General features: G+C 50.3%; 61 protein-coding genes, 5 tRNA genes and 2 pseudogenes (2 of these 68 cut by a window edge). 66 read left to right on the top strand and 2 right to left on the bottom strand.

What is annotated here, in order from left to right; all coding sequences use genetic code 11:
• From BO18_RS21840 to BO18_RS36150, 9 genes and pseudogenes are all read left to right on the top strand, one after another.
• Nucleotides 1-367, top strand: partial view of a sensor histidine kinase gene (locus tag BO18_RS21840; protein ID WP_185752545.1) — the final stretch only. The gene continues 1,856 nt to the left of window position 1, outside the view; only the last 367 of its 2,223 coding nucleotides appear in the window; its start codon lies off the left edge, out of view; it ends in the stop codon at nt 365-367.
• Between the two features lie 12 nt (nt 368-379).
• On the top strand, nt 380-1,723 hold the full coding sequence (gene murA / locus BO18_RS21835; protein WP_051689045.1) for a UDP-N-acetylglucosamine 1-carboxyvinyltransferase: 1,344 nt from the start codon (nt 380-382) through the stop codon (nt 1,721-1,723).
• Nucleotides 1,720-2,514: an MBL fold metallo-hydrolase gene (locus BO18_RS21830; RefSeq protein ID WP_034449663.1), complete on the top strand. Its 795-nt coding sequence runs from the start codon at nt 1,720-1,722 to the stop codon at nt 2,512-2,514. The genes murA and BO18_RS21830 overlap by 4 nt, the downstream gene beginning before the upstream one ends.
• Complete coding sequence (locus BO18_RS21825; RefSeq protein ID WP_034449662.1) at nt 2,511-2,975, top strand: 23S rRNA (pseudouridine(1915)-N(3))-methyltransferase RlmH; 465 nt, start codon at nt 2,511-2,513, stop codon at nt 2,973-2,975. The genes BO18_RS21830 and BO18_RS21825 overlap by 4 nt, the downstream gene beginning before the upstream one ends.
• 109 nt (nt 2,976-3,084) lie before the next feature.
• On the top strand, nt 3,085-4,746 hold the full coding sequence (locus BO18_RS33320) for a leucine-rich repeat protein (protein WP_051689044.1): 1,662 nt from the start codon (nt 3,085-3,087) through the stop codon (nt 4,744-4,746).
• Nucleotides 4,747-4,964: 218 nt separating this feature from the next.
• A pseudogene (locus tag BO18_RS36640) lies at nt 4,965-5,804 on the top strand (leucine-rich repeat domain-containing protein); the annotation flags it as partial.
• A gap of 60 nt (nt 5,805-5,864) precedes the next feature.
• Nucleotides 5,865-6,290: pseudogene (locus tag BO18_RS36635) on the top strand (GH25 family lysozyme); the annotation flags it as partial.
• Nucleotides 6,273-6,605 (top strand): hypothetical protein, encoded by a 333-nt coding sequence (locus BO18_RS36630; RefSeq protein WP_255350999.1) that lies wholly within the window; start codon nt 6,273-6,275, stop codon nt 6,603-6,605. The pseudogene BO18_RS36635 and the gene BO18_RS36630, both read left to right, overlap by 18 nt.
• Nucleotides 6,606-6,825: 220 nt before the next feature.
• Complete coding sequence (locus BO18_RS36150) at nt 6,826-8,595, top strand: leucine-rich repeat protein (RefSeq protein ID WP_051689042.1); 1,770 nt, start codon at nt 6,826-6,828, stop codon at nt 8,593-8,595.
• A 93-nt stretch (nt 8,596-8,688) separates the two neighbouring features.
• Here the strand turns inward: BO18_RS36150 and BO18_RS33305 are convergent, their stop codons facing one another.
• Entirely contained in the window at nt 8,689-9,477 is a 789-nt protein-coding gene (locus tag BO18_RS33305) for a hypothetical protein (RefSeq protein WP_051689041.1), read from the bottom strand.
• Nucleotides 9,478-10,037: 560 nt separating this feature from the next.
• Between BO18_RS33305 and BO18_RS21800 the strand changes: the two genes are divergently transcribed.
• The 31 genes from BO18_RS21800 (at nt 10,038) to trxA (ending at nt 29,443) form a co-directional block, all read left to right on the top strand.
• Nucleotides 10,038-11,189, top strand: a complete 1,152-nt coding sequence (locus BO18_RS21800; RefSeq protein WP_051689040.1) for an ATP phosphoribosyltransferase regulatory subunit — start codon at nt 10,038-10,040, stop codon at nt 11,187-11,189.
• Complete coding sequence (hisG, locus tag BO18_RS21795; protein ID WP_034449661.1) at nt 11,189-11,842, top strand: ATP phosphoribosyltransferase; 654 nt, start codon at nt 11,189-11,191, stop codon at nt 11,840-11,842. Before BO18_RS21800 ends, hisG begins: the two co-directional genes overlap by 1 nt.
• Nucleotides 11,843-11,937: 95 nt before the next feature.
• Nucleotides 11,938-13,236 (top strand): histidinol dehydrogenase, encoded by a 1,299-nt coding sequence (hisD, locus tag BO18_RS21790; protein WP_034449660.1) that lies wholly within the window; start codon nt 11,938-11,940, stop codon nt 13,234-13,236.
• 5 nt (nt 13,237-13,241) lie between these two features.
• Nucleotides 13,242-14,336 (top strand): histidinol-phosphate transaminase, encoded by a 1,095-nt coding sequence (hisC, locus tag BO18_RS21785; RefSeq protein WP_051689039.1) that lies wholly within the window; start codon nt 13,242-13,244, stop codon nt 14,334-14,336.
• Nucleotides 14,320-14,910: an imidazoleglycerol-phosphate dehydratase HisB gene (hisB, locus tag BO18_RS21780; RefSeq protein WP_034449656.1), complete on the top strand. Its 591-nt coding sequence runs from the start codon at nt 14,320-14,322 to the stop codon at nt 14,908-14,910. Before hisC ends, hisB begins: the two co-directional genes overlap by 17 nt.
• An 18-nt stretch (nt 14,911-14,928) precedes the next feature.
• Nucleotides 14,929-15,810 carry a phosphoribosylaminoimidazolesuccinocarboxamide synthase gene (locus tag BO18_RS21775; protein WP_034449654.1) on the top strand — a complete coding sequence of 294 codons (882 nt, stop codon included), beginning with the start codon at nt 14,929-14,931 and terminating at the stop codon, nt 15,808-15,810.
• Between the two features lie 4 nt (nt 15,811-15,814).
• Nucleotides 15,815-16,438 carry an imidazole glycerol phosphate synthase subunit HisH gene (gene hisH, locus BO18_RS21770; RefSeq protein ID WP_034449653.1) on the top strand — a complete coding sequence of 208 codons (624 nt, stop codon included), beginning with the start codon at nt 15,815-15,817 and terminating at the stop codon, nt 16,436-16,438.
• The gene (gene hisA / locus BO18_RS21765) at nt 16,435-17,148 is read left to right on the top strand and encodes a 1-(5-phosphoribosyl)-5-[(5-phosphoribosylamino)methylideneamino]imidazole-4-carboxamide isomerase (protein WP_034449651.1); all 714 of its coding nucleotides are present in this window, start codon (nt 16,435-16,437) and stop codon (nt 17,146-17,148) included. The genes hisH and hisA overlap by 4 nt, the downstream gene beginning before the upstream one ends.
• On the top strand, nt 17,130-17,903 hold the full coding sequence (hisF, locus tag BO18_RS21760) for an imidazole glycerol phosphate synthase subunit HisF (RefSeq protein ID WP_034449650.1): 774 nt from the start codon (nt 17,130-17,132) through the stop codon (nt 17,901-17,903). The genes hisA and hisF overlap by 19 nt, the downstream gene beginning before the upstream one ends.
• Nucleotides 17,900-18,271 carry a phosphoribosyl-AMP cyclohydrolase gene (gene hisI / locus BO18_RS35715; RefSeq protein ID WP_066738414.1) on the top strand — a complete coding sequence of 124 codons (372 nt, stop codon included), beginning with the start codon at nt 17,900-17,902 and terminating at the stop codon, nt 18,269-18,271. The genes hisF and hisI overlap by 4 nt, the downstream gene beginning before the upstream one ends.
• A gap of 3 nt (nt 18,272-18,274) precedes the next feature.
• Nucleotides 18,275-18,553, top strand: coding sequence for a phosphoribosyl-ATP diphosphatase (hisE, locus tag BO18_RS35710; protein WP_051689038.1), 279 nt, complete (start codon nt 18,275-18,277; stop codon nt 18,551-18,553).
• Nucleotides 18,554-18,737: 184 nt separating this feature from the next.
• Entirely contained in the window at nt 18,738-18,902 is a 165-nt protein-coding gene (rpmG, locus tag BO18_RS21745; protein WP_028507804.1) for a 50S ribosomal protein L33, read from the top strand.
• 21 nt (nt 18,903-18,923) lie between these two features.
• Nucleotides 18,924-19,235 carry a preprotein translocase subunit SecE gene (gene secE / locus BO18_RS21740; protein WP_034449648.1) on the top strand — a complete coding sequence of 104 codons (312 nt, stop codon included), beginning with the start codon at nt 18,924-18,926 and terminating at the stop codon, nt 19,233-19,235.
• 21 nt (nt 19,236-19,256) lie between these two features.
• Nucleotides 19,257-19,805, top strand: a complete 549-nt coding sequence (gene nusG, locus BO18_RS21735; RefSeq protein WP_034449646.1) for a transcription termination/antitermination protein NusG — start codon at nt 19,257-19,259, stop codon at nt 19,803-19,805.
• Between the two features lie 71 nt (nt 19,806-19,876).
• Nucleotides 19,877-20,302: a 50S ribosomal protein L11 gene (rplK, locus tag BO18_RS21730; protein WP_034449644.1), complete on the top strand. Its 426-nt coding sequence runs from the start codon at nt 19,877-19,879 to the stop codon at nt 20,300-20,302.
• Between the two features lie 16 nt (nt 20,303-20,318).
• The gene (gene rplA, locus BO18_RS21725; protein ID WP_034449642.1) at nt 20,319-21,011 is read left to right on the top strand and encodes a 50S ribosomal protein L1; all 693 of its coding nucleotides are present in this window, start codon (nt 20,319-20,321) and stop codon (nt 21,009-21,011) included.
• A gap of 204 nt (nt 21,012-21,215) precedes the next feature.
• Nucleotides 21,216-21,806, top strand: a complete 591-nt coding sequence (gene rplJ, locus BO18_RS21720; protein WP_034449641.1) for a 50S ribosomal protein L10 — start codon at nt 21,216-21,218, stop codon at nt 21,804-21,806.
• Between the two features lie 31 nt (nt 21,807-21,837).
• Entirely contained in the window at nt 21,838-22,215 is a 378-nt protein-coding gene (rplL, locus tag BO18_RS21715; RefSeq protein WP_034449639.1) for a 50S ribosomal protein L7/L12, read from the top strand.
• Nucleotides 22,216-22,490: 275 nt separating this feature from the next.
• Nucleotides 22,491-22,910, top strand: a complete 420-nt coding sequence (locus tag BO18_RS21710) for a hypothetical protein (protein WP_034449637.1) — start codon at nt 22,491-22,493, stop codon at nt 22,908-22,910.
• Nucleotides 22,911-22,987: 77 nt separating this feature from the next.
• A tRNA-Met gene (locus tag BO18_RS21705) sits at nt 22,988-23,064 on the top strand.
• A 5-nt stretch (nt 23,065-23,069) separates the two neighbouring features.
• A tRNA-Glu gene (locus tag BO18_RS21700) sits at nt 23,070-23,144 on the top strand.
• Nucleotides 23,145-23,146: 2 nt separating this feature from the next.
• Nucleotides 23,147-23,220: transfer RNA gene (locus BO18_RS21695), tRNA-Cys, on the top strand.
• Nucleotides 23,221-23,324: 104 nt separating this feature from the next.
• A complete protein-coding gene (locus tag BO18_RS21690) occupies nt 23,325-24,278 on the top strand; it encodes a hypothetical protein (RefSeq protein ID WP_034449635.1) in 954 nt (317 codons plus the stop codon).
• Nucleotides 24,278-25,387 carry a glycoside hydrolase family 26 protein gene (locus BO18_RS21685; RefSeq protein WP_051689037.1) on the top strand — a complete coding sequence of 370 codons (1,110 nt, stop codon included), beginning with the start codon at nt 24,278-24,280 and terminating at the stop codon, nt 25,385-25,387. Before BO18_RS21690 ends, BO18_RS21685 begins: the two co-directional genes overlap by 1 nt.
• Before the next feature lie 25 nt (nt 25,388-25,412).
• Nucleotides 25,413-25,488: transfer RNA gene (locus tag BO18_RS21680), tRNA-Gly, on the top strand.
• A 192-nt stretch (nt 25,489-25,680) separates the two neighbouring features.
• On the top strand, nt 25,681-25,839 hold the full coding sequence (rd, locus tag BO18_RS34060) for a rubredoxin (RefSeq protein ID WP_066738410.1): 159 nt from the start codon (nt 25,681-25,683) through the stop codon (nt 25,837-25,839).
• 77 nt (nt 25,840-25,916) lie between these two features.
• Nucleotides 25,917-27,047 (top strand): cation diffusion facilitator family transporter, encoded by a 1,131-nt coding sequence (locus tag BO18_RS21675; RefSeq protein WP_034451542.1) that lies wholly within the window; start codon nt 25,917-25,919, stop codon nt 27,045-27,047.
• Nucleotides 27,048-27,195: 148 nt separating this feature from the next.
• Nucleotides 27,196-27,270: transfer RNA gene (locus BO18_RS21670), tRNA-Gly, on the top strand.
• A gap of 356 nt (nt 27,271-27,626) precedes the next feature.
• Nucleotides 27,627-28,493 (top strand): glucose-1-phosphate thymidylyltransferase RfbA, encoded by an 867-nt coding sequence (rfbA, locus tag BO18_RS21660; protein ID WP_034449632.1) that lies wholly within the window; start codon nt 27,627-27,629, stop codon nt 28,491-28,493.
• 116 nt (nt 28,494-28,609) lie between these two features.
• Nucleotides 28,610-28,978 carry a DUF134 domain-containing protein gene (locus BO18_RS21655; RefSeq protein ID WP_051689036.1) on the top strand — a complete coding sequence of 123 codons (369 nt, stop codon included), beginning with the start codon at nt 28,610-28,612 and terminating at the stop codon, nt 28,976-28,978.
• Between the two features lie 144 nt (nt 28,979-29,122).
• Nucleotides 29,123-29,443 (top strand): thioredoxin, encoded by a 321-nt coding sequence (gene trxA / locus BO18_RS21650; RefSeq protein ID WP_034449630.1) that lies wholly within the window; start codon nt 29,123-29,125, stop codon nt 29,441-29,443.
• A gap of 50 nt (nt 29,444-29,493) precedes the next feature.
• Here the strand turns inward: trxA and BO18_RS21645 are convergent, their stop codons facing one another.
• Nucleotides 29,494-30,384, bottom strand: coding sequence for a hypothetical protein (locus tag BO18_RS21645; protein ID WP_034449629.1), 891 nt, complete (start codon nt 30,382-30,384; stop codon nt 29,494-29,496).
• A gap of 150 nt (nt 30,385-30,534) precedes the next feature.
• Between BO18_RS21645 and purF the strand changes: the two genes are divergently transcribed.
• From purF to gmk, 26 genes are all read left to right on the top strand, one after another.
• Nucleotides 30,535-31,890 carry an amidophosphoribosyltransferase gene (gene purF, locus BO18_RS21640; RefSeq protein WP_034449627.1) on the top strand — a complete coding sequence of 452 codons (1,356 nt, stop codon included), beginning with the start codon at nt 30,535-30,537 and terminating at the stop codon, nt 31,888-31,890.
• A gap of 12 nt (nt 31,891-31,902) precedes the next feature.
• A complete protein-coding gene (locus tag BO18_RS21635) occupies nt 31,903-33,462 on the top strand; it encodes a transglutaminase domain-containing protein (protein ID WP_034449624.1) in 1,560 nt (519 codons plus the stop codon).
• A 271-nt stretch (nt 33,463-33,733) separates the two neighbouring features.
• Nucleotides 33,734-35,122 carry a transglutaminase-like domain-containing protein gene (locus BO18_RS21625; protein WP_185752544.1) on the top strand — a complete coding sequence of 463 codons (1,389 nt, stop codon included), beginning with the start codon at nt 33,734-33,736 and terminating at the stop codon, nt 35,120-35,122.
• An 88-nt stretch (nt 35,123-35,210) separates the two neighbouring features.
• Complete coding sequence (locus BO18_RS21620) at nt 35,211-36,167, top strand: glycosyltransferase family 2 protein (protein WP_034449620.1); 957 nt, start codon at nt 35,211-35,213, stop codon at nt 36,165-36,167.
• Between the two features lie 3 nt (nt 36,168-36,170).
• Nucleotides 36,171-36,875, top strand: a complete 705-nt coding sequence (locus tag BO18_RS21615) for a glycosyltransferase family 2 protein (protein WP_034449618.1) — start codon at nt 36,171-36,173, stop codon at nt 36,873-36,875.
• A complete protein-coding gene (locus BO18_RS21610; RefSeq protein WP_034449616.1) occupies nt 36,875-37,975 on the top strand; it encodes a hypothetical protein in 1,101 nt (366 codons plus the stop codon). The genes BO18_RS21615 and BO18_RS21610 overlap by 1 nt, the downstream gene beginning before the upstream one ends.
• 191 nt (nt 37,976-38,166) lie before the next feature.
• Entirely contained in the window at nt 38,167-38,736 is a 570-nt protein-coding gene (locus BO18_RS21605; RefSeq protein WP_034449615.1) for a hypothetical protein, read from the top strand.
• A gap of 68 nt (nt 38,737-38,804) precedes the next feature.
• Nucleotides 38,805-40,175, top strand: coding sequence for a transglutaminase domain-containing protein (locus BO18_RS21600; RefSeq protein WP_034449613.1), 1,371 nt, complete (start codon nt 38,805-38,807; stop codon nt 40,173-40,175).
• Between the two features lie 4 nt (nt 40,176-40,179).
• Nucleotides 40,180-41,841, top strand: a complete 1,662-nt coding sequence (locus BO18_RS35025) for a transglutaminase domain-containing protein (protein WP_185752543.1) — start codon at nt 40,180-40,182, stop codon at nt 41,839-41,841.
• A 99-nt stretch (nt 41,842-41,940) separates the two neighbouring features.
• Nucleotides 41,941-43,590 carry a transglutaminase domain-containing protein gene (locus BO18_RS21590; protein WP_034449609.1) on the top strand — a complete coding sequence of 550 codons (1,650 nt, stop codon included), beginning with the start codon at nt 41,941-41,943 and terminating at the stop codon, nt 43,588-43,590.
• A 147-nt stretch (nt 43,591-43,737) separates the two neighbouring features.
• Nucleotides 43,738-45,024, top strand: a complete 1,287-nt coding sequence (locus BO18_RS21585; protein ID WP_034449608.1) for a transglutaminase domain-containing protein — start codon at nt 43,738-43,740, stop codon at nt 45,022-45,024.
• A 22-nt stretch (nt 45,025-45,046) separates the two neighbouring features.
• Nucleotides 45,047-45,616: a hypothetical protein gene (locus BO18_RS21580; protein WP_034449607.1), complete on the top strand. Its 570-nt coding sequence runs from the start codon at nt 45,047-45,049 to the stop codon at nt 45,614-45,616.
• Nucleotides 45,617-45,800: 184 nt separating this feature from the next.
• Nucleotides 45,801-46,229 (top strand): 50S ribosomal protein L13, encoded by a 429-nt coding sequence (gene rplM, locus BO18_RS21575; protein ID WP_034449605.1) that lies wholly within the window; start codon nt 45,801-45,803, stop codon nt 46,227-46,229.
• A gap of 17 nt (nt 46,230-46,246) precedes the next feature.
• A complete protein-coding gene (gene rpsI, locus BO18_RS21570) occupies nt 46,247-46,660 on the top strand; it encodes a 30S ribosomal protein S9 (protein ID WP_034449602.1) in 414 nt (137 codons plus the stop codon).
• A gap of 191 nt (nt 46,661-46,851) precedes the next feature.
• Nucleotides 46,852-47,880: an N-acetylmuramoyl-L-alanine amidase family protein gene (locus BO18_RS33300; RefSeq protein WP_051689035.1), complete on the top strand. Its 1,029-nt coding sequence runs from the start codon at nt 46,852-46,854 to the stop codon at nt 47,878-47,880.
• A 717-nt stretch (nt 47,881-48,597) separates the two neighbouring features.
• Entirely contained in the window at nt 48,598-49,107 is a 510-nt protein-coding gene (locus tag BO18_RS34475; RefSeq protein ID WP_081861188.1) for a nucleotidyltransferase domain-containing protein, read from the top strand.
• Between the two features lie 105 nt (nt 49,108-49,212).
• Complete coding sequence (gene tsaE / locus BO18_RS21555; protein WP_066738407.1) at nt 49,213-49,689, top strand: tRNA (adenosine(37)-N6)-threonylcarbamoyltransferase complex ATPase subunit type 1 TsaE; 477 nt, start codon at nt 49,213-49,215, stop codon at nt 49,687-49,689.
• 25 nt (nt 49,690-49,714) lie between these two features.
• Nucleotides 49,715-50,428 carry a tRNA (adenosine(37)-N6)-threonylcarbamoyltransferase complex dimerization subunit type 1 TsaB gene (gene tsaB / locus BO18_RS33295; protein WP_051689034.1) on the top strand — a complete coding sequence of 238 codons (714 nt, stop codon included), beginning with the start codon at nt 49,715-49,717 and terminating at the stop codon, nt 50,426-50,428.
• A complete protein-coding gene (gene rimI, locus BO18_RS21545) occupies nt 50,425-50,865 on the top strand; it encodes a ribosomal protein S18-alanine N-acetyltransferase (protein WP_034449600.1) in 441 nt (146 codons plus the stop codon). The genes tsaB and rimI overlap by 4 nt, the downstream gene beginning before the upstream one ends.
• A 144-nt stretch (nt 50,866-51,009) precedes the next feature.
• Entirely contained in the window at nt 51,010-51,276 is a 267-nt protein-coding gene (locus tag BO18_RS21540; RefSeq protein ID WP_034449598.1) for an HPr family phosphocarrier protein, read from the top strand.
• Complete coding sequence (gene uvrC, locus BO18_RS21535) at nt 51,276-53,147, top strand: excinuclease ABC subunit UvrC (RefSeq protein ID WP_034449596.1); 1,872 nt, start codon at nt 51,276-51,278, stop codon at nt 53,145-53,147. The genes BO18_RS21540 and uvrC overlap by 1 nt, the downstream gene beginning before the upstream one ends.
• Entirely contained in the window at nt 53,147-53,863 is a 717-nt protein-coding gene (locus tag BO18_RS21530) for a metallophosphoesterase (RefSeq protein ID WP_034449595.1), read from the top strand. Before uvrC ends, BO18_RS21530 begins: the two co-directional genes overlap by 1 nt.
• Nucleotides 53,860-55,785 carry a DUF2142 domain-containing protein gene (locus tag BO18_RS21525; RefSeq protein WP_034449593.1) on the top strand — a complete coding sequence of 642 codons (1,926 nt, stop codon included), beginning with the start codon at nt 53,860-53,862 and terminating at the stop codon, nt 55,783-55,785. Before BO18_RS21530 ends, BO18_RS21525 begins: the two co-directional genes overlap by 4 nt.
• A gap of 185 nt (nt 55,786-55,970) precedes the next feature.
• Entirely contained in the window at nt 55,971-56,858 is an 888-nt protein-coding gene (locus BO18_RS21520; RefSeq protein WP_034449591.1) for a YicC/YloC family endoribonuclease, read from the top strand.
• Nucleotides 56,859-56,873: 15 nt separating this feature from the next.
• On the top strand, nt 56,874-57,110 hold the full coding sequence (locus BO18_RS21515; protein ID WP_034449589.1) for a DUF370 domain-containing protein: 237 nt from the start codon (nt 56,874-56,876) through the stop codon (nt 57,108-57,110).
• Nucleotides 57,107-57,196, top strand: partial view of a guanylate kinase gene (gene gmk, locus BO18_RS21510; protein WP_034449588.1) — the 5' end (the start) only. The gene runs 534 nt beyond the window's last position; only the first 90 of its 624 coding nucleotides appear in the window; its start codon is at nt 57,107-57,109; the stop codon falls past the right edge of the window. Before BO18_RS21515 ends, gmk begins: the two co-directional genes overlap by 4 nt.

Here is a 57,196-nt window from a genome sequence, read left to right as displayed (position 1 = left end):
ACCGGTGATACATCCCACCGCAATGACAGGCGAGGTTCCCCAGATGCAGCCAATGACCGAAGCTGAGGCTCAGCTGGCAAGGGAAGAAGAGGCCAGACTGCAGGCAAAAGAAGAGGCAAGAAAGCTCTTGACACAGCCCGTTGTTCAGATAAGTGCCGAACAAAGGAAGACTGTATCGCAATTAAATCGTGAATCTCGCGAAAAACGAGTAATACACCCAATTGGAGCGCCAAAAAGGTATAATAATAAGAGTGCAGATTCAGAGGGCGGGAAAGATGCCAAGGAAGAGCCCCGCCAGGATAAGAGTGACATAGCGGTCAAATCATCGCTCAAGAAGATACTTGACGATTCCGGTCCGCGCAAGTGAGTTGGAGAGTTGATGGATCAGAATAACGGCAGCGTAGGTAAGACATACGCTTATGAGATAAAGGGCGGTACGCCCCTTAAAGGCGATATAGAGATCAGCGGCAGTAAAAATGCCGCTCTCGGCGTCATAGCCGCATCGATTATGGTCGACGGCGTATGCACATTGGAGAACGTCCCGGACATTCTGGACGTCCACGTAATGTTCGATCTTTTGAGGTCCCTCGGTGCGAAAGTTGACGCACTTGATAACCACACATACAGGATCGACCCTACCAGTATCAATACATTCAGGGCCTCCGGTCCGCTCGTATCCAGGATCAGGGCATCCTACTATCTCATGGGTGCTCTTCTCGGAAGGTGCGGCAAAGCTTCCATAAGGCTTCCCGGAGGATGCAATTTCGGACAGCGCCCCATTGACCTTCACCTCAAGGCTTTCCAGCTCATGGGTGCGAAGGGTGCCAGGCCCTCAGATATCAACAGCGGTATCGTAAATCTCGAGGCAGATCCCCTGCACGGAGCAAGGATCTATCTTGATATCGTAAGCGTCGGCGCGACGATCAATGCCATGCTCGCAGCATGCAAGGCCCAGGGCAAGACGGAGATCATCAATGCAGCCAAAGAGCCGCACATCGTTGACGTTGCGAACTTCCTGAACTCGATGGGTGCGCACATCAAGGGTGCAGGTACCGACATAATCAAGATCACAGGTGTTCCGGTACTCCCGGGCAACTTCACATATTCTATAATCCCCGACCAGATCGAAGCCGGCACATACATGATCGCCGCTGCGGTCACCAACGGCGATGTTACCATCCATAACCTGATCCCTACCCACATGGAGCCGCTGTCTGCAAAGATGCGCGAAATGGGTTACCAGATCGAGGAAGGTGACGAATCGATCAGGGTATTCAGATATAACTACGACGAGGAAGTCTATCCCACAAGCGTCAAGACTTCACCTTATCCCGGGTTCCCGACGGACCTTCAGCCCCAGACCGTGGTGCTCCTCTGCTCGGCAGACGGACAGAGCCGCATGCACGAGAACGTCTGGCAGAACAGGTTCCAGTATGTTCCCGAGCTCGCGAAGATGGGCGCCAACATCAACGTCTATGAGCGTATTGCCTGGGTAAACGGCAAGACCGGTTTCAGGGGCGCGACCGTTGAAGCCACGGACTTAAGAGCAGGTGCGGCACTTGTCTGCGCAGCTCTGGAGGCGGAAGGCACGACCTATATCATGAATGCCCAGAGGATCGACAGAGGCTACGAACACATTGTCCAGAAGCTGAGAGATCTCGGTGCCACCATTTCGAGAGTCAATCATACTCCCGAGTACGGTGAAGAGGACACCGAAGCATGACGGGTCCGGACAGGATCGTCCCGCTTTATTCTTCCAGCAGCGGCAATTCGACACTCATAAAATCACGCGGAACCTATATCCTCATCGACTGCGGCATGAGCTGCAAGATGATGACCAAAGCGCTAGTCTCATGCGGTGTATATCCTGAAGACGTCAGCGCGATATTCCTTACGCACAGACACACGGACCACGTCAACGGCGTCCCCGTGTTTTCGCGGAAATACCACACTCCGATCTACGGCACCAGGGCTACTCTGGCCATTCTGGACAATCTCAGCTCACCCGTCACGGAGATAGAGGAAAACGGTATCGTTCAGCTCGAGAACGGCCCGGAAGTAAGGGCTTTCCCGACACCTCACGACGTTAACGGTTCTGTCTGCTACCGCATAATCAATCCGGAGACAAAGAATTCCTTTGCGGTAATGACCGACCTCGGACGAATGAATGACGGCATGAAGGGTTTTGCGAGTTCCAGTGACGTCATCCTCCTGGAATCGAATTACGATCCGTACATGCTCGAGAACGGGGAATATCCCTGGCCGCTCAAGCAGAGGATATCGGGCGGTCACGGCCACATCAGCAATCCTGAATCTGCCGAAGTTGCCGAGTTCTTCATTAAGAACGGCACGAAAAAGTTCATCCTGGGTCACTTATCGCCCCATAACAACACGCCTGACATCGCAAGGAAAACATTCACCACTATCCTTGCGGACAGAGGACTTGTCGAGAATATCGACTATGAGGTAAAGATCGCCAAAAAGGACGTTCCGTCAGAAGGTTATGTCTTATGAAGATAATCGTGGTATGCCCGGGAAAGCTCAAGGACAAGTGGCTTAAGGACGGTATCGACGAATACAAAAAGCGCCTGTCGCGCTTTGCGACACTTGATTTCATCGAAGTCGCTGACTGCCCGGATTCCGTACCCGTAAATGACGCCCTGAAAAAAGAGGGCGAACTCATCCTGTCGCACATCAAGCCGGGTGAGATAGTCTGGGCGATGGATCTTGGCGGCGAGAATGTCACTTCAGAAAAGCTTTCTTCTTACCTTGTTTCCGACATCGAAAAGGGCGGCGGCACTTTGAAGATCGTAATAGGCGGGAGCAACGGTATCTCGCCTGAAGTCCGCGCAAGAGCCGACCGCCGCATCTGCTTCGGCAACATCACCCTTACACATCTCATGACAAGGCTTATCCTCTCAGAGCAGCTCTACCGCGGATTTAAGATCGCCAAGGGCGAGAAATACCACAAGTAATAATCCTAAGATTTATATATCAACATTTTGTTAAATGAGGCGCATGCCTCATCTTCTTATGCTATTCGGTGCTAGAATCGAAATATCGATATTTTAAGGAGGTGTCTAAATGCGTAAAAGATTTAAACTCTTCAGTTGTGTACTGGCAGTGGTAATGATAATGATGTCTTTTTCAGCGATCGTTGCGGCTGACGGTGCAGCGAAAGTGCTGGAAGGTGAAACAGATTATTATTCTTACCAATTATGGGATGACGGTGGTCTGGTGATCTTGCCGCATAGTTTTTATGGCAATATAGATCTCAATCTGCTCGATTTTGATGCGTTATTAGAAAAAACTCCAAGGGCTATGCGGAGACTGTATATTGAGGATAAGCTAGTTTCATCAGGACCAAGTATCCGAAGCTATACTATCAACGGCAACGGCTGTATTGCCAGTTATATTTCTTTCAGTTGTTTTAGTGATGTTGATGCTGTTTCGTTAAGGTTCAACGGTTTTCCGAATGCTACTTTCGAGAGCTTCCGTTTGCCTGAAAATGTTGACTGCAGCGTCACATTGGACCCGGAACTTGAGGAAATAACTGTTCCTAAAGGCAATTTCTATCTGACAGGTGATAAGGTAAAGAAGGCTATTATCGAAGACGGTACGGAGATAATAGAATCACTGTCCGGCTGTACGGCTCTTACGGAAGTCGTCATACCAAACAGCGTTACCTATCTTCAGTACAACTGCTTTTTGGGTTGTACCAGCCTTAAATCTATTGATCTCCCTGATTCCATAGACACGATCAAGGCGAGTTCTTTTGCGGAAACCGGTCTTGAATCGATAAAGATACCTTCAGCTGTTGAAAGTGTTGATACATATGTGTTCCGTGACTGTAAAGCTCTAAAGACTGTTTCCATTCCCGGAAAGGTGACTGAAATAAGCTATTATGCTTTTGACGGCTGCAAAGCAATTAAGGATGTTTATTACGATGGTACAGAAGCGCAGTGGAATAGTATTAAAGTCACTGACCAGAAGGGAAAGACATTGAAGGATGTATTCGGCGATGCCACGATCCATTATAAGGATGAAAAACAGACCGGATGGGTACAGGAAGGCAAATGGTGGAAGTACTTCGATGAGAACGGAGATCCGGTAAAGAGCGATTGGCTTCAGTTAAAAGGCAAGTGGTATTACTTTAACGAAGAAGGATACATGGCTTTTGATTTCACAAAGATCGGCAATGACACGTATTACTTCAAGGATTCCGGTGAGATGGTAACAGGCTGGTTCCGTTATGGTATTAACTGGCATTACTTCAACACTAACGGAAAGATGGCAACAGGCTGGAAGTCCATTGGCGGCAAGTGGTATTTCTTCAATAATGAACCTGACTATAAAGCTTCCGGCATCATGCTCACAGGCTGGCAGCAGCTCGGCGGCAAGTGGTATTACTTTGATCCCGTAAACGGGGACATGAAGACCGGCTGGCAGAAGATCAGCGGCAAGTGGTACTACATGAAGTCTGACGGTGCAATGGTCAAAGGCTGGCAGTCCCTCGGCGGAAAATGGTATTACTTCAACGGCAACGGTGACATGGCAACAGGCTGGAAGGCCATCAGCGGCAAGTGGTATTACATGGATCCTGCAAACGGCGACATGAAGACAGGCTGGCTGAAGCTCGGCAGCAGCTGGTATTATCTGAAGTCATCCGGTGAGATGGCTACGGGCAAGGTCGATATCGGCGGAAAGACATATGAGTTCAGCAACTCGGGTGTCTGGAAGGGCTGATAACTTAAAGCCATAGAACTTAATTGAATCACAGGGCGCACTTTCTGCCGGACAGGCAGAGGGTGCGCTTTTTCAGTCAGAACAGGCAGTTTCTGTTCAAAAGAAACCCATATATACAGGCATTCTATCAACATTTTGTTAAATGAGGTTATGACACCCTTTAAAGATTTTTGAGCGGTGCTAGAATCAAAATATCTATTTCCCAAGGAGGTGTTTTAATGCGTAAAAGTTTAAAACTCTTTTGTTCGGTTTTGGCAGCGGTAATGATGCTGTCAGTATTCTCGGTTGTAGCTTTTGCAGACTCGAGCGGACCGCAGACCTATAACTGGAATATTGATTCTGATGGAATAATGACGATCAACATACCGGCATCTGGCAGAAGGTTTTCTTTTTTTCAGGATGAGGACCTGTGTGCTGCCATCCCTGAAGCAAAGGTAATTAAGTTTGATATTTCGGATTATTATGCTGAAACAGAAGGTTTGTATATTTCCGGCAGTGGATTGGATTTCAAGGATGTTGATATTCTGGTCTATTCAGGTTCAGCCAAACACATATATGACTGCAATCTTTACAGCTTCAACGGGGTAAAAAGTATCAGTTTTTCTGATAATATCACTGTAGAATATATCTATTTGAGATATATGGATATGTCTTCCATTGATTCTTTTGGAAGTATCAAGCCTAAAGAACTGATAGTCTGGAACTGTACTGAACTTACAGAAGTAAATATCCCTTCAGGTATTAAGTATATATCATTCAGGAATTGTAAGAATCTTTCAAAGGTTGCCATTCCGGATAGTGTTACCAGTTTGGAATACAGTGCTTTCAGAGATTGCGAGGCACTTAAATCTATAGTGCTTCCGGATTCTGTCGAATCGATCGATTCGTATGCTTTCATGGATTCCGGATTGGAGTCGATCAAGATCCCGTCAAAAGTAGCCGAGATAAGCAATGGTACGTTTGCGAATTGTACGAAGCTCAGGAGCATTACCATTCCTGAGACTGTTGAGCGCGTAAGTCCGAGTGCATTCTCAGGTTGTTCCGCATTAAAGAACGTATACTACGAAGGCACGGAAGCCCAGTGGAATAAGATCGAAGTCGATCCTTCCGGCAAGACTTTGAAGGAAGTCTTCAACAATGCCACTATCCACTTCAATGGCGAAGTCCTGACGGGCTGGGTCAAGGATGGCGACTTCTGGATGTACTACAAAGAGGACGGAAATCCGGTAAAGAACGACTGGCTTCAGTTAAACGGCAAGTGGTATCACTTCAATGAAGAAGGCTACATGGCATTTGACTTCACGAAGATCGGAAACGACACGTATTATTTCAAGACATCCGGTGAGATGGTAACAGGCTGGCTCAACCAGGGAAAATACTGGTATTACCTGAATACCAACGGCAAGATGGCAACAGGCTGGAAGTCCATAGGCGGCAAGTGGTACTTCTTCCAGAATGATCCCGCCGATAAACCTTCCGGCATCATGCTCACGGGCTGGCAGAAGATCGACGGCAAGTGGTACTACATGGATTCCGTAAACGGTGACATGAAGACAGGCTGGCAGCCGATCGGAGGCAAATGGTATTACCTGAAGTCCGACGGTGTTATGGTCACGGGCTGGTTGCAGCTTGGAAACACATGGTATTATCTGAAGTCTGACGGTGCTATGGTTACCGGCTGGCAGCAGATCGGAGGAAAGTGGTATTACTTCAATGCAAACGGCGACATGAAGACAGGCTGGCTGCAGCTCGGAAGCAAGTGGTATTACCTCAAATCATCAGGCGAGATGGCTACCGGCAAGCTCGAAATCGGCGGAAAGACATATGAGTTCAGCAACTCGGGTGTCTGGAAGGGCTGATTTCCTTAAGTAAACAGTTATCTATTCAGATCACATGGCGCACTTTCTGCCGGGCAGGCAGAGGGTGCGCTTTTTCAGTCAGAACAGGCAGTTTCTGTTCAAAAGAAACCCATATATACAGGCATTCTATCAACATTTTGTTAAATGAGGTTATGACACCCTTTAAAGATTTTTGAGCGGTGCTAGAATCAAAATATCTATTTCCCAAGGAGGTGTTTTAATGCGTAAAAGTTTAAAACTCTTTTGTTCGGTTTTGGCAGCGGTAATGATGCTGTCAGTATTCTCTGCGATAGTTGCTGCAGATTCTACGATCACCGCATCCGGCAGCAGTGATGCTTTTGACTGGCAGCTTGTTGATGATGAAGAACTGATCGTTACTTGCCATCAAAGCCAAATCTCTCTGAACATCGCTAAGAATTTCGGCAATGATTTTGATTATGACAAACTTAATGAACTTAGGAGTAAAGTTAAAACGGTAATCTTCAAGATCGGTGAAGGCAATCTTAGCAGGTATGATCTCATCGGTGGATATGACGATTATAATGTCGCAACAACAATTTCCATATCAGGTCCAGACGATTACTCTTTGGAGTCGCTTACTATATCCGGTTTCCCCAAGGCTGAAGCCTTAACTTTTCCGAAAGGTCTGAAGGTTGGTTCCTTAACCCTGAGAATGGGAGATAATAAGCACTCCGGAGGATTGGGTACGCTTGACGTATTGAACGATATTTCATTTGACAAATGCAAAATCAGCCGGAATGAGAACATGAAAAATATAAGTGTTCCGGCATCGATCAATGAGATAATCTTTGAACGTTGTTATATGGAGAATGCTGTCATTGAATCGGGCAGGGAAAAAGTGGGTTCCTGTATGTTTTGGAGCTGCTGGAAACTAGCTGATGTTACGATTCCGAATACTGTTACCTCGATTGAATATGCGGCATTCTTTAACTGCCGGAATCTTGAAACTATAGACATTCCCGATTCTGTCAGCAGCATCGGTCCGCATGCTTTTGCCTGGTCGGGATTAAAAGAGGTTTCGATTCCTTCAGGCGTAACCTATATTGAATATAAGACATTTGATCTTTGTGAGAAACTAAAAACCGTTTCTATACCTGAAAGTGTGGAATGTATAGATGCGGATGCGTTCACCGGCTGTAAATCTCTGACGGACGTATACTACGAAGGCACGGAAGCCCAGTGGAATAAGATCGAAGTCGATCCTGATGGCAAGACTTTGAAGGAAGTCTTCAACAATGCCACTATCCACTTCAATGGCGAAGTCAAGAAAGGCTGGGTCAAGGATGGCGACTTCTGGATGTACTACAAAGAGGACGGAAATCCGGTAAAGAACGACTGGCTGCAGTTGAACGGCAAGTGGTATCACTTCAATGAAGAAGGCTACATGGCTTTTGACTTCACGAAGATCGGAAACGACACGTATTATTTCAAGACATCCGGTGAGATGGTAACAGGCTGGCTCAACCATGGAAAATACTGGTATTACCTGAATACCAACGGCAAGATGGCAACAGGCTGGAAGTCCATAGGCGGCAAGTGGTATTTCTTCCAGAATGAACCTGACTATAAGCCCTCCGGCATCATGCTCACGGGCTGGCAGAAGATCGACGGCAAGTGGTACTACATGGATTCCGTAAACGGTGACATGAAGACAGGCTGGCAGCCGATCGGAGGCAAATGGTATTACCTGAAGTCCGACGGTGTTATGGTCACGGGCTGGTTGCAGCTTGGAAACACATGGTATTATCTGAAGTCTGACGGTGCCATGGTCACCGGCTGGCAGCAGATCGGCGGCAAGTGGTATTATCTCGATCCTTCAAACGGCGACATGAAGACAGGCTGGCTGCAGCTCGGAAGCAAGTGGTATTACCTCAAATCATCAGGCGAGATGGCTACGGGCAAGCTCGAGATCGGCGGAAAGATGAGCGAATTCGACGGCAACGGTGTCTGGAAGGGATACGTTTCTTAATATTTGTTTTTCGCGATTAACAACGGCGCACCTGATGCTTGAATGGGCAGAGGGTGCGCTTCTTTTATACTGGCTGCTGTCTGGTGACAATAATTATCTGTAGTGTTTTTCGATCAGTGCGTCAAGTGTCGTAAGATCGAGCGGATTCTCATCGGATTCGAATGTGAGGAAAAGTCTGTCTCCCAGGATAATGCCTTCATGGCTGTAATCGTTGATCCTCTTAAGTAATGGCCCCGTATATTTCGGATCACCCATCTTGCCACAATGCTCGTGGTATACAAGCTTTAGATCGCTGAGTCTGAGGATAGTGAAATCGGGGTGTATTATTTCATCTCCGACAAGGAGCGGACACTCATATCTGTAGGGGATACCTTTTGTCCAAAGTCTGTCGGCAATTATCACCTCTGACTTCGATCTTACACGTTCACCCCTTATCGTAAAGAATGCGCTCTCGCTTTTATTGAAAGGTTTCCGTTTATAACTTGCCTCAAGCCATTCTTTCACATCCTGAATATTGCCTGTTACTATGGGCCTGGCATACCTGCGTCTTTCTTCAGGAAGGGCATCGTATAGATCCTCGATAACATTTCGAGGATAAGACCTGATGACAGATCTTAATTTTGTCGATTCCTTTCTGGCTGTTTCCAATGCTTTTTGTACATACTCTTTTTGGATAAGCTGCCTGATCAGTTCATCATCGTCTTGACTCAGGTATTTCTTTTTAGAGTCTTCTCCCAGCAGAAAATAATGCACCCCGCCGTTATGATGACCATAAGTTATCTTGCCATCAGGAAATGCAGCAAGCTTTTCTTCTAGCGAACTTATCGTGTCGGTAAGCAATTTCTCTCTGGCAATCATGCTTTCGATAAGGCGAATAGGCATAATCAGGCTCCTTTCAGAATCGTGTTTTTATTATAGGAAGCGTTATGCCAGTCTGGGGGACAAATTGTGCCAGAAGAGAAAAAGCGGGCGAAAATTGAGACTATACGGAGGTCGTGAGACTAGTCTCAATTTTTTGATGCTTTTTTTGATCAACTTCATTGCTTTTTGCTGACTGCGTTTTTGATTAACATCATCTGATTTTACTGGCTGTGTTTTGATCGACATCATCTTTTTACTGACTACTACGTCTGTCGTACTATGTTCTGATTTTCGATTTTTCGTTTTTAGAACATACTTTTTCGAAAAAAGTATGTTCTGGATTTCAAAAATCGCATTTTAGAACTACTTGTGCAAAGAAGGAAAGACTTGAGAGAATTAGCGCACGTCGCGTTCCAAACACAATTCTTTATTCGACTAAAGAAAATGCTTGACATATCTCTTATGCACAATTATAATCCTTTAGTCGACTAAAGAGTCGGTGGAAATGACACATTAAAGTCATTTGCCCTGTGTACCTGTGGCAAGTACAATAAGGAAGATAATAAAGATGGAGAAAATATATGGGTAATAAGTATTACACGCCGGACGGTTTCAACGATCAGTTTCCGGGGATATGCGGATTTAAGAGGGAGCTCGAATCGAGGCTCCGCACTCTGTTCCTGCTGAACGGCTATGAAGAGATCGAGACTCCCGGAGTCGAGTATTTTGACGTATACAAGGAATTCGTCGAGGAAGAGGAACTCTATAAGTTCACGGACAGCAACGGCAGGCTTCTGTGCAACCGTTACGACGGCACCATTCCCACAGTAAGGTTCTGCGCGGGAAGGAACGATACGCTTCCGGTGCGCTATTCATATATCGAGAACATGTACAGAGCAGGCAAGCAGGGCGGCGGAAAGCTTTCCGGCTTTACCCAGGGCGGCATCGAGCTTTTGGGTGCAGGCGGCGCAAAGTCCGACGCTGAAGTCCTTGCCATTGCCATTAAGTCCGCTCTTGAGATCGGCATCACCGATCTTCAGGTATCGATCGGTCAGGTCAAGTTCTATAAGGGACTCATGAGACAGCTCGGCATCGGCGCGGAAGAGCAGGTAAAGATCAAGAACGCGATCGCAAACAGGGACACCGTTACTCTTGAGAAGCTCGACATCAGCAAAGAGGACAAAGAGACTCTGCAGATGCTGACCGAGGCAGGCGGCACTTATGATACGATCGACCAGATCCTGCCGAGGATCACTGATGAGGGCGCAAAGGAAGCTTTGGGCAACCTCAAGGAGATCCTGGACATAATGGAAAGATACGGTTTCCTCAAGTATGTATCAGTAGACCTGGGCCTCATCGAGAGCATCGACTATTACACGGGAATGGTCTTCAAGGGCTACACTTATGAGGTCGGTTTCCCGATAATGTCGGGCGGACGTTATGACGACGTCGCCAAATCATTCGGCAAGAGCATTGAAGCCGTCGGTTTCTCGATCTCTCTGACGCTGTCGATCACGGCGCTCATGAGACAGGAGAAGTACAGCCCGGCTAAGGGCGCGACGGTAATAGTCGGAGGAGATTTCGAAGCTGCGACCGTTACGGCCGAAGCTCTGAGAGCGGAAGGAACACCCGCGATCGTTGACACAACGGGAATGGATGAAGAAGCTCTCAACAACTATGCAAGCGAAAAGGGGATAGAGACAGTTATGTTTATGGACGGAGGTAATGCCTGATGCTTACGATAGCTTTACCCAAAGGCAGACTTGCCGACCAGACACTGGATCTGATGGAAAAGGCAGGATACGACGTATCCGCAGCAAGGGATAAATCGAGGAAGCTCATACTTGAGGACAAGGATGCGGGCTTAAGGTTCATCCTCTCCAAGCCTTCCGATGTTCCCACTTATGTTGAGTACGGCGCAGCCGATATCGGCGTTGTCGGAAAGGACACGCTCCTCGAAGAGGGAAGGCAGCTTTATGAAGTACTCGATCTCGGACTGGGAAAGTGCAGGATGTGCGTAGCGGGTCCCGCCGAACTCAAGGATAAACTCGATGAGATCCCCAATAAGAGAGTCGGAACCAAGTATCCGAACATCACGAGAAATTATTTCGAGGGCGTAAGGAATGAGAGCGTCGAGATAATAAAGCTCAACGGCTCCGTTGAACTCGCTCCTCTTACGGGACTTGCGGAAGTGATCGTCGACATCGTTGAGTCGGGAAGAACTCTTTATGAGAACGGCCTCGACGTGCTCGAGACGGTTGCGGATATCTCCGCAAGACTGGTCGTAAACCGTGTTTCGATGAAGATGAAGGAAGAAGAGATCAAGCCGATGATCGCAAGGCTCAAGGTGGCACTTGCAGAAGAGCATTCGGGCGAGATCCATTGATGCCGGCGAAGATTCAGGACTGCAGGTGCAGTCAAAAAGACGGCAGAAACATTCACTCGAGATTACAGAAAAGAAGATTACATAGGGGGTAATTTATGCGCTGTAAATTGATCGAAGGCACACAAGAGAACCTTAAGGCAACGGTTACGAGTCTCGGCGTAAGAGGCAAGATGGACTTAAAGCCCGTTATCACGGTGGTCCAGGACGTAATCGACGACATCAGAGAGAACGGCGATGAGGCCCTTCTCAAATACACAGAGAAATTCGACAAGGTAAAGCTCACGGCAGACCAGCTGAGAGTTACAGAGAAGGAGATCGAAGACGCCATCGCATCTGTCGATCCCGAGCTCCTGACGGTCATGAAAAAGGCCGCTTCCAACATCAGGAGATTCCACGAGGAGCAGAAGGAACACGGCTTCATGATGGACTGCGGCAAGGGATCCAAGATCGGCGTCCGCGTAAGGCCCATCTCGATCGCCGGCATCTATGTTCCGGGCGGTACGGCACCTCTGCCGTCAACAGTACTGATGGACGTTATCCCGGCTTCCGTTGCGGGAGTCGAGAGGATCGTTTTCGCGACACCTCCGAGAAAGGACGGAACCATCGCTCCCGTTATCCTCGCTGCAGCTTCCATTGCGGGCGCTACCGAGATTTACAGGATGGGCGGTTCGCAGGCGATCGCCGCGATGGCTTACGGTACGGAGACGGTGCCCAGAGTAGACAAGATCTGCGGCCCCGGCAACATCTACGTCAATACGGCTAAGAGACTGGTCTTCGGACAGGTAGACATCGATATGTTCGCGGGTCCTTCGGAGATCCTCATAATCGCGGACAAGACCGCAAATCCGGATTTCGTTGCTGCGGACATGCTCTCGCAGGCTGAACACGACAAGATGGCGTCAGCCATTGTCCTCACCGATTCGAGAGAACTCGCCGAGAAGATCCTGGAGTGCGCTGACAGGAGATCCGAGATGGCTGACCGCAAGGAGATACTTGTAAAGTCCATGGAGGATTACTGCGCCATCATCGTTTGCGACAGTCTGGATACCGCGATCGATTTCTCGGAAGAGATCGCTCCCGAGCACCTGGAACTCTGTGTTGAGAATCCAGAGCTGCTCTCCAACAAGATCAACAACTGCGGTGCGATGTTCCTGGGCAATTATTCACCCGAACCTCTGGGAGATTATTTCGCTGGACCGAACCACACTCTTCCGACTTCCGGAACGGCAAGATTCTTCTCGCCTCTCAACACCGGTGATTTCTACAAGAAGATGAGCGTCATCAACTACAACGAGGAGATGCTCAGAGACGTATATAAGGACGTGGCGGCATTTGCCGACAGCGAAGGACTTTCCTGTCACGCCGCTGCCGTAAGAGCAAGATTCGAGGACTGAACACATTGAGTAAATATTGGAACAAACTGATAAATGACATAGAGCCTTACGTTGCCGGCGAGCAGCCCAAGCCGGGTCAGAAGGTGATAAAGCTCAACACAAATGAGAATCCTTATCCGCCGACACCCAAGGTCAGGGAGGCGCTCGAAAAGTTTAACCTCGCCGACTTAAGGCTCTATCCCGATACGAACTCGACCGACGTCATAAAGGCTGCTGCCGCATTTGACGGAGTATCGGAAGAAAACATATTCTGCGGAAACGGCTCTGACGAAGTGCTCGCCATCTGCTTTCAGACATTCTTCGAGAAAAAGGCGCTGACGGGACTTCCCGTGCTGATGCCGGATTACAGTTACAGCTTCTATCCGGTCTTTTCGGAGTTCTACGACTTAAGAAGGAAGACCATTCCTTTGAAGGAGGACTTCAGGCTCGATCCGGATGATTACATCGGCGTGCCGAACTGCGGCATCGTTTTCGCGAATCCGAACGCGCCGACTTCAAGGGCGATCGCCGTTGAGGACTGCTCGAGGATAGCAGAGGCGAATCCCGATTCCGTGGTAATAGTCGATGAGGCATATGTGGCTTTCGAAGAGAACTACGAGTCGGCCGTATCGCTGATAGGAAAGTATAAGAACATCTGCGTGGTAAGGACGCTCTCGAAAGCGTTCTCGCTCGCCGGGATAAGGCTCGGGTACGCCGTTGCGGACAAAGAACTGATCGAGGGCCTCAGAAGGGCAAGGGATTCGTTCAATTCATATCCCGTCGACCGTCTCGCACAGAAGGTCGCTGAGGCGGCACTCCTGGACACCGGTTACTACAACGAGACGCGTGCGAAGATAATCGCCACGAGAACATGGGTCGAAAAGGAACTTAAGGAGCTCGGCTTTACCATGCCGCCGTCTTCCTCAAACTTCGTTTTCGCAAAACCGCCCGTCGATTGCGGAGCACTGTACCAAAATCTCCGCAGTAAGGGTATACTTGTAAGATATTTTAATAAACCCGTGCTGAAGGACTATCTCAGGATAACGATAGGTACGGATGAAGAGATGACTGAACTCTTGAAAGCGATAAGAGAGGAGATCAAAGATGCCGAGAACAGCTGAGATCGCAAGGAAGACAAAAGAGACCGACATCAAGGTCAGGATCGATCTTGACGGCAATGGCGCGAATAACATCGATACGGGTATCGGTTTCTTCGACCACATGCTCACGGCTCTCAGCAAGCACTCCGGCATAGACATGGACATCTCCTGCAAGGGCGACCTCAACGTCGATGCACATCATTCCGTTGAGGATGTCGGCATCGTCCTGGGTCAGGCTCTTAAGGAAGCTTTGGGAGACAAGGTCGGCATCAGACGCTACGGTTCCGCTTCCATCCCGATGGATGAGGCTCTGGGCACATGTTCTTTGGACATCTCAGGCAGGGCTTTCCTGGTCTTCGAATGTGATTTCGCTGGCGACTTCTGCGGAACGATGGATACACAGCTCTTCGAGGAATTCTTCAGGAGCTTCGCGTTCAACGCAGGCATCACGCTGCACATCGCATGCCCTTACGGCGCGAACGACCACCACAAGGCAGAGGCGATGTTCAAGGCTCTTGCGAGAGCTTTGAGGGAAGCAACCGAGACTGACCCCAGATTTGCAGGTCAGGTCATCTCGACAAAAGGCGCATTATAATTTTTGGAGGACATATAAATGCTTATCAAGGATACTGATTTTATCGATCAGCCGATGCTCTCAAAGGGCAAGGTAAGAAACATCTACGATCTGGGAGATTCACTCCTTCTGGTCGTTACTGACAGGATCTCGGCTTTCGACGTTATCTTCGACGAACTGATCCCCGACAAGGGCAGAGTTCTTTCATCGATCTCCGAGTTCTGGTTTGATTTCACTAAGGACATCATCCCGAACCACGTCATCACCACAGATGTTTCCAAGTATCCTATGGGCTTCGACAAGTATAAGGAAGAACTCCAGGGCAGATCAATGCTCGTTAAGAAGGCGAAGATGCTTCCCGCAGAATGCATCGTAAGAGGCTATCTCGAAGGTTCCGCACTTAAGGAATACAAGGCATCCGGTACAGTCGGCGGCATCAAGATGCCTGAGGGCATGGTCCAGGGCGACAAGCTCCCCGAGCCTTTATTCACACCTTCCACGAAGGCTGACGAAGGCCACGACATCAACATCACATACGAGCAGCTGGTCGACCTCATCGGCGAGGCAGACGCTTCAGCATTAAGAGACGCATCCCTTGCTCTCTATAAAAAGGTTTCCGAGTATGCGCTCACGAAGGGCCTCATCCTTGCAGACACCAAGTTCGAGTTCGGTAAGATCGACGGCGTTCTTACCGTATGCGACGAGATGTTCACACCTGACTCTTCGAGATTCTGGGATGCAGCAGAGTATGAGCCCGGCCACGCGCAGAAGAGCTTCGACAAGCAGTTCCTCAGAGAGTGGCTCGAGACACTGGATTGGGACAAGACATATCCCGCTCCGCATCTGCCTCAGGAGATCATCGACAAGACTGCAGAAAAGTATCGTGAGTGCTACTCACGCATAACGGGAAAGGAAATCTGATCCTTTGATAGCTGTAATAGACTACGGAATGGGCAATCTGGGCTCTGTCGAGAAAGCGTTAAAGTATATCGGCAGTGACTGTGTCATCACATCTGACGCGGATGTGATCGCCGATGCTTCGGGAGTTATCCTTCCCGGCGTCGGAAGCTATGGCCCCGCGATGGATCAGCTGGCTGACAGGGATCTCATAAATCCCATTTTCGATGCCGTATATTCAGGCAAACCTTTCCTCGGCATCTGCCTGGGAATGCAGCTCCTGCTCGAAGGTTCCGAAGAGAACGTCATCGAGCGAAGGGAGACTAAGGGCGTTGTATCGGGTCTGGGGATCATCCCGGGCTTTGTAAGAAGGTTTCCCGAGAGCGGCCTCAAGGTTCCGCAGATGGGCTGGAACAACCTGACCGACGTAACGGGCAGGCTTCTTACCGAAGGCGACTATGTGTATTTCGTACACTCATACTACTGCCAGTTGGGCGACGCGCATGACAACGCGGCCAATACCGAATACGGTATCAAATACTGTGCCTCTTTCGAGCACGAAAACATCTTCGGCATGCAGTTCCATCCCGAAAAGAGCGGCGATGCAGGACTCAGGATCCTCCAGAAATTTACGGCGGAGACAAGATTATGATCATATTACCCGCAATAGATCTGATCGGCGGCAAGTGCGTAAGGCTCAGACAGGGCAGATACGACGACGTCACGGTCTATAACGATTCACCCATTGACCAGGCTTTCATGTTCAAGGAAGCAGGCGCCACATGGATCCATGTGGTAGACCTCGACGCGGCAAAGTCAGGCGTGCCCGAGAACCATGAGATCATTAAAGAGATCTCCGTAAAGACCGGCCTCAAGGTCGATACGGGCGGCGGCATCCGCAACATGGACACTCTCGCCAAATGGATAGAAGAATACGGCGTTTCAAGAGCAGTGCTCGGAACGGCCGCGGTAAAGGACCCCGAGTTCACCAGACGTGCGATAGAGCGTTTCGGCGACAAGGTGGCTATCGGCATCGATGCCCACTCAGGATTCGTATCGGTGGACGGATGGACGTCCGATTCCGAGCTCAAGGCGGTTGATTTCGCCCTGAAGTGCAAGGAGATAGGCGCAAAGACCGTCGTGTTTACCGACATCGCTAGAGACGGCATGCTCACCGGTCCCGCCGTTGAAGCTACAAAGGAAATGGTTGAGGCTACGGGCCTCGACGTAATAGCCTCAGGCGGCATCGGCTCAAATGAGGACGTTGAACTGATAAGAACATCTGGCTGTGCGGGTGTCATCATCGGCAAAGCCATATATGAAGGAAAGGTGGATCTGGCGAAATGCTTACAAAACGTATAATCCCGTGCCTTGACGTCAAGGACGGAAGAGTCGTTAAGGGTGTTAACTTCGTATCCTTAAGGGATGCGGGCGATCCTGTCGAGTGCGCCAAGACATATAACCTTTCCGGTGCGGACGAACTTGTATTCCTAGACATTACCGCAACCCTTGAAGCAAGGAACACGACTGTCGAGATGGCAAGAAGAGTCGCAAACGAGATATTCATCCCTTTTACCATCGGAGGCGGCATCAGGACCGTTGAAGACATAAGGGAACTCCTCAACGCGGGAGCAGACAAGGTATCGCTCAATTCCGCTGCGGTAAAGAATCCGGGATTCGTAAAGGAAGCTTCGGAGATCTTCGGTTCGCAGTGCATCGTCTGCGCCATCGACGTAAAGAGCAGGGAGACGGGATTCCCGTCAGGATATGAGGTCGTAATTGCCGGCGGCACAAAGCCCACGGGCCTTGATGCGCTCGAATGGGCCCAGAAGGCAGTATCCCTCGGTGCCGGAGAGATCCTCCTGACATCGATGGACAAGGACGGAACGAAGTCCGGCTACGACAACATGATCACGTCGCTTATCTCCGAGAGTGTCGGAGTTCCGGTCATCGCTTCGGGCGGTGCGGGAACGATGCAGGATTTTGCCGACGCCATCAACATAGGCAAGGCTGACGCAGTGCTCGCGGCTAGCCTTTTCCATTTCGGTGAGATCGAGATAAAGGACCTCAAGGATTTCCTCGAAAAAGAGGGCATCCCGGTAAGGAGAGTCACATGACGGAAAAGCTCGATCCCAAATATATGTGGGAGCACATGAAGAAGAATTCGGACGGTCTGGTCCCTGCGATCACTCAGGATCATGAGACCGGCGAAGTCCTCATGATGGCCTATATGAACGAAGAGGCATTCTGCCTCACGTGCGAGACGGGTATAATGCATTATTACTCGAGATCGCGCAAGTCCCAGTGGATGAAGGGCGAGACCTCGGGACACATACAGAAGGTGATCTCATGCAGCATCGACTGCGACAGGGACACTCTTCTTTATAAGATCGACCAGACCGGTGCAGCCTGCCATACAGGCAACAGGTCATGTTTTTACACGCCGCTGGGTGATTGGGATCCCTCAGGCGACAAGGAGGAATGACAGATGGATATCATGAAGGAACTTTACAGCGTTATCACCGACCGTAAGCAGCATCCCGTAGAGGGTTCTTATACAAACTACCTTTTCGACAAGGGAACAGATAAGATCTCCAAGAAGCTCGGAGAAGAGGCCGTTGAGGTCGTCATCGCAGCTTCGCAGAGGGACAAGAAAGAGATCGTCGGCGAGATCGCTGATCTTCAGTACCACCTTCTCGTACTCATGGTCGACCAGGGCATTACGCTCGATGATGTCGAGACCGAATTAAGGTCGCGCAGAGGCTGATACGGACCAAAAGGGAAGCTCTTTATAAATTATGGGCGCTCCCGTATATTTTCGTTGACTTTTCACCCCGGGGTGTGATACAATCTTCGCGCTAGACCGTTCAGGTCTTGTTTTTAGTTGCGCGGAAATTGGCGCGAAGGACGCTAAAGTCCTTGCAACACAACGTTTTGGAGGTATTTGTACCATGGCAAAGGCCGGAGCTCGTGATAAGCTGACTCTCGCATGCACAGAGTGTAAGCAGAGAAACTATCAGACATACAAGAACAAGAAGAACAATACAGAGAGATTAGAGCTCAAAAAGTATTGCCCCTTCTGCCGTAAGCACACAATTCACAGAGAATCCAAGTAATTCTCAGTTAAGGACTTTAAGATGGCTGATAACAAAGGTAACATTTTCAAGCGCCTGGGCAAGAAGGTCTCCGATGTTTTTGCAGAGTTGAAGCGCGTAACCTGGCCTACGGGAGAGAAGCTCGCCAAGACTGCAGCTGTCGTTCTCCTGGTCATCGTATTCTTCGCTGTCTACCTTACATTGATCGGTAACGGCGGACGCTGGATCCTCGATAAGGTAGGATTCTACGATATAGTCGAGACGACTGCTACGACAGAGGCAACAGAGGCTGAACCTGTTGAGACAGAGGCAGCAGCTGAGACTGTTGAGGAGACTGAGCCTGCTGAGGGCTAAGCTTGATTTAGGAGTATATAAATGCCGGAAAATAATGAAGCCCAGTGGTATATAATCCATACCTTCGGCGGATATGAGAAGAAGGTTAAGACTTCCATAGAGAATTATGCCAAGGCTCAGGGGATGGAAGACATCATCCAGGAGGTCTATCTTCCGACAGATATCGTTGTTGAGACCAAGAACGGTAAGCGCAAGGAAGTTGAGAAGCTGAGATTCCCCAGCTATATCTTCCTCAAGCTCGTCTTCGGCAATAACGATAAGGTCGACAAGGATCTGTGGTTCAGGATCCGTAATACAAACGGTGTTACGGGATTCGTATCACCCGATCCCAACAAGCCCACTCCGATGACGGATGAGGACTTGATCAAGATGGGTCTCATCGTACCTACGACTGTTGAGGTTGATTACCGCATCGGCGATCTGATCATCATCACAGACGGACCCTTTAAGGACAGCAAGGCTGTCGTTAAGGATATCAATGAAGAGAAGCAGCAGGTTACCGTTACGGTATCAATGTTCGGACGCGAGACACCTGTTACGCTCGACTTCATCAAGGTAAGAAAAGTTTAAGTTAAGTTTATTGAAGGTCCTGTTAAAGGGACCTCTGATAATAGAAAAATTTTATTTGGGAGGTGGCCAATATGGCTAAAAAAGTCACAGGTTATGTAAAGCTTCAGATACCTGCAGGCAAAGCAACACCCGCGCCGCCGGTCGGACCAGCTCTTGGACAGCACGGTATCAACATCGCGCAGTTTGTCAAAGAGTTTAATGAGAGAACAGCTAAGGACGCAGGTCTCATCATTCCTGTAATCATTACAGTTTATGCTGACCGTACGTTCACGTTCATCACGAAGACTCCGCCGGTACCGGTACTTCTTAAGAAGACCGCTAAGATCGAGAAGGCTTCGGGTAGACCTAATGTAGATAAGGTTGCAACAGTTACATGGGAAGATTGCCTCAAGATCGCTGAGATCAAGATGCCTGACGTTAACGCAGCAGACGTAGAAGCTTGCGCAAGAATGGTTGCAGGTACAGCACGTTCCATGGGAATCGTTGTAAAGCAGTAAGAAAGGAGAATAGAGCATGAAAAAAGGCAAGAGATATGTTGAGCTCGCAAAGCTCGTAGACAGATCCGTACTCTATGATCCTTCTGATGCAGCTAAGCTTGTCTGCGAGACAGGTAAGGCTAAGTTCGATGAGACCGTAGAGCTTCACGTAAGACTCGGTGTTGACTCCAGACACGCTGACCAGCAGGTCAGAGGTGCTGTAGTTCTTCCTCACGGTACAGGCCGTTCCAAGAGAGTTTTGGTACTCGCTAAGGGCCCCAAGGCTGATGAGGGTAAGGAAGCAGGCGCAGAGTTCGTTGGTGACGACGATATGATCGATAAGATCCAGAAAGAGAACTGGTTCGATTTCGATGTCATCATTGCTACACCTGACATGATGGGTAAGCTCGGTAAGTTAGGTAAGGTTTTGGGTCCTAAGGGATTGATGCCTAACCCTAAGGCCGGCACAGTTACAATGGACATCACCAAGGCTGTTAACGAAGTAAAGGCCGGTAAGATCGAGTACAGGCTCGACAAGTCCAACATCATTCACTGCCCCGTAGGCAAGGTTTCTTTCGGTCCCGAGAAGATCGAGGAGAACATTAAGGCTCTGATGGAAGCTATCATCAAGGCTAAGCCTGCTGCAGCTAAGGGTCAGTACATCAAGAACTGCTCCATCGCTTCAACGATGGGCCCCGGAATCAAGATCAACGCTACAAAGTTCTCTTGATCCAAAACTAACAATTAATTACTTTCCTGCCATAGACAGCGGGTGAGGTTGTTGCAATACAGTCTCTGAAATGTCCGGGTCATCCGGGCGGCCGGCCGAGGAAGGAACTATCGATTCATAGCGGATTGATCAGTCCCCCTTGGTTTACCTGTCAGGTACCCAGGGGGGTTTTTAATAGAAATAAAACAAGGAGGAAAAACCAATATGCCCAGTGAAAAGATTCTGGCAGCTAAGCAGAAGCGTGTTGATGACCTCTCTTCTGAACTGAAGGGCGCAACAACTTATGTATTTGTTGCTACACGCGGACTTACTGTAGCTCAGGACACAGAGATGCGTGCAGAGCTCCGTAAGGCAGGCGTTAAGTTCGAGGTCATCAAGAACACAGTCTTAAGACGTGTTTTTGCAGAGCTTGGCTATGAAGGACTTGATGAAGTATTCAAGGGACCTACAGCAGTAGGATACTCTGAAGACATCATCGCTCCGGCAAAGATCCTTGCTAAATACAGCAAAGATATCGAGCCTATGGAGATCAAGGGCGGTATCATCGACGGCAAAGTTGCTTCACTTGATGAAGTTAATGCTTTGGCTCAGGTACCCGATCCGGAGACACTCCAGACACAGGTTGCTTATTCTGTACTCTTCCCTATTACGAAGCTCGCTATGCTCGTAAAGGCAGTCGCAGAAAAGAAGCAGGAAGAAGGCGGCGAAGCTGCTCCCGCAGCTGAAGCAGAAGCACCCGCAGCTGAGGCACCCGCTGAAGAAGCTGCAGCACCCGCGGAAACACCCGCAGAGTAATTAGCTAAATTTTTACAGGAGGAAACTTAAAATGGCTAGTGAGAAAGTTACAAGCATTCTTGAAGAAATTAAGGGTCTCTCAGTTATCGAGCTTTTCGATCTTGAGAAGGCTATCGAAGAGGAATTCGGCGTATCCGCAGCAGCAGTAGTTGCTTCTGCAGGTGCAGGCGCTGGCGCTGGCGCAGCTGCAGTTGAGCAGACAGAGTTCACAGTTATGCTCAAGAGCTTCGGCGATTCCAAGATGGGCGTTATCAAGGCAGTTAAGGATGTTCTTGGTATGGGCCTTAAGGAAGCTAAGGAACTCGTTGAGAAGGCACCTGTTGCCCTCAAGGAGAACGTTTCCAAGGAAGAGGCTGATGACCTCATGAAGAAGCTTGATGGTTGCGGCGCTGAGCTCGAGCTCAAGTAATTCTTAATCACTTTAGAATCGTGACTTAATATGAGCTGTCTGCTGTATTGCAGGCAGCTCATTTTTCTTTTATATTATTACTGTAATGGGGAAACGGAAAAGAAGGTGTTGACGGTAAGGAACATAAGACAGAATGGTTCTGACTCGCTGATGTGACCGTCACTTTCAATTAACTTTTGCTGTTAACGCAGTTTGCCCGTAAACAGGCAGGCTGCGTTTTTGTTGGTCAGGAATATAAAAAGATAAAGGAGTAGCGCTTTTGACAGGAGCCGTACATGAGACTCGAGAACGACAAGGAATTCAATTTCCTCTTTGAGGAGGAATATAAGAAGATACCGTGGATCTTCAGATGGAGCCAGAAACGCTTTATCGGAGCACTCATATTCATGGGTGTATGTTTCGTTGCAGCCATGATCTTTTTGGGACTTTTCAATGATTCTGCCGAGTATGTAACGTTACCTTCGTTCGGCGGATATGAGATGGGATTTAACGATTACAACTATGCTTTCCTTATCGCCATGATAATCTGCTTTGCTGTCATAGCTGTTATGGCCGCATGGATGGTGCTCTCCAAGCTTTTGGAGAACAGAGCCTTCAAGAAAGCGACTGAACTCAATAACATGATTTTCCTGACCGAACGCCACAGGGTGGAGATGGAGTGGCAGAAGTGGAAGATGGAGAACAGGGATTACTGATAAAAAGAGTTCCCACTTTTTACTATTTCTATTGACTTTGAATCTTTGAGTGGATATAATTTCAAAGCAACTTTTATGGCGGCATAGCTCAGTTGGCCAGAGCGTCCGGTTCATACCCGGCAGGTCGTAGGTTCGAATCCCACTGCCGCTACCATAAAAGGCCCGTTGGTCAACCGGCTAAGACGTCGCCCTTTCACGGCGGAGTAACGAGTTCAACTCTCGTACGGGTCACCAATGGTACCATAGCCAAGTGGTAAGGCATGGGTCTGCAAAACCCTGATCCCCAGTTCAAATCTGGGTGGTACCTCCAAAATAGCGTCGTTTTGTTTTCTTACAAAGCGACGCTTTTTTTGATTTAACAATCAGAGTAAAATAGTTGCGTTAAAGACAAGGACGGTTTGGGAGAATAGCTTAATGAGAGAAGACATCAGGGAATTACTTAAGAGATACGACGAGATCGGTGCATTGATCCTCGAGCAGAAGCTCGATGAGTTCGGCGACAAGCTCGACCAGAAGCCTGACGGCGTCGACGATGCGACATATGAGGAATACATCCAGCGCCTCGCAAAGGAAGAGACCGACGAGGCCACATTTAAGCTCGAGAACGAGCCCGACGAGAGACTCGGCGGCAGATCGATGAGACAGATCTGGGACGAGATGGGTTTCGAGGAGAAGACCGAAGCACTGGAATACAGCGCGCTCAATCTCGACAGGGGCGTTCCGCTCTCCCTGGCTGCGAGCATTGCGACCGAACCCGGCGACATGGTAAGGGATTACTGCGGCAGGGTGATAGGCGAGTGCGCATGGACCGAGGAAGAGATGGGCGATGCCGACGATATTTTCGAGATGCAGTTCCAGAAGGCTATCGCATGCTTTGAAGTGCTGATCGAGATGAAGGAGCCCTGCTTCGTCAAGGCAGTCTTAGACCGTTATCTGAGCTACGGACAGACCAAGGCTTTCGTTGCCGAGTCCATAGCGAAATATGTTGAGGCCTTCCCCGAAGTATCCGAGCCGTTCCTCATCGATCTCATCGAGAGCAATACGGAAGACGGTCTTGAGGGACCTTATGAGGACTGCGTGATAATGCTCACGGCGATCGGCCAGGAGCACAGGACCGAGGAGATCTATCAGACCTTAAGGCACGCATTCAGATACATGACGAACAAGATATATGCGGTCATCTGCCTTGCCGACTACGGCGACGACAGGGCCGTGCCGATGTTCAAGAACTATATCAACCGTAATCAGAAAGAGATCTCGAGAGAGCTGTTCTACGAGATGATGTCCGCCATCCAGAAACTCGGTGGCGACATCTCCGACATCCAGGATCCTTTCGGTGATTTCACGAAGAAAAAGGGCACGGAATAATGGCATTTAAGTATGCGCGGTCAGCGAAGCTCGAGAAGCTCCTCGCCATATTAAGGGATTACTCGGAGAGTGATAAGATCCTTTTCGGCCAGCAGAATGCCGGTCACATCGGCGTGTCCATAAATGCCGTTGACGGCTCCGAATCCGACTGCAAGAACCTCTGCGGCAGCCACCCCGCGATCGTGGGTGTCGACACGCTCAGCTTTTTGGGCTACGAGGGCAAGATGAACGATCTCATAATGGTCGTCAGGAACATGAGAAGACAGGGCCTCATCATAACGCTGTCTTCGCATATGCCTAACTTCTCACTGGGCGGCGAAGAGTTCTACGATTATTCGCCGAACATAACCGAAGGCGACTGCGGCAGACGCATTATGCCCGGCGGTGACCTCAATGCGAAATACCGCCGCTTCCTCGACATGATCGCCGAATTCGCATCGGCCTGCGTCGATGTCGAAGGCGAGAAGATCCCCATGATCTTCCGTCCGTTCCACGAATGCAACGGCAGCTGGTTCTGGTGGGGAAAGGACTTTCTCACTGATGAGGAATACATTGATCTTTTCAGATATACGGTCGATTATCTGCTCGGCGAAAAGGGTGTCGACAACCTCGCCGTCTGCTATTCGCCCAACGGTGTCATAGCGAACGAGAAGGAGTTCCTGGCAAGGTATCCGGGTGACGAATACGTCGATATCCTGGGTCTTGATCTTTACCACGACAAGCCGCACAAGGGAGACGGCTTCCACCACAAGCTCTCCACGTCTCTTGATGTTATATATAACGTTGCGAAAGCACGCGGCAAGATATCAGCTCTGACCGAGATCGGCTACCGTTCTCTCGAGACTGAGAACGGATATTTCGAGGGCCTTGCGCCGGCAGGCAACACGATAAAGGACTGGTTTACCTCAACGCTCGATACCATCACGTCCACGGAAGGCGGCAGGCGCATAGCGTATATGCTCGTTTGGGCCAACTTCTCCGACACGCAGTTCTGGCTTCCTTTTGTGACTGACGATTTCAGGCACGAGATGTGTGATGATTTCATAAAGTTCGCGGAAGACAAGCGGATCAAGATGGCGCCCGTGTTTGATTTTGAGGATAGTGTCTGATAATATTCTCTTGTTCTGAATAATTGCGGGTTTAACTCAGTTGGTAGAGTGTCAGCTTCCCAAGCTGAATGTCGCGAGTTCGAGCCTCGTAACCCGCTCCAGTAGATGACGGCTGTCTCATAAGCGATGGACTTCGCTGGTGAGGCGGCTGTTTTTGTTTCGGGAACGGACATGTTTGCCGTGGGCACGTGAGCATCGCGAAAACACTTCCAGTCGAAAACTTCGCTCCAGTTATTTTTTCGCGCGAAAAAGTGTAAAATAAATTTATACCAAAACCCAAGGAGGATTTTACCATGCAGAAATATGTATGCTCTTTTTGCGGCTACGAATATGATCCCGAGATCGGTGATCCCGACAGCGGAATCGCACCCGGCACAGCTTTTGAGGATATCCCGGATGATTGGAAATGTCCTGTTTGCGGTGTAGGCAAGGAAAATTTCGAACCCGCATAATCTGAGTTGAATTTAATTGCGCGGGTCCGGCAAGGTCAGTTGATAGCACCTGCCGGCCCGCGTTGTTTTCGAATAACATGGCTGAAAAAGAAAAAACGGTATCCAGAGAAAATACGATAGTTAAGACCGGCATCATAGGGATCGTGGCAAATGTTTTGCTTGCGTCCTTCAAGGCGCTGGTGGGCGTTGCTGTCCACTCGACGGCAATGGTCCTTGACGCCGTCAACAACTTCAGTGACGTGCTGTCGTCGGTAGTAACTATCATCGGCACCAAGATAGCTTCCAAGAAACCCGACAAGAAGCACCCGCTGGGCCACGGCAGAGTCGAGTATCTCTCGCAGATGATCATCGCGGCGTTGATCATATATGCCGGTATCACAGCGCTCTGGGAATCTATCAAGAAGATCATCGAACCGGTCGCGGCAGAACACTCCGCGGTATCGCTCGCGGTAATCTCGGTCGCCATCGTAGTAAAGATCTTCCTGGGACTCTATGTCCGGAAAAAGGGCAAGTCCGTCAGATCGGATCTTCTCATCTCTTCGGGCACGGATGCTCTTTTTGACGCCATACTATCGACCGCGGTGCTCATCTCGGCCATCATCCTGATGCTGACAGGGATCAACATCGAAGCGTTCGTCAGCGTCGTAATCTCGTTCTTCATCTTCAAGGCAGGCGTCGAGATCATCGTTGAAGCGATCGACGACATGCTCGGCCACAGGGTCGAGGGCGAGTACACCAGGAAGGTCAAGGAATGCGTTCTCACGTTCCCTGAAGTCCATGGCGCTTACGACATAGTCCTTCACAACTACGGCCCCGACAAGTATCTCGGCTCGCTGCATATCGAGGTCGACGATACCATGACCGCCGACCGCATCGACACGCTGACAAGAAACATCAGTGCCAAAGTCTATGAGAACACGGGGATAATCCTTACGGCCGTCGGCATCTATTCGCGCAATTCTTCCGATGAGAAGCTCATGAAGATGCGCGAGCAGATCACCGAACTCGTCGTCGACCACAGACACATCCTCCAGCTCCACGGCTTCTATGTCGATGAGGAGAAGAAGCGCATCACATTTGACGTTGTCGTTGATTTCGATGAGGAGGACAGGGAAGGACTCATCGCCCACATAATCGGCGACGTAAAGGAAGCACTGCCCGAATACGACGTAGTGGTCGCGATCGACAGCGACATCAGCGACCAGTAAATACAGCCGAAGTCGGCATAAGCGGCAGGTAAATCGTGTCCGGAACCCGCTGTTCTGCAGGGTTTTGCGTAGTTTCGCGAAAAAAAGTGCCGGCAGCGAAAATTCCTTGTTGACAAAAACAAGGCTCGACCATATAATAATCAGGCACGCGGGATTAACTCAGTGGTAGAGTGTCACCTTGCCAAGGTGAAAGTCGCGAGTCCGAATCTCGTATCCCGCTCCACTTAATGAACTGTCTCATACGAGGCAGTTTTTTTATGCCTGAATTTGGGAAAGCACATCTGGTTGTTGCTGCGACTGATTCCGTTTATTACGAAGCACGTCCGGCCTATACTACGATTGACGTACTATGTTCTGATTTTCGTTTTTTTGATTTTAGAACATACTTTTTCGAAAAAAGTATGTTCAAATTTTCAAAAAATCGATTTTAGAACTACTTCGTACAGGCGGGTAGGCGAAATGATGAGCTGGCGGGCAGACGGCGTGCGTGCCGCGACCCATTTACCGTCTTTAAAACGCGCCTGGATTATTGTATATTTATACTATCAATAGAATTTGAAATCCCCGGAGGTATCTCAAGTGAAGGGTATTATTCTCGCTGCAGGAAAAGGCACACGTCTTTATCCGATCACAAAGCCGGTTTGCAAGCCGCTGCTTCCAGTTTACGACAAGCCGATGATCTACTATCCGCTCTCCGTTCTTATGGAGGCAGGCATCAAGGATATCCTTGTCATCACACCGCCGGATGATACCAAGCCGTTCGTCGATCTTTTGGGCGACGGATCGCATCTCGGCATTAAGATCCAGTATCTTGAGCAGAAGGTGCAGCGCGGTATCGCTGATGCGTTCATCATCGCGAAAGACTTTATCGGCACCGATTCCGTCTGCCTCGCACTGGGCGACAATATCTTCTACGGACCTTTCTTCAGACGTAAGCTGAGACTTGCAGGACAGCAGGGCGAAGGCGCAGTTATCTTCGGTTACTATGTTGCGGATCCCCGAGCGTTCGGCGTAGTCGAGTTCGATTCCGAGGGCAGGGCTGTTTCCATCGAGGAGAAGCCCAGACACCCGAAGTCAAACTATATCGTTCCGGGTCTGTATTTCTACGACAATGAGGTCGTTGATATCGCGAGCAAGATCGAGCCTTCCGCAAGAGGCGAGCTCGAGATCACTTCCGTAAACGAGGAGTACCTCAAGAGGGGCAATCTCCACGTCATTCCGCTGGGCAAGGAGTTCTCATGGTTTGACGCCGGCAACCCGGACAGCCTTTACGAGGCTGCAGGCCAGATTAGGGCCGCACAGAGATCCGGACGCATGATCGGATGCTTAGAGGAGATCGCTTGGCACAACAGATGGATCGAGAAGGACCAGTTCATTGAGATCGCACGTTCAATGGACAAGACGGACTATGGTCAGTATCTTGCTTCCCTGGGCGAGGACATCTGAGGCTTCTGTTCAGGCGAAGTGACAGGCTTTGCGCCGCGTTCGTTTTTCGAAAAGATAATGCTATAATTGACATATGTCGTTAACGCGGCATATGTCATTTTTTTGGAGGCTGTTAAATGCCGAGACCCGTAAAAGTCAGGAGAGTCTGTGAGGAGCCCAAGTTCACGCGGTTTGCGCCGGTCGGTGCGGGCAAGTTTGACGCGGAGGTCCTCACGATAGAAGAATACGAAGTTATCCGTCACGTCGACTATCAGAAGATGACGCACGAGGAGTGCGCGCTGCAGATGGCTATCTCGAGGACGACCGTGACCGAGATCTACGAGACTGCCAGGCACAAGATCGCGGATGCCCTGATAAACGGCAAGGTGCTGTGCATCGAAGGCGGCAATTACAGGGTGTGCGAAGGCGGCGAATGCTGTGCGGACGGCTGCCGTTCGTGCGACGGCACATCGTGTGGAGAAGGCGGGGCTGACGCGGACGCGTAATAACACGGATCTCACGCGGATGCGGAATAAAAGATGCCGGCATCCCGTTCCTGATTACTAATTCGTGACGAATTCCGGACTTTATAGTAAAAGCGGCATGCATTGTGAGATAATCATATCAGAAACATAGGAAGGAGATCAGTTATGGCTGAGATCGTAGTAAATGACAGTAACTTTGAATCGGAGGTCCTCGCGAGCGAGCTCCCCGTTCTTGTGGATTTCTGGGCTGAATGGTGCGGTCCCTGCAGGATGCTCGGACCCGTTATCGAATCGATCGCCGAGAAATACGAAGGCAAACTCAAGGTCTGCAAGATCAATGTTGACGAGGCAATGGAAACAGCCGAGAAGTACATGATCTCCAGCATTCCCGCAGTCAAGTTCTTTAAGGGCGGCGAGGTCGTAAACGAGTCCATCGGATTCGTTCCCCAGGCAAAGCTCGAGCAGATCATCGACAGCATAGTCTGACGGCTCGAAATATCAGACGCAACTAAATCAGTTCATCAAAAATCCCGGCTTCACGTGTTGAAGTCCGGGATCATTTCATTTCCCGACGAGTCGTATTCCTGGATAAAAGCGTTGTCCTGGCCTTTTGAAGCAAGGTAATCGGCCAGCGTCCCGCATGTCCTTTTCGAAGGGCGCTCAGCGAGCCTGCCGGTGCACGAGGGCATCGGAGTGTACTGGCTCATGAGGCTTATATAGATGGCGTTACCGTATCTCGATGTCAGGTAATCGAGTACGTGCTTGGAATCGAAAAGCCCGCCCGGCAATATCAGGTGCCTTACTATGACGCCTTTCTTTATCAGTCCGTCATCGCCCAGTACGACGGGTCCCGTTTGTCTTACCATCTCATCTACCGCACTGCAGCAGACGGAGAAGTAGTCCGGTGCGTGAGAGTATTCGGACGAGAATCTGGATGAGAAGTATTTCATGTCGGGCATGTATACATCGACAAGTCCGTCGAAAAGTCTGAGCGTTGATACGAGATCGTACCCGGAGCAGTTGACCGCGACGGGGATCTTCAGGCCCGAAGCTTTCGCCTTTTCGAGAGAGGCGGCAACGGCAGGGGCGAAGTGCATGGGCGTAACGAGATTTATGTTGTTGGCGCCCTTTTCCTGAAGCTCGAGATAAGCGGTGCAGAGCGCACCGGCGTCCATCTGCAGGCCGTGTCCCGTCGGTCCTCTCGATATCAGATGGTTCTGGCAGAATACGCAGCCCAGACTGCAGCCTTCGAAGAAGACCGTACCGCTTCCGGCGGTGCCGGAGATGATGGGTTCCTCGCCGTAGTGGAGCTTTATGAGGTTTACGACAGGGGTTGCAGGCATCCTGCAAAAGCCGGTCTTCCCGGACGTCCTGTCGGCTCCGCATTTCCGCGGGCAGAGATTGCAGTTGGCAAATAAATCTTCCATATCAGCGCTATTTTACTACGAATGGCAGGCGTCCGTTGTTTTTTGGCAGGCGTCCGTTGTTTTTATATCCAAACGCAGAGAAATTTCGAAGGGTAAATTACAGACATTTTACCTCATATCTGTTCGGCGTCGTGGTGATAAAATCTATTCATGGCCATACATGAAGAATGCGGAATTTTTGGAATTCACGGAAGCGCTGACTGCGCGAGTGATGTTTATTACGGGCTTTTCAGTCTTCAGCACAGAGGACAGGAGAGCTGCGGTATCGCCACAAATGATGACGCGGCAATAGAATGCGTCAAGGGTATGGGACTTGTCGGAGATGTTTTATCACATGAAAAGATAAGTAATCTCAAAGGCGATATAGCCATCGGCCACGTAAGATATTCTACTTCGGGCGGGAGCGTCCCGGAGAACGCACAACCTATCGTCACTCAGTATTCCAAGGGAACGCTTTCCATCGCACATAACGGAAATCTCACCAATGCCGATAGTCTCAAGAAAGAGCTTGAAGACAAGGGTGCCATATTTCACACGACTACCGATTCGGAGGTAATTGCTTACCTTATCGCGAGCAAGAGGTCCTCGACTCCTTCGGTTGAAGAAGCCGTCAAGGAAGTAATGGGTATCATCAAGGGCGGATATGCGCTCCTGGTCATGAGCCCCAGGAAACTTATCGCTGCCAGAGATCCGTATGGCTTGAAGCCGCTCGTCATGGGCAAGCTCGATGACGCGGTTATATTCTGTTCCGAGACGTGCGCGCTTGAGGCCGTCGGAGCGGAGTTCATAAGAGACATAGCGCCCGGCGAGATAGTCGTCGTAGAGAGCGGAGAGATCAGATCGGTCGATTCCGGCATCCGGCGCAATATGAAGAAGTGCATCTTCGAGTACATTTATTTCGCGAGACCCGACTCTGTAATAGACGGCATATCCGTTGCAGAGGCGAGAAGGAACGCCGGCAGGATCCTTGCCAGAAAGCATCCCTGCGACTGCGACATCGTAATAGGCGTTCCCGAATCGGGCATTGACGCCGCGCTGGGTTTCTCGGCCGAATCAGGCATTCCGTACGAGAAGGGATTCGTCAAGAATTCCTACGTAGGAAGGACCTTCATCAAGCCCTCTCAGGAGCAGCGCAAACAGGCCGTCAAGATCAAGCTCAACCCAATCTCTTCCGTCGTCCGCGGCAAGAGAGTAGTTATAATTGACGACTCGATCGTCAGAGGAAACACGATCGCCAATCAGGTAAACATGCTGAGGAACGCGGGAGCCACTGAGGTCCATGTAAGGATCAGCTCGCCGCCGTTCATGCATCCGTGCTATTACGGAACGGACGTGCCTGACGAGGAGCATCTTATCGCCTGCATTCACACAATCCCCGAGATTTGTGGCATAATAGGCGCTGATTCACTGGGTTATCTTGAGCCCTCTGATCTTGATGTGATGCTGGGCGGCGATGATTTCAGATATTGCGATGCCTGCTTCACCGGCAACTACCCGGAACGATGAAAGGGCTCGGAAATGTCACACGCGGAGTTCCCTCAAAAGGGACGCGATAGAGCGAAAGTAAGGTCTGCTGACGCCGCAGTTTTTAAAGCGGTGGAGCACGAAGCCGCGCTCGAAAGAGAAGCTCAGAAAAGACAAACGGCCACTCACGCGGGCAGCCCCAGACAGGTAAGAAAAGCTCCCGTAACCATCCGTGCACCCAGGCGTGAAAGTACACCGAAGAGCGGGAAACCATCTTCCAAACGATACAGAAAAACAAGAAAAGAAGCAGCTTCATACGGCATAAAGAGAAGGGCGAAATTCACTACTCCGCTGCTCATATTCCTGCTTTTGGAGATACTCGTCTCGATCGTTGCGGTAGGCGCGTACACCATCTACAACGAAGACACCGAGATGATCGTACGCGAGCATACGATAGAGGCTGGTTCGACCGCGGATGTCGGAATGTATATCACCGGCGAACCGAGGTTCCCGGATTACGTATCGTGCAATCTCGATTTCGCGACCATCAATTACACCATACCCCAGACGATAAGATTCACGATCAGGATGTACGGCACGAACTTCCCGTGCGTGCTCGAGATCGTGGACACCACTGCGCCCGTCGCTGAAGGTATTCCGCAGAGCATGTTCTCGGTCGATGAGATCCCGCCGGTCGAAGAGTGCATCACGAATATCTTTGACCTGAACGACGTTACCGTCGAATGGGATTATCTGCCGGACATCACGATGGGCGGCAACCTCACGGCCAAAGCGAAGGTAACCGATTCGTCTGGAAATGTTACCATCGTGAACGTTCCTCTGACTGTAATAAGAGACAGCGTTGCGCCGGTTATCGAAGGCTGTGAAGACATCGAGACATACATCGGAGACCCGATAAAATACAGGGAGAACGTTACCGTCACGGACGACATCGACAATAACCCGACGCTCGAGATCGACACGAGCCAGGTCGACATGGACGAGCCCGGCACATACGTGGTCACATACAGGGCGACCGACTTCACCGGCAACGTATCCGAAGTCGACATCAGTCTCACGCTGCACAAGAAACCGTCGACATATGTCGAGCCTGAGGTTGTCTACGAAGAAGCGAAAAAGATCCTGGACAAGATCACGGACGAGGACATGACCGACATGGAAAAGGCTCTCCAGATCACGTGGTGGGTAAGATATAACGTCTATTATATTTCGAACAGCGACGACTCATCATGGACAAGAGCCGCCTACGACGCGCTCGTCAAGCGCAACGGCAACTGCTACAACTACGCGATGTGCGCGAAGGCACTTTTCGACGTCGCGGGTATCGAGAACATGATCATCGTAAGAGATCCTTACATACACAATCCACACTACTGGAACTACATCAACATCGACGGCCAGTGGTACCACTGCGATTCGACTCCGAGGATCGGTTACGACAGTTATTTCTTCATGTACACGACCAAGGAACTGAAGAATTTTTGGCATAACGGCTGGAACGGGTATAATTTCCCTGAGGACAGTTATCCCGAGTCAGCGACGGAATCTGTCCAGAGCAGGATAAGTTACAGCGGACACAAGATAAAGAATTGATATGAAGAAGACTCAGAACGGCCAGGATCAGATGCCACGCCAGCGGAATGCCAACTCATCCGCGGCCGGCAGGACTACCGGTAACGCCGTTCAGCAGAATGCGTCTCAAAGGCAAATGCAAAGAGGTCCTCAGCAGCCGCAAAGAACATCGCAGATGACGTCCCGGCAGCAGGGTCAGAGGGCTGCGCAAACTGTGCAGAGAACACCGCAGCAGGTTCAGAGAACGCAACAAGTGCAGAGAACACCGCAGCAAGGTCAGAGAACGCAACAAGTGCAGAGAGCGTCTCAGCGACCGGTTCAGAGAACTGACCGGTCACAGCAAAGACAGGCGCCCGCGAACGCGAAGAAACCTGTTCAGAAGACGGCCGTACCTTCATACAATTTCATTAAGCCGCTCTTGATAGCGGTCGCGGCATTGCTCGTCATACTCGCCGGTGTCAGGGGATATCTTTTCTTCAAGGACGAGAACGGACTTCTGAAAAATGAAGTCACGATAGAAGCGGGGTCGGCAAAGCCTGAACTGAGCATGTTTTTCGAGCAGGAGCCGGCGATACCGGGACTTGTTTCGAGCAATCTGGATTTTGATTCCGTGAATACAGCCTTGCCGCAGACCATCAATTTCAATATCAGCATCTACGGAAAGAACAACGCCTGCAAACTTATAATCGCGGACACGGTGCCGCCTGCCGGAACGGGGATCGCGCAGAGCATCTTTGCTTGTGACGCACTGCCTGACGCGGCCGGTTGCGTGACAGGAATAGAAGACATAACCGACGTCACTGTCTCCTGGAAAGACGTGCCCGACATGTCGGCCGGAGGGAGTTTCATCGTCTCCGCGCTGCTCACTGACGGATGCGGAAACGAGACCGTCGTGGGTGTTCCTTTCGAGGTGACCAAAGACTCCTCGGCACCCGTGATCGAAGGCGCGCAGGACCTTCAGTACTACATCGGAGACACGGTGTCCTACAGGAACGGCATCAGTGTCACCGACGATTATGACACCGCTCCGTCTCTCGAGATCAACACCGACAATGTCATCCTCACTGAGGAAGGCACATATGAAGTCGTATACACGGCGAGGGATTTTTCGGGCAACGAGGCGAGCGAGACTGTCAGCATAAAGGTCGAAAAAAAGCCCGAGGGATATGTCGAACCCGAAGTCGTTTATGCGGCCGCGAAAGAGATCCTTGACGAGATCACCGAGCCCGGCATGACCGAGGAGGAGATCGCGCTCCAGATCGTCTGGTGGTGCCGCTACAACATTCACTTCATCTTAAGGACATACAGCAATTCGTGGACCGAGGCCGCCTACAATGCGTTCAAGACCCGCACCGGAAACTGTTTTTCGACTGCTTATGCGGTGAAGGCGCTCCTGGACGTCGCCGGCATCGAAAACATGATCATAGAGAGATACCCGTACGAGACCGCCACGCACTTCTGGAATTACGTGAAGCTGGACGGCCAGTGGTATCACTGCGACGCAACCTGGCGCGAGGGCTACGACAGCTATTTCTTCATGTACACGACAAAGGAACTTTTAGACTTCTGGCAGGGCGGCTGGAACGGCTTCCAGTTCAAGCAGGACAAGTTCCCCGAGAGCGCCACCAAGTCTGTGCAGAGCAGGATCGATTACAAGAACCACACGTTCAAGGATGAGTGAGCTCAGATCTGTCAAAACTCACTTCGGCAAGCAAGTTTCTCGCAAGTTTGTTATAATTCTTAAATAAGAAAAACTAGGGGAGCATAATGTGACGCCTGTACTCTATCTTGTCATTCCGTGCTATAACGAAGAGCAGGTCCTGCCGCTTACGAGCGGCAAGTTCAAGGCTAAGCTCGATGAGCTTGTTTCGGCAGGCAAGATCGCAGGCAACAGCCGCGTCATGTTCGTCAATGACGGCAGCAAGGATACGACGTGGGACATCCTGACTTCGCTCTGTGAAGAGGATGAGCGTTATGCGGCTATCTCCCTTTCGCGCAACAGGGGGCATCAGAATGCGCTCGTTGCGGGGCTCATGGAAGCCAAGAAACACGCCGACATCACGATCTCGATGGACTGCGACGGGCAGGACGACATCAATGCCATAGGGCAGATGGTCGATGAGTATGCCAAGGGCAATGAGATCGTTTACGGAGTCAGGAACGACAGGTCTACGGACTCGTGGTTCAAGAGGTCTTCGGCAAGGTCATATTACAGATTCCTTAAGGGCATGGGCGTCGACATCATTCCCGACCATGCCGATTACAGGCTCATGAGCGCGAGGGTGCTCGATGCGCTGGAAGGATACGGGGAGGTCAATCTCTTCCTGAGAGGCATCATCCCGCAGCTCGGGTTTAAGCAGTCCGTCGTCTACTATTCAAGAGCCGAGAGGGAAGCGGGGAAGACTCATTATCCGCTCTCGAAAATGACCGCGCTCGCGATCGACGGAGTCACATCGTTCTCGGTAAGGCCGCTCAGGATCATAACTTTGCTGGGTCTTATTGTGGCTTTTTTGAGTTTTATCGGTATTATCTACGTATTGGTCTCGGTCATCTCGGGATATGTCGTTGACGGTTGGGCATCGACCACGTGTATACTGTGCTTTGTCTCAGGCATACAGATGATCAGCTTGGGTGTCATCGGCGAATACATCGGCAAGATCTATCTCGAGACAAAACAGCGACCGCGCTACATAGTAAGTGAGAAGAAAAACATCCCGGAGGAGTAACCCATGGATATACTTTATATCGTTATGCCCGCATACAACGAAGAGGAAAACATCCTTGATGTAGTCACGTCCTGGTATCCGATCCTTGAAGGCAAGGATCCCGCGTCAAGGCTCGTGATCGCAGACAGCGGAAGCGTAGACAGAACGCATGATCTCCTCGAGGATTTCAAGAAGGATCATCCCCAGCTCGAGATCTTATCCGACACGGGCAAGCAGCACGGACCCAAGGTCATCGCGCTTTACGACTATGCCATCAAGCAGGGCGCCGACTATATCTTCCAGACCGACTCCGACGGACAGACGCTTCCTTCTGAGTTCGACGGTTTCTGGCAGATGCGGAAAGGCTACAGGGCCATTTTCGGGCACAGGGCCGTAAGAGGCGACGGCAAGTCCAGGGCTTTCGTTGAGAAGGTCGTATGCTTCCTCCTCAAGTGCTATTTCCACGTCAAGGTACCGGATGCGAACGCGCCTTTCCGTCTCATGGACGCCAAGACCGTTGCCAAGTATCTGCCCAAGCTCGACAAGGATTACAACCTGCCGAACATCATGATGACCACTTATTTCGTACATTACGGTGAGGAGTGCACATTCCGCGAGGTCACGTTCAGACCGCGCCAGGGCGGCACCAACTCCATCAATATCAAGAAGATCGTTAAGATCGGCTGGAAGGCATTGGGAGACTTCCGCCGCCTTAAGAAGGCAATGTAATGGCAGGAAGTCCGAAAGAAGGATCCAAGACCGCAAAAAAGATCATCACGGCGCTGGTTTTGCTGGCGCTCTCTTTTGCCATCCTCTGGTTCGTCCAAAGGCTCTTCATGCCCAAGTATCAGGTAGGCGTCATAGAGGGCTCCTTTACCGAAGAGTATTACAAGGAGAAGGTCCCGCATGATGTCATCATTTTCGGCGACTGCGACGCGTACGAGAGCTATTCGCCTGTCAAAATGTATGAGGAATACGGCATCTCCGCCTATATCAGAGGCTCGGGCGAGCAGTACATCAACCAGTCCTACTATCTTCTGAAGGACGTTCTCAGGACCGAGACGCCAAAGGTCGTCGTCCTGTCGGTCCACAACCTCCAGCACGATGTTCCGCGCAACGAGGCCTACAACCGCATGACACTGGACGGAATGCGCTGGTCCAAAGACAAGGTCGACGCGATCAATTCCTCAATGACGAAGGACGAGACTTTCGCATCCTATGTGTTCCCGATCCTGCGCTATCACGACAGGTGGAGCGAGCTCACGAAGACCGATTTTAAGCATGTGTTCTCGAAAGACATAACCTCGCACAACGGCTACTATATGCGCTGCGACGTCAAGCCGATGGGCAAGCTCCCGCCGGCAAAGCCGCTCCTGAATTACCGCTTCGGCGACAATGCAATGTCCTATCTCGACAAGATCCGCGTGCTCTGCGAAGAGAACGGCATAGAGCTCATCCTCGTAAGGGCGCCGATCGACTACGGATGGTATGAGAAGTGGGACGAGAACGTCGAAAACTACGCGGCGCAGTACGGCCTCACTTACATCAATTTCTGCAACTACAAAGAAGAGATTGGCCTTGATATGAGCGTCGACACATACGACGCCGGCGTCCATCTGAACATCTACGGCGCCGAGAAGCTCAGTACGTATTTCGGGCAGTATCTGGTCGACAATTACGACCTCACGGACTATCGCGAAGTGCCAGCCGTCGCTGCCGAGTACGAGAAGGACATCGAGTTCTACAACTTCATGCGTGACGACCAGCTCCGCGAGATCGAGCAGTACGGCGAGCTCAAGAGCTACGGCGCGAACGCGATCGAGAACTGAGAACTTTTGGCACACATTCAAAAGCTGCTCTAATACCCCCTAAAAGCCTCAAAATCTCTTTAATAATATAATTAGGCATTTTTCAGTAAAAAATACGGGCATTTTCACTCATTTTTGTCGTACCCGAGTTATATGCTTGGTGTATTATATTCTAGTTGTTTACACGTATAAGTATGGAGGATGTTCGAAATATGAAGTTTACCAAAGTTGCAGCTCTTATCTTGAGCCTCAGCGTAGCCGGAATGAGCGTTGCTGCCTGCTCCAATGAGCCGGAGCCTGTTTCTTCCGACATCAATATAATCTCAACACAGAGCCAGAGCAGCATGGTTGCCACGGCGCCCAGCGCGTACGTTGACCCCAACGCAGAGTCTGAGAACTTTGTTTTCACATACAGCGGTTATAATTTCGTCGTCAACACGGTCCTGGATGAATCCCAGCTGCCTGACGATTATGACGTATTCCAGCAGGCTTCCTGCGCAGGTCAGGGTCTTGCAAGCCACTATGAGTTCAAGGGCGGTTCTTTCTGGGTAGAGCTTTATCCCGGTGCGGATTCGATCTACACGATCCAGATCCTTGACGATACGGTTACGACCGCAGAGGGCGTTTACATCGGAAACACTCTCGATCAGGTCAAGGCGGCATACGGCGAGCCTTCCATCTCTTCCGAGGCAGTTGTCGTTTACGAGAAGGGAAGCTCACAGCTCTGGTTCGGCCTTGACGAGAACAACGTCGTTAATCAGATCATGTATTTCGGAATCTGATAAGGACAATTTCAGAACAAGATCAGACGATTGATAAAAAGCGGAAAACAAGTACTGACGAGTGCTAAATGAGCGGTAAGAAAGTAGGAAAGAAGAAAAGATTCAGCATACTGAAGTTCCTGGGAATAGTGGTGCTTCCGCTAATCGCAGGCGGCTTCGTTGGCGCATACGCAGCTTACTACTTCTATACCGACACCATCGCATACATAGATCATTCATGTCTTTCAGAAGTCAGCATCGAGTATGGTCATCCGATCACGCTCGATTGCTTTTTTATGAAGATACCGCCGAACACCAGGTTCATCACCAATGTTGACCTCATCGATCCCGGCATGCTCGCATCCTACGACATCGCGATCGACTGCGGCGGACACGTCGTTCATTCGATCCTTAATGTCGTAGACCGCACGGCTCCCACTGGAAAGCCCGTTCCGGTCGCAATGTATACGGGGGAGGCACCCGCACCCGAGTCGCTCGTAACGGACATCTTCGACATGACTGCCGTTACCTGCTCTTACGACGGCGGCACGCCGGACCTTTCGAAAGGCGGAAAGTATGAGATAGGCGTAAAGCTTACCGACTCAAACGGAAACTCCTCCGTTGTAGGCGTTCCTTTCAATGTCATCGAGGACAATGAGGGCCCCGCCATCTACGGACCGCACGATATTGACGTTATGGTCGGCACGGAAACCATCTCCTACAGGGAAGGCATAATGGTTACCGACAATTACGCCGAGAATCCCGAGCTTTCCATAGACAATTCAAAGGTCAACCTCAGCATCGTAGGCGACTATCCGCTGGTCTACAGGGCAACGGACGATGTCGGAAACACGACTGAGATCACCGTTTACGTACATGTCATCCCGATCGCAAATGCCGGACAGTCTTCCGAAGTCACACAGGCTTACGTTGAGGACGCTTACAGGATGGCAAGAGAGATCAATGCACAGATCCTGGACGAGGATGACACTGATGTCGAGAAGGCGATGAAGATCTTCTACTGGGTACACAAGAACATCGCTTTCATCCTGCGTACGCCTTCTTACGAGAACTGGGCAGTCGCAGCCATCAACACATTTACCAAGAGATATTCTTCCTGCTACGGAACATGGTCGGTATGCAAGGCCATGCTCGACGTGGAGGGAATAGAGAATATCTGCGTTGTCAGAGAACGCAAGAACTCATGGGACAACTTCCATTACTGGGCGCTGGTCAGGCTTAACGGCGAGTGGTACCATTGCGACGCGCAGAAGTACTTCAACGACTATACGCCCAAGGGATATTTCTGCTTCATGATGACCGATGCGGAGATCAAGAACGCTCCGACCGATCACAATTTCGCGAAGGATGAATATCCCGAGAGATCAACAACGTCGGTTCAGAAATACATCAATGTTTATTCCGGGAAGATCTTATCGGGCTTCCCTTATAATGAGTGATAATATGGGTACTAATACATTTGGGGAATTTGTAGGAAAAGGAAACGAAAAAATGGAAAAGAAGATGAAGATCATGCTTCTTTGCGCCAGCATCTGCCTTGTCGTACTGATCGCCGTGGCAGCATGTGTGTTCTTTAATGACGGCAATGAAGCAGCAGTCAAAAATGACGTAATTATCGAGGCCGGCACCCCGATAACACTTGAGGCGTTCTTCGATGACGTTCCGGTCGGAGCCGAGTTCATGACAGATATCTCGGGCATCGACACGAAGATCCCTGCGGTATATCAGCTCAAGATCCGTTACGGACGTAATGAAGCTGATGTCGTCGTAAGGATTGAAGACCACACGCCTCCGACGGGAGAGGCCGTTCCCATGACGGTCTACAGTAACTGGAAGATGCCTGAGGCATCCGAGTGCGTTACCAACCTCTCCGATCTGTCCGGCATCGCCAAGATCGAGTATCAGGAAGGTGCGCCCAAGTTCACGGACAGCGGCACATACGACGTGTCTATCCTCGTAACGGATGTGTACGGCAACAGCACTGTCATCAAGGTGCCGTTCACCATCATCAACGACACTACGCCTCCGGTAATCACGGGACTTCATGAGCTCACTCTCGAGGGCAACCCCGACTCGCTCGATTATTTCACGGGTATAACGGTTACCGACGACTACGATCCCGAGCCTGTTCTCAAGATCGACGATTCACAGGTCGACTTTACAAAGGCCGGAACCTATCCTCTCATATACATGGCTGTCGACAAGGCCGGAAATATCGGAAAAGCTGAGACGACGCTCACCATCAAGATGCCCGAGGAAGCCAAGAACGAGACCGGCAACAACAAGGACGACAGCGCTACTTACGATGTAGGTGACGGCGATCCTTATGCACTCGCCAGAAAGGTCATGAAGAACCTTTACGGCAGCAACGATGTCGAGACGGCAAGGAACATCTTTAACTGGGTACACAATACGCTGTGGTTCAGACTCCTGAGCGGAACCCGTACTTACGAGAATGCGGCATACAGAGGCTTCACCAAGCATAACGGCGACTGCTACGTTTATTACGCATGCTGCAAGATGCTCCTCGACGAGGCAGGCATCCCGAACATGAGAGTCGACCGTTATCCGAGATATAACGGCAACATCCACTACTGGCTCCTCGTTAAGCTCAACGGCGAATGGTATCACTGCGATGCAACGGAAGGTTACAGCGACCACCCCGGCATCTGGTTCATGTGCACCGACGCCGAGATCAACGACAGATATCACCAGTTCAACGGTTCGCTCTATCCGATGCGTGCCGGCGGCTCGAAGGACTACAAGCCTTCTGATACGCCTACACCTACGCAGACGCTGACTCCGACACCTACTCCGAGTCCGTCGGTATCTGCAACTCCGACACCCGGTGCCGAGACTTCACAGACGCCGACTCCGACGCCTGCGGCAACGGTAACGTCCACGCCTGTGCCGACTCCCGGCGCAACGGATACTCCGACACCGGTACCGCCGACTCCCACGGAAGAGGTAAAGGCCACGGATACACCCACGCCTGTTCCCACGGAGGAAGTAAAGCCTACCGATACGCCCACACCTGTCCCGACGACTCAGGAAGAGCAGGGCGGCGGTGAAGGCGGCGAAGGCGGTGAAGGCGGAGATACCTGAGGTAACCGTCAGATGACAAACGTTCGGGATACCATAGTCCCGGACGCCAGCGTTTAGAGCATTTTCGTTTGAGGCGTAAGGCGCCCGAACATTTGGAATATGTATAAACTACTTGGAAAAATAGGTGCATTCATATATTGTGCTGCGATCATTGCGGCATCTGTATATTTCACGATCAGGGATGCCGATAAGAACCTTATAAGAGAGGTCACGATAGAGGCCGGCAACGGGTTCCACATCAGTGATTTCTTTGTTGACTGCCCGGAAGACGCCAGGTTCGAGAGCGACATCTCGGGCATCGACACGAACATCCCCGCAGTCTATAAGCTCAAGGTCTTTTACGGTGAGGCATTCGAAAAGGATGTCACATTAAGGATCGAGGATCACACGGCTCCCGTCGGCGTTGCCATCCCCCAGCAGTTCTACTGCGGCTGGAAGATGCCTGAAGCATCTGACTGCGTCGGTTATCTCTACGACCTCTCGGGCATCGCAAAGATAGAGTACAGGGACGGTGTTCCGAACTTCACCGGGGGCGGTGTTTTCGATGTGGCTGTCGTGGTAACTGATGTCTACGGAAACAGCAAAGAGATAATGGTGCCTTTCACCATGATCGATGACCACCAGGCGCCTGTAATCAAGGGCGTACATGATCTCGAGGTCGGGGAAGACATACACGATCTCGACCTTTTCGCAGGAATAACCGTAACAGACGATTACGATGACGATCCTGTATTAAAGGTCGACGATTCGCACGTCAACTATACCAAGGACGGCGAATACTACATCATCTATTCGGCCATCGACAAGGCCGGAAACATCCGCACCGTGAAGGCAAAGATCACGGTCACCATAGAGGCCCCGACTGAAGAGACAGGTGAGGGCGGCAGAGGATACATCACTGCCGAGGGCGGCGGAGATCCCTATTCGCTTGCTTCAAGCGTAATGTCCGGCCTCTGGCGCGGTTCGGACGTTGAGACCGCAAGGGCGATCTTCAACTGGGTCCATTCGAACATCTACTACATGAACGTCAGGGGTTCATTGACCTATGAGAGCGCCGCTTATCTCGGCTTCAGCAGGCGCGCGGGAGACTGCTACGTCTTCTACAGCTGCGCGAAAATGCTTCTCGACTGCGCCGGCATCCCCAACATGATGGTCAAAAGATATCCCGTCACGACAAACGGCCACTACTGGAATCTCGTTAAGCTCAACGGCGAGTGGTATCACTGCGACGCAACGAAATTCTTGAACCATCCGGGCGTTTATTTCATGTGCACGGACGATCAGATAAACGACAGTTTCCACCAGTACAACGGTTCGCTCTATCCGATGCGTGCCGGCGGATCCAAGTACTACAAGCCTTCGGACACGCCGACTCCCACACCGACGAACACGCCGACGAACACGCCGACGGCGACACCGGTACCTTCTGTCACGAACACACCGGTGCCGACTGCAACGAACACGCCGACGCCTACGGTAAAGCCTACAGTCAAGCCGACTGTAACTCCGACGGTCAAACCGACCGTGACGAATACGCCCACGCCGAAGCCGACCACGGGTGTGACGGTAACACCGTCTGCAACTCCGACATCAACTGTTGCCCCGACGGTAACGACTGTGCCTTCGGATACGCCTGCTCCGACGCCTGTAACGCCGACGGATGCGCCCGAACCGACAGCTGCAGATACCGATACTCCGACACCGACGCCGGAATCTGTCGAAGAAAATGAGCAAAAAAGTAATGAATAATTTCTTATAAGGTATTAAAATATTAAGTTGGATAGAGAAATCAGGGTAGATATGAGAAAAGTTTTCGTTATAGAGGCAGCAGGGGAAGCTGCGGGGAAAGAGACAGGGAAAAGGATAATAGGAAAGCATTTGCGGGGATAAGAGAAAATGCATAACTTTATGGGAAAAGTCGGAGCAGTCGTATACTGCACCGCGATCATCACGGCGTCGGTGGCCTTTACGATAAAAGACGCCGATTCGAACCTCAACAGGACAGTGGTTATCGAGGCAGGCTCGAACATCAAGGTAGAGGATTTCTTCAAAGAGTGTCCGAAGGACGCCAAATTCGTGACCGACACTTCTGTGATCGACACGAACATTCCGGCTGTCTACAAGCTCAAGGTCTTCTATGATGAGGCTTTTGAGAAGGACGTCACGCTGAAGATCGAAGACCACACCGCGCCCAAAGGCATAGCGCTGCCGAAGAACCAATATGCGAGCCTTCCGTGGCCGGATGCGTCAGAATGCGTCGGGTGTCTCTATGACCTCTCGGGAATCGCCAAGATAGAGTATCTGAACGGTACGCCGACCTATGAATACACGGGCGACTACATGGTGCCCGTCGTCATCACCGACTGGTACGACAACAAGACGGTCATCAACGTTCCCTTCCATGTTACCGACGACCACAACGCGCCGCTCTTCTACGGCATACACGACATCACGATCGGAAGCTCCGAAGACGCAGTTATCGATTACTATTCCGGCATCACCTGGAAGGATGATTACGATGAGGAACCCAAGGTCGTCGTCGACACGTCGAAAGTCAGGATGGGTGAGCCCGGTTCTTACGTTATCACGTATAAAGCAGTGGACGAGGCCGGCAACATCAGGAAGCAGGACGCGACCGTGACCATCAAGGAAGAGACCTTCGAGGAAGGCGTAAAGGGCGGCGGAACATCCTGGGACACACCGGTCCACAAGGAGGTCTACAGGATCGCCGAAGAACTCGTCTCGCAGCTTAGAGGCAGGAACGAGACCGAGACCGCCAAGAACATCTATAACTGGGTACATTCCAACGTATTCTATGTCTCGGTCAAGGAGACCCAGACTTTCGAAGAAGCCGCTTTGAGAGGCTTTACCAAACATAACGGCGACTGCTTCAACTATTACGCGACCTGCAAGATCCTTTTGGATACGGCAGGCATCGAAAACATGATGGTAGTAAGATTCCCTATCCAGCACAACGGTCATTACTGGAATCTCGTAAAAATGGACGGAGAGTGGTATCATTGTGATTCGACGCTGTTCGATTATCACTGGGAGGTATTCTTCAAGTGTACCGACAAGGAGATAGGCGACGGCCACCACAGATTTGACGGATCTATGCTTCCTGTAAGATCAGGCGGCGTTCCCGAATATATTACTGATCAGGAAAAGACTGACAACATCTAAATAAGATAGTAGGAGAAAAAAGATGAAGAAAACAAAGATCATCACGGCAACAATCGGTTTATGCGTCGCAGCATCCCTTTTCGCAGGATGCAGCAACGGTTCAACGGGAGAGACAGCTCAGGCTTCACGTCTTGAAGGCGGCCAGACACAGATCTCCGTAGAGGTTACACAGGCTACGAGCGCAGTAACCGGCGACGTTTACAAGTTCACTTACAAGGGATATGACATCATCCCCGGTCAGGATGCCACAGCTCTGCTCGCATCTCTGGGCGATGCTGAGGACATCTTCTCCGCGGCATCATGTGCAGGCCAGGGTCTGGCTACCGCTTACACATATCCCGAGTTCGTTCTCTATACATATGAGGAAAACGGCCAGGAACTCATCGACGGTATCGAGATCGAGAATCCCCTCACTGACTGTGACGGCGTTCACGTAGGCGACAAGATAGAGGTAGCTAAGGCCACATTCGGCACACCTGTTCAGGAAGACGACTACGGCATCCTTTACACGGCAGGCAACACAGGCATCCAGATCAACACGGACGGTGCGGGCACCATCGTTGCCATCACATACAGAAGAGTCCTCGATTAATGGCGAAAAAAGGCGAATTTCGAAGAATTTAAGAGAATTCTTAAAGTTTTTTCTGCAAAATCGTTGACAACCCGACTTCATGCGGTTATTATATGCAGGCTTGCTCTTGGGCAGGCCTGTTCTTTTTGCTTATTAAAGCATGCGGAATAAAACAAGAATCAATGAATTTCAAGGAGAAAGACACATGGGTACATATGTTGCAACCAAGGATTCAATAGAAAGGAAATGGCTCGTTATCGACGCTGAGGGCATGGTTCTCGGACGTTTGGCATCTGAGGTTGCCAAGCTCTTAAGAGGTAAGCACAAGCCCACTTATACTCCTTTCCTTGATACCGGAGATAATGTAATCGTAATCAACGCTTCCAAGGTAGTTCTTACCGGTAAGAAGCTCGACGATAAGATCTATCGTCATCACTCTGGTTTCCCGGGTGGAATGAAGGAGATCGACTATCGCACATTGATGGCAAAGAATCCTGAGAAGGCTGTTGAGCTCGCAGTTAAGGGCATGCTCCCCAAGAACTCACTCGGCCGTCAGATGTTCAGAAAGCTTCACGTTTATGCCGGCCCCGAGCACGAGCAGGCAGCTCAGAAGCCTGAAGTTTACACATTCTAATCGGAGGACTACTGATAATGGCAGCAAAGAAAACTAGCAGCAAAGTATATTATTACGGCACAGGCCGTCGTAAGGACGCAGTAGCAGCCGTTCGTCTGGTTCCCGGTAAGGGCAAGATCACGATCAACGGCAAGGATATCGACGACTACTTTGGTCTTGATACTCTTAAGCTCATCGTTCGTCAGCCTCTCGCAGCTACACAGACAGAGGACAAGTTCGACATTATCGTTAAGGCAGTAGGCGGCGGAATCTCCGGCCAGGCTGGTGCCATCCGTCACGGTATTGCAAGAGCTCTCGTTGAAGCTGATGAGGAGAGCTACAAGGCAGTTCTCAAAGAGAACGGATTCCTCACACGTGACGCACGTATGAAGGAAAGAAAGAAGCCGGGTCTCAAGAAGGCAAGAAAGGCATCCCAGTTCTCAAAGCGTTAATCGGAAGTTTATTTCGGTTTTACTGCGAAACTACAAAGACCGTCCCTCGTGGGCGGTCTTTTTTCGTGCCCGAAAATGGTACAAATGGGTGATACAAAATCAAATCAAGTTTATATATAGTGTGAAGCGTGGGGAGTGCATGTCTTAATTACTTGAGATCCCGCATAGTGTTTCCTGAAGGAGGATAGAAAATGATCAGCAACAAGATTAAAATTGCAGGGTTATTAAGCCTCGCAACAGCGATTCTGCTGGGCACACAGGTTTCCGCAGCACAGGTTCCTGATCCGTATGCCGGAATAAAAATCAGATCAGACTTTGAGTATGATAAAGCTGATGAGTTAGAGTACGATGAACTCTATCATGTTCAATTAAGTGATAAAAACAATGATGTTGACCTTTACAGATTTGTTCCCAGAGCAACAGGAAACTATACGATCTACATAAGCAATATGAGTGCAGATTTCTTAATAGGAATAATAGACTATGAGAATTTTGAGAATACCGGAGAAGATATCTTCTGGTATTGCAAAACAGATGAAAGCGATCCGGACAATTATGATTTTGTGAAAGGAAAAACTTACTATATCCTTGCATGGACTTTAAAAAGTGATGCTGCAGCAGATTTTGATCTTGCGCTTATCGATTATGAAGGTGAAGGGAATCCTTATGCCGGTTGGAGACGAATGGACGGCTACTGGTGCTATATGTATGAAAATTATAACTATGCAGAAGGCTGGACGAAAATCGGTGGTAAGTGGTATTTCTTCAATGAAGATAAAGAGATGCAGACCGGTTGGATCAAGGACAGCGGCAAGTGGTATTATTTCACGCCTTCGGGAGTCATGACAACCGGCTGGCAGCAGATCTCCGGCAAGTGGTATTTCTTTAACGGCAGCGGCGCGATGGTAACGGGCTGGCAACAGATCTCCGGTAAGTGGTATTTCTTCAACGGCAGCGGCGCGATGGTCACAGGCTGGCAGCAGATCTCCGGCAAGTGGTATTTCTTTAACGGCAGCGGCGTTATGGTTACGGGCTGGCAGCAGATCTCAGGTAAGTGGTATTACTTTAACAACAGCGGTGCGATGGCTACCGGATGGCTCAAGCTTTCGGGCAAGTGGTATTACCTGGATCCTTCCTCCGGCGCGATGGTCACGGGTACAAAGACAATCGACGGAAAGGCATACAACTTTGACAGCAATGGAGTTTGTCAGAATCCCTGATCCGGTATAATTTTAGCTTTTCGGGGCTGCCTCAAGATGCAGGTAACTGCGGTCTTGGGGCAGTTGTTTATTTGCGTGGTCTGCTTGAAAAGGTGGAAGGTATCGTAAATGACAACTTCTCATGGATTCCGATACCGTCCACAGCAGATATCGTTATTGAGATTTTTCTTCCGAAAACGATACCTTTGATCTTCCACTGATATCGTTTTAGAAGTTTTTTCCTAAAAACGATATCTTTGATCTCCCGCAGATATCGTTATTGAAGACTTTTTCCTGAAAACGATATCTTTGATCTCCCGCAGATATCGTTATTGAAGACTTTTTCCTGAAAACGATATCGTAGCTTTACTTGCAGGCGATTTTATCCCAATCCGTGAATTATTGTCTCCGAGGGATAATTTTCAGAGGTGAATTTATCCCAAAAGTTTAAATATGCTTCACTTGGGATAATTTGCGGTCCGAGTTTTATCCCAAATCGCAAGAAACCCTCATCTTGGGATAATTTCGAGCTCAATTTTTATCCTAAAGTCTCGAAAAGCAATTAAGAGGGATAATTTCAGCAGCGTTTTATCCCAAAGTCTCGAAAACTACCCCAACGGGATAATTTCATCACTTTGCGTCACGCATCTCCCGAAAACAGCTCTCAATGATATGCTTCCTTTAAATTGTAACTATAACACAGTGGTGTTATAGCATCTTATTAGGGGAGGGACCGATATGAACAACGGATTTAAAGAAGCATTAAATGACAGCGGAATGTCGATGTACAGCCTGGCCAAGCAGACGGCTGTTCCTTATACAACGATCAACAGACTGGTAAATGAGAGATTAAGCATAAACAACTGTAATGCGGGAGCTGTCTTTAAGATAGCTTCGGCTTTGGGCGTGCGTATGGAAGACCTGATGAACAACGAGCAGGTCTACACGCTCGATGAGATTGCGGAACTGATAGCCCCGGTTGCAGAGAAGCACAACATTCCCAGAGTGTATATTTTCGGCTCCTATGCAAGAGGTGAAGCCACTGCTGACAGTGATGTGGATCTGATGATAGAAGTTGGTGATCTGCATGGACTTGAGGTAATGGGGGCACTTGAAGATTTTAAAACTGTTCTGAAAAAGCCGGTCGATCTGATCACTACCAGATCGCTGACTCAAGACAGAACACAACAATATTCAAAGATATTCATTAAAAACTTGGAAAAGGAGAAGATGGTTATTTATGGATAAGTACGTATCGATCGAAGAATAAAGCTCTAATAATCGAATAATCTGCACCCGCTTTGCTATTTGTCCTCTTTGAATGTAGAATTACTACGCAAAGGAAGGACAGGCATGATCACATTCAAGACGACATCTCCGGAACAGACTGAGAGCTTCGGCAGGGAACTGGCGGAGTCACTTATCGGCGGCGACGTTATCGCGCTGACAGGTGATCTCGGTGCCGGGAAGACGTGCCTTACCAGAGGCATTGCCGCAGGACTTGGATCGGTGTCGCATGTGTCGAGTCCGACATTTACCATCGTAAACGAGTATGAGGGCGGAAGGCTGATGCTGTTCCATTTCGATACTTACAGGCTCTCGGGACCGGAAGATTTCCTGATGAGCGGACTGGACGAGTATTTCTTCAGGAACGGTGTGTGTGTCATTGAGTGGAGCGACATTATAGACGAACTCCTGCCTGATGATTCCATAAGGATGACGATAACGGGAGACGGCAATACCAGGACATTCAATGTGGAGTGTTCGGATAAGCATGCCGGATATATCAAGGAAGCTGCGGAAAAAGCCGGAGCGGAGATCATTGAGTGAGAGATAACAGAGCGGAGATCGAAGAATGAAACTTCTGGTTTGTGATACATCAAATTCAAACTGCAGTGCCGGCGTTTTTGAGGACGGCAAGGAGATCTGCTATGAGCTCTCTTTCGAGACGCTGACGCATTCCGAGACGTTCATGCCGCTGGTCCACAGAGTCATGACGAAGGCGGGCATAAAGCATGAAGATCTCGACGGTTATGCCGTTACGGTCGGCCCCGGATCTTTCACGGGCATAAGGATCGGCCTCGCTGCGGTAAAAGGAATGGCGCTCGCGGCTGGAAAGAAATGCATTGCCGTATCGTCGACGGAGGCACTCGCGAGGTCGTGCGAGAACGCGACGATGACGCCTAAGTCCGAGACGCTGATAGTGCCCGCGATAGACGCGAGAAACAACAGGGTGTTCGCACAGGCCGCAGAGGACGACACGCTGAAAGCGCTCCTTCCCGAGGACGCATACGATGCGGATGCTCTGGTTGCAAAGATAGAGAAGATACCTGAAGTCATATACGGCGCAAGGCACCAGATACTTGTGGTCGGAAGCGGTGCGACAGTCATGAAGAAGGCTTTTGAGAAGGCATCTTCCAAACTCAACATATACTATGCGCCCGGCGCGGCTATAATGCCGAAGGGTGTTGCGCTCGCGGCGTTTGCGGGCGGTGAACTTACCGATGCCAGAGACATCAAGGCATCTTACTGTGCGGTGTCACAGGCCGAGAGGCTGAAAAAAGCATGACAGGACTTCTGATAAGGGAAGCGCTTCCGGAAGACATAGACAGCATAATGGAACTCGAGAAGGGCTCGATCGTACACCCCTGGGCGCGCTCTGAATTCGAGGATCTGATCAGTAATAGCAACAAGCTCTGCCTCGTCGCGGAGTCCGATGAAAAGGTCGTCTGCTATATCGGCGCGGAGACAGTACTGGACGAATGCAACATAGGAAACATCGTGACTGACAAAGTGTACAGAGGCAGGGGTTTTGCAACGGAACTCATGAGCGCTCTGATGGACGAACTTACCAAAAGAGGCATCGCGAAGGTGTTCCTCGAAGTCGAGCATGACAACGTTCCTGCGCTCGCACTGTATGAGAAACAGGGCTTTGAAAGATACGGGCAAAGGCGCGGTTATTACGGACCCGGCAAAGATGCCGTCCTGATGTGCAAAGACCTCTAGTTGTCAGATTTTACAAAAGGTTTTGTCAAAACCCATTCATTTGGGGTAAATAGTCGAAATTAGTCTGAACGGCCTTTTTCAGGTTGATTTTCAAAGACCTCAAAAATATACTTATGACGTATTTAACGAGGGGTGTACCTGTTTATGACTAAAGAAAAGATCGTATTTGATTGTGAAGATGCTCTGCAGATGAAGGCCGTTGCGGTCATGATCCAGAAGGCATCCCAGTACCACAGCACAATCTATATCGTCCGCAGCGGCAGAAGAGCCAATGCGAAGAGCCTTTTAGGCGTTATGTCCCTCGGGATCGAGAACGGCGCCGAGATCGAGATAGAAGCTAACGGCGACGATGAGAAGGAAGCTTGCGAAGCGCTCATCTCACACCTTAAGAATCCTAAGATCGCTGTGTAATGCCCGCCGGTAAATTCGACGCAAGGCTGGACACAGTCCCTTTAAGCCCCGGAGTGTACCTTATGAAGGACTCTTCGGGCTGTGTTATTTATGTAGGAAAAGCAAAGAAACTCAGGAACAGGTTAAAGAGCTATTTCGGAGGCGGAACGATATCTTCTCCGAAGGTCAGGGCGATGGTGTCGCATGTGGCTGACTTTGAATACACTGTCGTCGGCTCCGAGCCTGAGGCGCTCCTCCTGGAAAACAATCTCATCAAGCGGTATCAGCCCAAATACAACATCCTGCTAAGAGATGACAAGGGCTATCCTTATATCTGCGTCACTTTGAATGAAGCATATCCGAGAGTCTTCAAGGCTTTCAGACCCGATCCGGAAGCCCGGAAAAAGGGCGCGAAATACTACGGCCCATACATGGGTTCCGACTGCTTCGAAGTGCTCAAGGCGATCAACGACATATTCCCCTTAAAGCGCTGCAAGAAGGTCTTCCCGAGAGACATCGGAAAGGAAAGACCGTGCCTTAACTATCACATCGGAAAGTGCATGGCACCATGTCTCGGAACCGTCAGCAATGAGGATTACAGGGCGATGGTCGAACAGATCGTGCAGTTTTTCGAAGGCAAATACGACGGCATCGAAAAGGACATAAAAGCGCAGATGGAGGAGTGCTCAGCCAATCTCGAATTCGAGAAGGCGGGCGCCTTAAGGGACAGGCTCTACGCGCTCCGCGCGATAAGGCAGAACCAGAGGGTATACCTGGAGATCGAGCGCGACGTCGATGCGATAGGTCTTTACTCAGACTGCGGCGAGACGTGCGTCAGAAAACTCGAACTGAGGCAGGGAAGGATCGTCGGTTCATCGACGTATTTCTTTGCCGGCGAAGAAGCCGACAAAGAAGAGATCCTGAAGAATTTCATTATGCAGTATTACGAGGAAGCGCCGTTCATTCCGCCGCTCATACTCGTACCTTTCAAGATGGAGGAGGATGATCTCGAAGTCATCGAGAAGACTCTCACGGAAAAGCTGGGGAAAAACTGCAGGCTCCATGTCGCCGAGCGCGGCGAACTCCGTGAACTCAAAGATCTCGCGAACTCCAACGCGCGCGAGATGATGGTGCGCCGTATTTTGAGAGGCGGCAACGCGAACGCCGATCCGTCGGTACCTTTGAGGTATCTCGAAGAACTGCTCGGCGCTCCCGAAGGTTCCATCTCGAGAGCGGAATCTTTCGATATCTCGAACCTGGGAAATGACGACATCTGCGCAGGCATGGTCGTCTTCAAGGACGGCAGGGCTGACAGGCAATCCTACAGGCTCTTTAAGATGAAGCGGGTCGAATCGCAGGATGACTACCAGTCGATGAGGGAGACGCTCGAAAGAAGGTTCAAACATAACGAGGAAGACGGATTCAAGTATCCGGACATCATTCTCGTCGACGGCGGCAAGGGCCAGCTCGAGGCGGTCGCTTCCGTCGTAAGGGGAATGGAAGGAACGGAAAATATCTATCTCGCCGGAATGGTGAAGAACGATCACCACAAGACGGCGGGCATCGTTTTCGAGGACGGGCGCGAGATAAGGCTCGAGGGAAGGCAGCTCACCGACAGCGAGATGGGACTTCTGAGGTTCCTCACAACGGTGCAGAACGAGGTGCACAGATTCGCGATCTCATATCAGCACAAACTCGCCGGCAAGCGCAACATCAGATACAAGCTCGAGAACATCGAAGGGATAGGTCCTGCCAAGCGCAAGATTCTGCTCGCACATTTTGGTACAATAAAAGCCGTGGAAAATGCTTCCGTCGAGGAACTCAAGGAAGCGAAAGGCATTTCGGAGAAGGACGCCGAAGCCGTATATCAGTATTTTCACAGGGAGTCTTGATGGCGATTTACGCATTGGCAGATCTGCATCTGTCCCTGAGCATACCCGACAAATCGATGGAGGTTTTCGGGTCATCGTGGGGTGATTATATCCTCAGGGTCAGGGAAAACTGGGAGAACATGGTCACCGCGTCGGATACGGTGCTGATCCCGGGCGATATCTCATGGGCGACATACATAGATCAGGCCGAAGAGGATTTCAGGTTCTTGTCAGAACTTCCCGGGCGGAAGCTCCTCTGCCGCGGAAACCATGACTATTGGTGGACCACGATCAAGAAGATGGAAGAGTTCTTCGCAGAGAAAGGTTTTACCAATATTGAGCTCGTAAGGACCAACGTGGTTGAGGCTGACGGTTGCCTGATATCGGGCACAAGAGGCTGGATGATAGAATCCAAAGAGAGCATCGAAGGGTCCGACAACAAAAAGATCTACGAGCGCGAGAGACTCAGGATAAAGATGTGCGTTGACATGCTTGCCGAAGCTGATCCGGAGCACACGAAAAAACGCATCCTTATGATCCACTATCCGCCGGTTACGGCGAACAGGGGCTTTACCGAATACGCCGACATGATAGCCGGAGGCGGTGTCGACATCTGCGTTTACGGGCACCTTCACGGGACGGCCCACAGGAAGGCTTTCGAGGGCGATTACAACGGCACAAGGTTTATCTGTGCCGCTGCAGATTACGTCAATTTCAAACCGGTGAGGATCGTATGAAACTGTCAGGACTGAAGAGTTATTTGAGCAAACCCTCGAGAGCGGTCATCGCATCTCTTATCCTGACTGCCATGGCTGTCCTTTTGATGTTTGTTTTCAAACCGGTATTCCCGGAAAAGACTGCTATATATGCACCTCAGAGTCCGGTAGGCTCGCTTGATGTCGGACCCGGAGAGAGCATAACAGTTAAGTTTAAATCCTTTACCGTGTTCGATTCGCTCAGCGTGTCCTTATTTCCTGATTCACCTTCCATGACATACGATGCGAAGGTCAATAAACTTGACGACGAGGATTACGTCCTCACGATGACGAATACAGGTGATGACGTGCTGAAAGTCATGCTCGAGGCTCCAAAGATCTACGGCGCGATCGAGCAGCAGGAAGGCGGCGGCACCGTTGACATTGCCGTTTACAAGAAGGGAAGTCCCGGAAGCAACATCTTTGCTTTTGTAACGCTCTTTACCGCGTTGTTCGTCTTTTTCACGAGTTTTGCATATCTGACTGACAATCTGACACCATCGAAATTCTATCTCATAGGCGCCGTGACTTTGGGCCTGGGTGTTTATCCCATACTGTTCCCGGCATGGTGCTCTCACGATGCGGATGCCCATTTCCAGGCTGCGTACAGATTCTCGAATTTCCTGCTCGGCAAGGGCGGCGGCTGGACCGCAAGACAGTGCGACGTAGATTTCTTCAGGGGATCATGGAAGAACTTTGTCTTCGAAGGCGGCTACAGGCCTGACCCGTCGAATGAGATGTATCTTCCAACTGTGCTGAACAACAAGATGTTCGTCTCCGCCGATAAGACCGCCATGGTCACATCTGACGGCGGCGATTACGCATACATGGTCTTTTACAGCATATTCAACTATCTGCCGCTGTCAGCGGGGATGGCTTTAGGAAGGCTCATCAATCTCTCGCCGATGTACATGATCCATCTGGCAAGATACATCCAGGGCGCGCTGTTCGTGTTCCTTACATGGCGTGCGATAAAGAGGGTAAAGTCCGAGAATGTCCAGTATCTGCTGACGTTTGTCTCGCTCTTCCCGATGTCCCTGGCTTACCTTACGGCATTCAGCTACGACGGCGCGGTGCTGACATATGTCATCTGCGGCATAGCGATGCTCTTCTGCTTCGCTGAAGATGAGGAATTCTGGAAGAAGGGAAACATTATCGAGAGTCTTATCTGGTTCTTCCTTATCGGAAGCGTAAAGGGCGGCGCTTACGTGATCATGATCCCGATGGTCTTCATGCTCCTGAGAAAGCCCCTAAAGGATAAGAAGAACCTCCTGCCTGTATTGTTCACGGTTGCAGCTTTTACGGGACTTGTATTCAGCGATGTGCTCCTCAAGCCGAGAGGCGAGGAACTCTTCCAGCTAAAGGGCGGCGCGGATTTCTATGAGACGAGCTTTGCGTATAAGCACCCTTTCAGTTATCTCGTGATGTGCGTTTCGACACTCTTTGCATTCTCGGGTGAGATAATAACCGACAGCGCCGGAAGATCCGAAGGCTGGAACGAGGCAGTCATACCGGGAATCATCATCGTGCTCATGATAGCAGGAATGTATCTTGCGGTATTTGCATCGAAGAAGGTCATGAAGGTCACGAAAACGCAGGCAGTCTCATTTATATTGGCATGCGTTCTCCTTCTTTTGTGCGCCCCCGCGATGCTCTTAAAGGATACCCCACTCGATTATTCGCTGATAATGGGCGTGCAGGGCAGATACTTCAGGCCTATGGTGCCTCTTGTCGTGATGCTGTTTGCGGGACTGGCTGAACTTATAGCAAAGAAACTCGAAAAGAAGAGCATCGAACAGATCTCTTCGAAGGCGGGGATCATAAAGGGGACGGGACTGATCCTTTTCGCCGCAACATCAGTGGCATCCGTTATAGCCATGTTGAGCCTTTATCTCGGCAGGTGAAAATAGCGCCCGAAAAAATTTTTCGAGTCCGCAAACGTAATGAATAAAGGTATTTGCGGGACAGATAAATTTTCTTTGATAGACATCTTTATATATATAATATATAATACTTCAGAGCCTAAGCATGGGGATATTCCCTTATGCGGCGGCTCTTTTTTGTCTATATCTTCATCAGAGGTAATCACATGGCATACTCGATGACAGGCTTCGGCCGCGGCGAGAAGGTTTTTGACACCAGAAAATACAATATCGAGATCAAATCCGTTAATTCGAGATTCTGCGACATCTCCATAAGAATGCCCAGGATGTTCAATTATCTTGACGGTGACATCCGCCGCATTATCACGGACAGGCTCTTAAGAGGAAAGATCGACGTCTTCGTAAACTACGAGGACCAGGGTGAGGCAGGCCAGACAGTCACGGTCAATTCCGGTCTGGCGAAGGAATACTCGGAAGCCGCAAAGGCAATAAGCGCGGTAACCGGCAGGGAAGATGATTTCGGCGTGTCCAGGATCGCCCTGATGCAGGATGTCATGAGCGTCACGCAGAATGAGATCGATGAGGAGGCAGCTTCCAAAGAACTTCTCGAGACACTGAATCTTGCGGTAGACGGCATGCTCGCCATGAGGAAGAGAGAGGGCGATAACCTTGTAGCTTCCATCCTCTCGAAGATAGATTCGCTCGAGGCACTGAGAGCGGAAGTCGTAACCAGATCCCCTTTGGTCATCGAAGCATATAAGGCCAAGCTCACGAACAGGATCAACGAGATCCTTACGAGCGACCAGAGGGAATTCTACGACGATAACCGTCTTGCGGCAGAAGTCGCTATCTTCGCCGACAAGTGTGCGATAGATGAGGAGATGGCAAGACTGTCATCACATTTCTCACAGGCTAGAAAGATCCTTGCCGAAGAGGGCTCCGTCGGAAAGAAGATGGACTTCCTCGTACAGGAGATCAACCGCGAGGTCAACACGACCGGCAGCAAGGCAAATGACATAGAGATCACTTCCGGAGTCCTCTCGATGAAGAACATCGTCGAGGAGATCAGGGAACAGATCCAGAATCTCGTATAACGGAAGGTTGGTCAGATGGCATCAGGATTTATCGACATCGGCTTCGGCAACATAGCACAGGCGTCACGCATAATCTGCGTCGCCGCAGCAGAGTCTTCACCCGTAAGGCGCATGATGCAGGATTCGAAGGACAGGGGAATGCTCGTCGACTGCTGCGCGGGAAAGAAGTGCAAGTCGGTAATAGTAACGGACAGCGGCCTTGTGCTCACATCGGCACTCGCCACTTCAGAGATAAAGGAGATGCTGGAATGAGTGAATTCAGAGGATTGATCGTTGCCGTATCAGGTCCTTCGGGAGTCGGCAAGGGCACAGTGCTCGCAAGAGTCGAAGAGCTCCTT

This window comes from Butyrivibrio sp. AE2032 (genome assembly GCF_000702965.1).
Note: the sequence above shows the minus strand (reverse complement) of the source record. Positions and strands in the feature narration are given on the sequence as shown.

Excerpts from the sequence above, each read along its gene's own strand:
- murA (WP_051689045.1), top strand. The coding sequence starts at position 380 with ATGGATCAGAATAACGGCAGCGTAGGTAAGACATACGCTTATGAGATA.
- BO18_RS21830 (WP_034449663.1), top strand. The coding sequence starts at position 1,720 with ATGACGGGTCCGGACAGGATCGTCCCGCTTTATTCTTCCAGCAGCGGC.
- BO18_RS21825 (WP_034449662.1), top strand. The coding sequence starts at position 2,511 with ATGAAGATAATCGTGGTATGCCCGGGAAAGCTCAAGGACAAGTGGCTT.
- BO18_RS33320 (WP_051689044.1), top strand. The coding sequence starts at position 3,085 with ATGCGTAAAAGATTTAAACTCTTCAGTTGTGTACTGGCAGTGGTAATG.
- BO18_RS36630 (WP_255350999.1), top strand. The coding sequence starts at position 6,273 with ATGGATTCCGTAAACGGTGACATGAAGACAGGCTGGCAGCCGATCGGA.
- BO18_RS36150 (WP_051689042.1), top strand. The coding sequence starts at position 6,826 with ATGCGTAAAAGTTTAAAACTCTTTTGTTCGGTTTTGGCAGCGGTAATG.
- BO18_RS33305 (WP_051689041.1), bottom strand. The coding sequence starts at position 9,477 with ATGCCTATTCGCCTTATCGAAAGCATGATTGCCAGAGAGAAATTGCTT.
- BO18_RS21800 (WP_051689040.1), top strand. The coding sequence starts at position 10,038 with ATGGGTAATAAGTATTACACGCCGGACGGTTTCAACGATCAGTTTCCG.
- hisG (WP_034449661.1), top strand. The coding sequence starts at position 11,189 with ATGCTTACGATAGCTTTACCCAAAGGCAGACTTGCCGACCAGACACTG.
- hisD (WP_034449660.1), top strand. The coding sequence starts at position 11,938 with ATGCGCTGTAAATTGATCGAAGGCACACAAGAGAACCTTAAGGCAACG.
- hisB (WP_034449656.1), top strand. The coding sequence starts at position 14,320 with ATGCCGAGAACAGCTGAGATCGCAAGGAAGACAAAAGAGACCGACATC.
- BO18_RS21775 (WP_034449654.1), top strand. The coding sequence starts at position 14,929 with ATGCTTATCAAGGATACTGATTTTATCGATCAGCCGATGCTCTCAAAG.
- hisA (WP_034449651.1), top strand. The coding sequence starts at position 16,435 with ATGATCATATTACCCGCAATAGATCTGATCGGCGGCAAGTGCGTAAGG.
- hisF (WP_034449650.1), top strand. The coding sequence starts at position 17,130 with ATGCTTACAAAACGTATAATCCCGTGCCTTGACGTCAAGGACGGAAGA.
- hisI (WP_066738414.1), top strand. The coding sequence starts at position 17,900 with ATGACGGAAAAGCTCGATCCCAAATATATGTGGGAGCACATGAAGAAG.
- hisE (WP_051689038.1), top strand. The coding sequence starts at position 18,275 with ATGGATATCATGAAGGAACTTTACAGCGTTATCACCGACCGTAAGCAG.
- rpmG (WP_028507804.1), top strand. The coding sequence starts at position 18,738 with ATGGCAAAGGCCGGAGCTCGTGATAAGCTGACTCTCGCATGCACAGAG.
- secE (WP_034449648.1), top strand. The coding sequence starts at position 18,924 with ATGGCTGATAACAAAGGTAACATTTTCAAGCGCCTGGGCAAGAAGGTC.
- nusG (WP_034449646.1), top strand. The coding sequence starts at position 19,257 with ATGCCGGAAAATAATGAAGCCCAGTGGTATATAATCCATACCTTCGGC.
- rplK (WP_034449644.1), top strand. The coding sequence starts at position 19,877 with ATGGCTAAAAAAGTCACAGGTTATGTAAAGCTTCAGATACCTGCAGGC.
- rplA (WP_034449642.1), top strand. The coding sequence starts at position 20,319 with ATGAAAAAAGGCAAGAGATATGTTGAGCTCGCAAAGCTCGTAGACAGA.
- rplJ (WP_034449641.1), top strand. The coding sequence starts at position 21,216 with ATGCCCAGTGAAAAGATTCTGGCAGCTAAGCAGAAGCGTGTTGATGAC.
- rplL (WP_034449639.1), top strand. The coding sequence starts at position 21,838 with ATGGCTAGTGAGAAAGTTACAAGCATTCTTGAAGAAATTAAGGGTCTC.
- BO18_RS21710 (WP_034449637.1), top strand. The coding sequence starts at position 22,491 with ATGAGACTCGAGAACGACAAGGAATTCAATTTCCTCTTTGAGGAGGAA.
- BO18_RS21690 (WP_034449635.1), top strand. The coding sequence starts at position 23,325 with ATGAGAGAAGACATCAGGGAATTACTTAAGAGATACGACGAGATCGGT.
- BO18_RS21685 (WP_051689037.1), top strand. The coding sequence starts at position 24,278 with ATGGCATTTAAGTATGCGCGGTCAGCGAAGCTCGAGAAGCTCCTCGCC.
- rd (WP_066738410.1), top strand. The coding sequence starts at position 25,681 with ATGCAGAAATATGTATGCTCTTTTTGCGGCTACGAATATGATCCCGAG.
- BO18_RS21675 (WP_034451542.1), top strand. The coding sequence starts at position 25,917 with ATGGCTGAAAAAGAAAAAACGGTATCCAGAGAAAATACGATAGTTAAG.
- BO18_RS21655 (WP_051689036.1), top strand. The coding sequence starts at position 28,610 with ATGCCGAGACCCGTAAAAGTCAGGAGAGTCTGTGAGGAGCCCAAGTTC.
- trxA (WP_034449630.1), top strand. The coding sequence starts at position 29,123 with ATGGCTGAGATCGTAGTAAATGACAGTAACTTTGAATCGGAGGTCCTC.
- BO18_RS21645 (WP_034449629.1), bottom strand. The coding sequence starts at position 30,384 with ATGGAAGATTTATTTGCCAACTGCAATCTCTGCCCGCGGAAATGCGGA.
- purF (WP_034449627.1), top strand. The coding sequence starts at position 30,535 with ATGGCCATACATGAAGAATGCGGAATTTTTGGAATTCACGGAAGCGCT.
- BO18_RS21635 (WP_034449624.1), top strand. The coding sequence starts at position 31,903 with ATGTCACACGCGGAGTTCCCTCAAAAGGGACGCGATAGAGCGAAAGTA.
- BO18_RS21615 (WP_034449618.1), top strand. The coding sequence starts at position 36,171 with ATGGATATACTTTATATCGTTATGCCCGCATACAACGAAGAGGAAAAC.
- BO18_RS21610 (WP_034449616.1), top strand. The coding sequence starts at position 36,875 with ATGGCAGGAAGTCCGAAAGAAGGATCCAAGACCGCAAAAAAGATCATC.
- BO18_RS21605 (WP_034449615.1), top strand. The coding sequence starts at position 38,167 with ATGAAGTTTACCAAAGTTGCAGCTCTTATCTTGAGCCTCAGCGTAGCC.
- BO18_RS21600 (WP_034449613.1), top strand. The coding sequence starts at position 38,805 with ATGAGCGGTAAGAAAGTAGGAAAGAAGAAAAGATTCAGCATACTGAAG.
- BO18_RS35025 (WP_185752543.1), top strand. The coding sequence starts at position 40,180 with ATGGGTACTAATACATTTGGGGAATTTGTAGGAAAAGGAAACGAAAAA.
- BO18_RS21590 (WP_034449609.1), top strand. The coding sequence starts at position 41,941 with ATGTATAAACTACTTGGAAAAATAGGTGCATTCATATATTGTGCTGCG.
- BO18_RS21585 (WP_034449608.1), top strand. The coding sequence starts at position 43,738 with ATGCATAACTTTATGGGAAAAGTCGGAGCAGTCGTATACTGCACCGCG.
- BO18_RS21580 (WP_034449607.1), top strand. The coding sequence starts at position 45,047 with ATGAAGAAAACAAAGATCATCACGGCAACAATCGGTTTATGCGTCGCA.
- rplM (WP_034449605.1), top strand. The coding sequence starts at position 45,801 with ATGGGTACATATGTTGCAACCAAGGATTCAATAGAAAGGAAATGGCTC.
- rpsI (WP_034449602.1), top strand. The coding sequence starts at position 46,247 with ATGGCAGCAAAGAAAACTAGCAGCAAAGTATATTATTACGGCACAGGC.
- BO18_RS33300 (WP_051689035.1), top strand. The coding sequence starts at position 46,852 with ATGATCAGCAACAAGATTAAAATTGCAGGGTTATTAAGCCTCGCAACA.
- BO18_RS34475 (WP_081861188.1), top strand. The coding sequence starts at position 48,598 with ATGAACAACGGATTTAAAGAAGCATTAAATGACAGCGGAATGTCGATG.
- tsaE (WP_066738407.1), top strand. The coding sequence starts at position 49,213 with ATGATCACATTCAAGACGACATCTCCGGAACAGACTGAGAGCTTCGGC.
- tsaB (WP_051689034.1), top strand. The coding sequence starts at position 49,715 with ATGAAACTTCTGGTTTGTGATACATCAAATTCAAACTGCAGTGCCGGC.
- rimI (WP_034449600.1), top strand. The coding sequence starts at position 50,425 with ATGACAGGACTTCTGATAAGGGAAGCGCTTCCGGAAGACATAGACAGC.
- BO18_RS21540 (WP_034449598.1), top strand. The coding sequence starts at position 51,010 with ATGACTAAAGAAAAGATCGTATTTGATTGTGAAGATGCTCTGCAGATG.
- uvrC (WP_034449596.1), top strand. The coding sequence starts at position 51,276 with ATGCCCGCCGGTAAATTCGACGCAAGGCTGGACACAGTCCCTTTAAGC.
- BO18_RS21530 (WP_034449595.1), top strand. The coding sequence starts at position 53,147 with ATGGCGATTTACGCATTGGCAGATCTGCATCTGTCCCTGAGCATACCC.
- BO18_RS21525 (WP_034449593.1), top strand. The coding sequence starts at position 53,860 with ATGAAACTGTCAGGACTGAAGAGTTATTTGAGCAAACCCTCGAGAGCG.
- BO18_RS21520 (WP_034449591.1), top strand. The coding sequence starts at position 55,971 with ATGGCATACTCGATGACAGGCTTCGGCCGCGGCGAGAAGGTTTTTGAC.
- BO18_RS21515 (WP_034449589.1), top strand. The coding sequence starts at position 56,874 with ATGGCATCAGGATTTATCGACATCGGCTTCGGCAACATAGCACAGGCG.